This window comes from Nonomuraea sp. NPDC002799, assembly GCF_053592075.1.
In genome coordinates this window covers 345,001-402,671 of sequence record NZ_JBSFVA010000005.1, presented here as the reverse complement: position 1 = coordinate 402,671, position 57,671 = coordinate 345,001, and the positions used below count along the sequence as shown (strand labels likewise).

General features: G+C 72.5%; 42 protein-coding genes and 1 pseudogene (3 of these 43 cut by a window edge). 17 read left to right on the top strand and 26 right to left on the bottom strand.

Annotated elements, in window-relative coordinates:
• Positions 1-738, bottom strand: partial view of a nucleotidyltransferase domain-containing protein gene (locus ACWD0F_RS13250; RefSeq protein ID WP_449874940.1) — the 5' portion only. 84 nt of this gene lie to the left of the window's left edge; 738 of the gene's 822 nt are visible here — the first part of the coding sequence; it begins with the start codon at positions 736-738; the stop codon falls past the left edge of the window.
• Positions 739-904: 166 nt separating this feature from the next.
• On the opposite strand from ACWD0F_RS13250, the gene ACWD0F_RS13245 reads away from it, so the two are divergent.
• From ACWD0F_RS13245 to ACWD0F_RS13235, 3 genes are all read left to right on the top strand, one after another.
• The gene (locus tag ACWD0F_RS13245; protein ID WP_449875027.1) at positions 905-1,249 is read left to right on the top strand and encodes a YciI family protein; all 345 of its coding nucleotides are present in this window, start codon (positions 905-907) and stop codon (positions 1,247-1,249) included.
• Positions 1,250-1,328: 79 nt separating this feature from the next.
• Positions 1,329-2,561, top strand: coding sequence for an RNA polymerase sigma factor (locus ACWD0F_RS13240; RefSeq protein ID WP_449874938.1), 1,233 nt, complete (start codon positions 1,329-1,331; stop codon positions 2,559-2,561).
• Between the two features lie 207 nt (positions 2,562-2,768).
• Positions 2,769-4,058, top strand: coding sequence for an FAD-binding oxidoreductase (locus ACWD0F_RS13235; RefSeq protein ID WP_449874936.1), 1,290 nt, complete (start codon positions 2,769-2,771; stop codon positions 4,056-4,058).
• A gap of 16 nt (positions 4,059-4,074) precedes the next feature.
• On the opposite strand, the gene ACWD0F_RS13230 is transcribed toward ACWD0F_RS13235, so the two are convergent.
• Genes ACWD0F_RS13230 through ACWD0F_RS13200 form a run of 7 tightly spaced genes read right to left on the bottom strand, consistent with a single transcriptional unit; the run spans position 4,075 to position 13,136 of the window.
• On the bottom strand, positions 4,075-5,439 hold the full coding sequence (locus tag ACWD0F_RS13230) for an LLM class flavin-dependent oxidoreductase (RefSeq protein ID WP_449874934.1): 1,365 nt from the start codon (positions 5,437-5,439) through the stop codon (positions 4,075-4,077).
• Positions 5,436-6,611: an SfnB family sulfur acquisition oxidoreductase gene (locus ACWD0F_RS13225; protein ID WP_449874932.1), complete on the bottom strand. Its 1,176-nt coding sequence runs from the start codon at positions 6,609-6,611 to the stop codon at positions 5,436-5,438. The genes ACWD0F_RS13230 and ACWD0F_RS13225 overlap by 4 nt, the downstream gene beginning before the upstream one ends.
• 1 nt (position 6,612) lies before the next feature.
• Positions 6,613-8,181, bottom strand: coding sequence for a dipeptide ABC transporter ATP-binding protein (locus ACWD0F_RS13220; RefSeq protein ID WP_449874930.1), 1,569 nt, complete (start codon positions 8,179-8,181; stop codon positions 6,613-6,615).
• On the bottom strand, positions 8,178-8,987 hold the full coding sequence (locus ACWD0F_RS13215) for an ABC transporter permease (RefSeq protein ID WP_449874928.1): 810 nt from the start codon (positions 8,985-8,987) through the stop codon (positions 8,178-8,180). Before ACWD0F_RS13215 ends, ACWD0F_RS13220 begins: the two co-directional genes overlap by 4 nt.
• Complete coding sequence (locus ACWD0F_RS13210; RefSeq protein WP_449874926.1) at positions 8,984-9,913, bottom strand: ABC transporter permease; 930 nt, start codon at positions 9,911-9,913, stop codon at positions 8,984-8,986. The genes ACWD0F_RS13215 and ACWD0F_RS13210 overlap by 4 nt, the downstream gene beginning before the upstream one ends.
• The gene (locus ACWD0F_RS13205; protein WP_449874924.1) at positions 9,910-11,514 is read right to left on the bottom strand and encodes an ABC transporter substrate-binding protein; all 1,605 of its coding nucleotides are present in this window, start codon (positions 11,512-11,514) and stop codon (positions 9,910-9,912) included. Before ACWD0F_RS13205 ends, ACWD0F_RS13210 begins: the two co-directional genes overlap by 4 nt.
• Positions 11,511-13,136, bottom strand: coding sequence for an ABC transporter substrate-binding protein (locus ACWD0F_RS13200; RefSeq protein ID WP_449874923.1), 1,626 nt, complete (start codon positions 13,134-13,136; stop codon positions 11,511-11,513). Before ACWD0F_RS13200 ends, ACWD0F_RS13205 begins: the two co-directional genes overlap by 4 nt.
• An 87-nt stretch (positions 13,137-13,223) precedes the next feature.
• Between ACWD0F_RS13200 and ACWD0F_RS13195 the strand changes: the two genes are divergently transcribed.
• From ACWD0F_RS13195 to ACWD0F_RS13185, 3 genes are read left to right on the top strand one after another with little or no spacing between them, the layout of a single operon-like run.
• On the top strand, positions 13,224-14,405 hold the full coding sequence (locus ACWD0F_RS13195) for an SfnB family sulfur acquisition oxidoreductase (RefSeq protein WP_449874922.1): 1,182 nt from the start codon (positions 13,224-13,226) through the stop codon (positions 14,403-14,405).
• 11 nt (positions 14,406-14,416) lie between these two features.
• On the top strand, positions 14,417-15,574 hold the full coding sequence (locus ACWD0F_RS13190) for an LLM class flavin-dependent oxidoreductase (RefSeq protein ID WP_449874921.1): 1,158 nt from the start codon (positions 14,417-14,419) through the stop codon (positions 15,572-15,574).
• Positions 15,571-16,782, top strand: coding sequence for an acyl-CoA dehydrogenase family protein (locus ACWD0F_RS13185; RefSeq protein ID WP_449874919.1), 1,212 nt, complete (start codon positions 15,571-15,573; stop codon positions 16,780-16,782). The genes ACWD0F_RS13190 and ACWD0F_RS13185 overlap by 4 nt, the downstream gene beginning before the upstream one ends.
• On the opposite strand, the gene ACWD0F_RS13180 is transcribed toward ACWD0F_RS13185, so the two are convergent.
• A complete protein-coding gene (locus ACWD0F_RS13180) occupies positions 16,779-17,402 on the bottom strand; it encodes a TetR/AcrR family transcriptional regulator (protein WP_449874917.1) in 624 nt (207 codons plus the stop codon). The two genes, ACWD0F_RS13185 and ACWD0F_RS13180, sit on opposite strands and share 4 nt — an antisense overlap.
• Positions 17,403-17,506: 104 nt before the next feature.
• On the opposite strand from ACWD0F_RS13180, the gene ACWD0F_RS13175 reads away from it, so the two are divergent.
• Complete coding sequence (locus ACWD0F_RS13175; protein ID WP_449874915.1) at positions 17,507-18,478, top strand: NADP-dependent oxidoreductase; 972 nt, start codon at positions 17,507-17,509, stop codon at positions 18,476-18,478.
• A 36-nt stretch (positions 18,479-18,514) separates the two neighbouring features.
• Here ACWD0F_RS13175 and ACWD0F_RS13170 read toward each other — a convergent pair whose 3' ends face one another.
• The 4 genes from ACWD0F_RS13170 to ACWD0F_RS13155 all read right to left on the bottom strand — a co-directional run bounded on the left by ACWD0F_RS13170 (position 18,515) and on the right by ACWD0F_RS13155 (position 22,433).
• Positions 18,515-20,230: an FAD/NAD(P)-binding protein gene (locus ACWD0F_RS13170; protein WP_449875025.1), complete on the bottom strand. Its 1,716-nt coding sequence runs from the start codon at positions 20,228-20,230 to the stop codon at positions 18,515-18,517.
• 156 nt (positions 20,231-20,386) lie between these two features.
• Complete coding sequence (locus tag ACWD0F_RS13165; RefSeq protein ID WP_449874913.1) at positions 20,387-20,656, bottom strand: WGxxGxxG family protein; 270 nt, start codon at positions 20,654-20,656, stop codon at positions 20,387-20,389.
• Positions 20,657-20,787: 131 nt separating this feature from the next.
• On the bottom strand, positions 20,788-21,705 hold the full coding sequence (locus tag ACWD0F_RS13160) for a lysophospholipid acyltransferase family protein (RefSeq protein ID WP_449874911.1): 918 nt from the start codon (positions 21,703-21,705) through the stop codon (positions 20,788-20,790).
• Entirely contained in the window at positions 21,702-22,433 is a 732-nt protein-coding gene (locus ACWD0F_RS13155; protein WP_449874909.1) for a GNAT family N-acetyltransferase, read from the bottom strand. Before ACWD0F_RS13155 ends, ACWD0F_RS13160 begins: the two co-directional genes overlap by 4 nt.
• Before the next feature lie 466 nt (positions 22,434-22,899).
• Here ACWD0F_RS13155 and ACWD0F_RS13150 point away from each other — a divergent pair, with 466 nt between their 5' ends.
• A complete protein-coding gene (locus ACWD0F_RS13150) occupies positions 22,900-25,047 on the top strand; it encodes an elongation factor G (RefSeq protein ID WP_449874907.1) in 2,148 nt (715 codons plus the stop codon).
• A gap of 119 nt (positions 25,048-25,166) precedes the next feature.
• On the opposite strand, the gene ACWD0F_RS13145 is transcribed toward ACWD0F_RS13150, so the two are convergent.
• Together ACWD0F_RS13145 and ACWD0F_RS13140 are read right to left on the bottom strand one after the other, a co-directional pair.
• A complete protein-coding gene (locus ACWD0F_RS13145; RefSeq protein ID WP_449874905.1) occupies positions 25,167-27,722 on the bottom strand; it encodes a M14 family zinc carboxypeptidase in 2,556 nt (851 codons plus the stop codon).
• A 13-nt stretch (positions 27,723-27,735) separates the two neighbouring features.
• Positions 27,736-29,766: a M14 family zinc carboxypeptidase gene (locus ACWD0F_RS13140; RefSeq protein WP_449874903.1), complete on the bottom strand. Its 2,031-nt coding sequence runs from the start codon at positions 29,764-29,766 to the stop codon at positions 27,736-27,738.
• A 428-nt stretch (positions 29,767-30,194) separates the two neighbouring features.
• Between ACWD0F_RS13140 and ACWD0F_RS13135 the strand changes: the two genes are divergently transcribed.
• A complete protein-coding gene (locus tag ACWD0F_RS13135; RefSeq protein WP_449874902.1) occupies positions 30,195-32,519 on the top strand; it encodes a rhamnogalacturonan lyase in 2,325 nt (774 codons plus the stop codon).
• 195 nt (positions 32,520-32,714) lie between these two features.
• Positions 32,715-35,351, top strand: a complete 2,637-nt coding sequence (locus ACWD0F_RS13130) for a hypothetical protein (RefSeq protein WP_449874901.1) — start codon at positions 32,715-32,717, stop codon at positions 35,349-35,351.
• 136 nt (positions 35,352-35,487) lie between these two features.
• On the opposite strand, the gene ACWD0F_RS13125 is transcribed toward ACWD0F_RS13130, so the two are convergent.
• The 5 genes from ACWD0F_RS13125 to ACWD0F_RS13105 all read right to left on the bottom strand — a co-directional run bounded on the left by ACWD0F_RS13125 (position 35,488) and on the right by ACWD0F_RS13105 (position 41,752).
• Positions 35,488-37,098 carry a phosphodiester glycosidase family protein gene (locus ACWD0F_RS13125; protein ID WP_449874899.1) on the bottom strand — a complete coding sequence of 537 codons (1,611 nt, stop codon included), beginning with the start codon at positions 37,096-37,098 and terminating at the stop codon, positions 35,488-35,490.
• A gap of 155 nt (positions 37,099-37,253) precedes the next feature.
• Positions 37,254-38,174: a hypothetical protein gene (locus tag ACWD0F_RS13120; protein WP_449874897.1), complete on the bottom strand. Its 921-nt coding sequence runs from the start codon at positions 38,172-38,174 to the stop codon at positions 37,254-37,256.
• A 106-nt stretch (positions 38,175-38,280) separates the two neighbouring features.
• Positions 38,281-38,832, bottom strand: a complete 552-nt coding sequence (locus ACWD0F_RS13115) for a hypothetical protein (protein ID WP_449874895.1) — start codon at positions 38,830-38,832, stop codon at positions 38,281-38,283.
• Between the two features lie 458 nt (positions 38,833-39,290).
• Complete coding sequence (locus ACWD0F_RS13110; protein WP_449874893.1) at positions 39,291-40,643, bottom strand: PP2C family protein-serine/threonine phosphatase; 1,353 nt, start codon at positions 40,641-40,643, stop codon at positions 39,291-39,293.
• A 65-nt stretch (positions 40,644-40,708) separates the two neighbouring features.
• The gene (locus ACWD0F_RS13105; protein ID WP_449874891.1) at positions 40,709-41,752 is read right to left on the bottom strand and encodes a LacI family DNA-binding transcriptional regulator; all 1,044 of its coding nucleotides are present in this window, start codon (positions 41,750-41,752) and stop codon (positions 40,709-40,711) included.
• Positions 41,753-41,976: 224 nt separating this feature from the next.
• On the opposite strand from ACWD0F_RS13105, the gene ACWD0F_RS13100 reads away from it, so the two are divergent.
• Positions 41,977-44,301 (top strand): beta-xylosidase/alpha-l-arabinosidase, encoded by a 2,325-nt coding sequence (locus ACWD0F_RS13100; protein WP_449874890.1) that lies wholly within the window; start codon positions 41,977-41,979, stop codon positions 44,299-44,301.
• A gap of 76 nt (positions 44,302-44,377) precedes the next feature.
• Positions 44,378-46,390 carry a beta-galactosidase gene (locus tag ACWD0F_RS13095; RefSeq protein ID WP_449874888.1) on the top strand — a complete coding sequence of 671 codons (2,013 nt, stop codon included), beginning with the start codon at positions 44,378-44,380 and terminating at the stop codon, positions 46,388-46,390.
• A 221-nt stretch (positions 46,391-46,611) separates the two neighbouring features.
• On the opposite strand, the gene ACWD0F_RS13090 is transcribed toward ACWD0F_RS13095, so the two are convergent.
• Positions 46,612-46,932 (bottom strand): GYD domain-containing protein, encoded by a 321-nt coding sequence (locus ACWD0F_RS13090; protein WP_449874886.1) that lies wholly within the window; start codon positions 46,930-46,932, stop codon positions 46,612-46,614.
• A gap of 175 nt (positions 46,933-47,107) precedes the next feature.
• Between ACWD0F_RS13090 and ACWD0F_RS13085 the strand changes: the two genes are divergently transcribed.
• Positions 47,108-47,506: a hypothetical protein gene (locus ACWD0F_RS13085; RefSeq protein WP_449874884.1), complete on the top strand. Its 399-nt coding sequence runs from the start codon at positions 47,108-47,110 to the stop codon at positions 47,504-47,506.
• Between the two features lie 46 nt (positions 47,507-47,552).
• Here the strand turns inward: ACWD0F_RS13085 and ACWD0F_RS13080 are convergent, their stop codons facing one another.
• Both ACWD0F_RS13080 and add read right to left on the bottom strand, forming a co-directional pair.
• On the bottom strand, positions 47,553-47,984 hold the full coding sequence (locus ACWD0F_RS13080; RefSeq protein ID WP_449874882.1) for a nuclear transport factor 2 family protein: 432 nt from the start codon (positions 47,982-47,984) through the stop codon (positions 47,553-47,555).
• Between the two features lie 136 nt (positions 47,985-48,120).
• Positions 48,121-49,068 (bottom strand): adenosine deaminase, encoded by a 948-nt coding sequence (gene add / locus ACWD0F_RS13075; RefSeq protein ID WP_449874880.1) that lies wholly within the window; start codon positions 49,066-49,068, stop codon positions 48,121-48,123.
• Positions 49,069-49,216: 148 nt separating this feature from the next.
• Between add and ACWD0F_RS13070 the strand changes: the two genes are divergently transcribed.
• A complete protein-coding gene (locus ACWD0F_RS13070) occupies positions 49,217-49,960 on the top strand; it encodes an alpha/beta fold hydrolase (RefSeq protein WP_449874878.1) in 744 nt (247 codons plus the stop codon).
• A gap of 84 nt (positions 49,961-50,044) precedes the next feature.
• Here ACWD0F_RS13070 and ACWD0F_RS13065 read toward each other — a convergent pair whose 3' ends face one another.
• Both ACWD0F_RS13065 and ACWD0F_RS13060 read right to left on the bottom strand, forming a co-directional pair.
• Positions 50,045-50,875 carry a class I SAM-dependent methyltransferase gene (locus tag ACWD0F_RS13065; protein WP_449874876.1) on the bottom strand — a complete coding sequence of 277 codons (831 nt, stop codon included), beginning with the start codon at positions 50,873-50,875 and terminating at the stop codon, positions 50,045-50,047.
• 99 nt (positions 50,876-50,974) lie between these two features.
• Positions 50,975-51,904, bottom strand: a pseudogene (locus ACWD0F_RS13060) (RNA polymerase sigma factor); the annotation flags it as partial.
• 171 nt (positions 51,905-52,075) lie between these two features.
• On the opposite strand from ACWD0F_RS13060, the gene ACWD0F_RS13055 reads away from it, so the two are divergent.
• The 3 genes from ACWD0F_RS13055 to ACWD0F_RS13045 form a co-directional block, all read left to right on the top strand.
• On the top strand, positions 52,076-52,795 hold the full coding sequence (locus tag ACWD0F_RS13055) for a TetR/AcrR family transcriptional regulator (protein ID WP_449874874.1): 720 nt from the start codon (positions 52,076-52,078) through the stop codon (positions 52,793-52,795).
• A gap of 430 nt (positions 52,796-53,225) precedes the next feature.
• Positions 53,226-53,570, top strand: a complete 345-nt coding sequence (locus tag ACWD0F_RS13050; RefSeq protein WP_449874872.1) for a CU044_2847 family protein — start codon at positions 53,226-53,228, stop codon at positions 53,568-53,570.
• Positions 53,563-57,671, top strand: partial view of an nSTAND1 domain-containing NTPase gene (locus tag ACWD0F_RS13045; protein ID WP_449874870.1) — the 5' portion only. 10 nt of this gene lie beyond the right edge of the window; 4,109 of the gene's 4,119 nt are visible here — the first part of the coding sequence; it begins with the start codon at positions 53,563-53,565; its stop codon lies off the right edge, out of view. The genes ACWD0F_RS13050 and ACWD0F_RS13045 overlap by 8 nt, the downstream gene beginning before the upstream one ends.
• On the bottom strand, positions 57,663-57,671 hold the 3' portion of the coding sequence (locus tag ACWD0F_RS13040) for an NAD(P)/FAD-dependent oxidoreductase (protein WP_449874868.1). It continues 1,284 nt past the right edge of the window; only the last 9 of its 1,293 coding nucleotides appear in the window; the start codon falls outside the window, past its right edge — the gene reads right to left on this strand; its stop codon occupies positions 57,663-57,665. The genes ACWD0F_RS13045 and ACWD0F_RS13040 overlap by 19 nt on opposite strands.

Genomic DNA, 57,671 nt, shown 5'->3' with positions numbered 1-57,671 from the left:
GACGCCCGCGAACAGGGCCTGGGCCCGCTCCCCGAACCTCTCAGGCGCCGACGGCAGCCGGCCGGCCGACGCGATCATGCCCTTCTCGTTGATCAGCCAGGCGCCGTCGGCGGCGTGCAGGGCGTGACAGGCGACGCCGATCGCCCGGAACAGGGTCGCCGCCGCATACGCCGGATCACTGCCCGCCGCCCCGTACCCGGCGATCGTCAGGGCGAAGTCCGACTCCCACAACCCCCTGATCAGCGCCGCACTCAGCGGTTGCGGATACTCCGCCCGCACCTGCTCCCGCAGGGCCGCGAGCTCCCCGCCCGGGTCGGCGAGCACCCGGCACAGGGCCACCTCGCCCGCGTAGGCGTGGCTGTAGAAGCCCAGCGGATGGCCGGCCTGGGCGCCGACCTCGTAACGGCCCGCGCGGCAGTCCTGCCAGACGCGGTGCACGCGGCCGAGGTCGCGGTAGATCCAGTCCACGCGCCGGCCGTCGATGGTGAGCCAGCCGCCGCCGTCCACCCATGGACCCCACCCGCCCGGCTCGGTCACCTCGGTGGGCTCGCCCGTCAGGTCCCGGGCGAGCGCGCGCAGGGTGTCCACGGCCAGCGGGCCACGGTAGTAGAGGCCGAGGTCGATGTCGGAGTCGGGCCGATGCGTGCCCCGGGCCCGGCTCCCGCCCAGAACGACGGACACCACCCCGGGCACCTCGGCGAGCCGGGCGGCGATGGCGGGGATATCCGGATCGCGCACACGCCGAGCCTAGCGAAAAGCGGTGCGCCGGTCGGCGTCGGCGTGCGCCGGCCGGCCGAGCAGCGGCGACGTGCCGGCGGCCATGACGGCGGCGGTGAGCTCAAGCCTGCGACGGTCCCCCCGGGAACGCCCCGAGCCCGCCTCTAGGATGGGCCGGGTGAAGTACATGCTGCTGATCTACACCAACCCCGCAGCCCAGCAGGCCGTCGCCGATCGCGTGGGCGACGTGCTGGCCGAGATCGACACCCTCATGAAGGAGCTGGGCGAGAGCGGCGAGCTGGTGGGCGGGCAGGCACTGGACGGGCCCGGGACCGCCAGGACGGTGCGGGTGCGCGATGGCGTGCCCGCCGTCACCGACGGGCCGTTCCTGGAGGCCAAGGAGTGGCTGGCCGGCTACCTGATCGTCGACTGCGCCGGGGTCGAGCGGGCCATCGAGATCGCCGCGCGCTGGCCGGACGCGCGCCTGTGCGCGATGGAGGTGCGGCCCATCGTCGACGAGGCCGAGGGGTGAGCCGGTTCCGGCGGACGGCCGGTCGGACGGTGAGCGAGGCCCGGCGGACGGCCGGTCAGCCGGTGAGCGAGGCCGGAGGGTGAGCGAGGTCGAGGAGCTGCTGCGCGAGCTGGCGCCGCGGGTGCTGGGCGCGCTCGTACGCCGTTACGAGCAGTTCGACGCCTGCGAGGACGCCGTGCAGGAGGCGATGCTGGACGCGGCGGTGCAGTGGCCGGAGCAGGGCGTCCCCGACCATCCGCGAGCCTGGCTGACCACCGTCGCCACTCGCCGGGTCATCGACCACATCCGCAGCGAGCACGCCCGCCGGCGCAGAGAGGGACACGTCGCGGTCAGCGTGCCGGCCGACGCGTTCGTGGTGCCGGCCCCCGGCGAGGAGCGGCCCGGCGACCAGGACGACACGCTGACGCTGCTCTTCCTGTGCTGCCATCCGGCGTTGTCGCAGGCCACGCAGCTCGCGCTGACGCTGCGCGCCGTGGGCGGGCTGACGACGGCGCAGATCGCCGGCGCGTTCCTGGTGCCGGAGGCGACGATGGCGCAGCGCATCAGCCGGGCCAAGCAGCGCGTCAAGGCCACCGGGGTGCCGTTCGGGCCCCCGCCGGAGGCCGAGCGGGCCGAACGCCTGCTGGTGGTGCTGCACGTGCTCTACCTGATCTTCAACGAGGGTTACACCGCCACCTCGGGGCCCGATCTGCACCGCCCCGAGCTGACGGGCGAGGCGATCAGGCTCACCCGGGCCGTACGGCGGCTGCTGCCGGCGGACGGGGAGGTCGCGGGGCTGCTGGCGCTCATGCTGCTCACCGAGGCGCGGCGGCCGGCCAGGACCGGGGCGGACGGGCGGCTGATCCCGCTGGCCGAGCAGGATCGCGGCCTGTGGGACCGCGCGCTCGTCGACGAGGGCGTCGAGCTGGTCACCGAGGCGCTGTCCACCTCCGTCGTCGGCGCCTACCAGCTCCAGGCGGCCATCGCGGCGGTGCACGTCGAGGCGCCCAGCGCCGCGGAGACGGACTGGCCGCAGATCCTCGCCCTGTACGGCCTGTTGTCCGGCATCGAGGACAATCCCGTGGTCAGGCTCAACCACGCGGTCGCCGTGGCCATGGTGCGGGGTCCGCGGGCAGGGCTCGACCTGCTCGGACACCTGGCCGCCGACGAGCGGATGGCCCGGCACCACCGGCTGGCCGCGGTGCGCGCGCATCTGCTGGAGATGGCCGGGGACGCGGCGGGGGCGGTGACGGGGTACCGCGAGGCGGCCCGGCGGACGACGAGCCTGCAGGAGCGGCGCTATCTCGAAAGCCGGGCGGAGCGCCTGTCGTGACCATGAGGTCCGGTACGCGGCGCGGCTGAGCCGGAAGTCCGCCCCGTACGACCGGCGACGTACCCGGGATGACGACGGCCGGCGGATTCCCGGCGCGCCCCGCCGCACGATTCTTGCCCTTAAGGGCGGTGGTAAGGAAACGGGAACGAGGCCGTAAGCGCCCTTCAGCACAGTGGTCTTCGATCACCTTGAATGAAGGGCGGACAGATGAGCCAGCCGTACATCCTCCAGGACGACATCCGGCTTTCCGGCTTCACCGGGCCCGTGCACCGGCCCGGCGAGGCCGCCTACGACGAGGAGCGCCGCTCGCTGAACCCGGCCGTGGACGCCCGCCCGGCGGTGGTGGCCGAGGCGTACGACGTCGCCGGTGTGCGGGCCGCGCTGCTGGCGGCGCGGGGGCACGGGGTGCCGTTCGCGGTCCAGGCGACCGGGCACGGCACGCACGCCGCGTGCGACGGCGGCGTCCTGGTCAAGACGTCCCCGATGGCGTCGGTGCTGGTGGACCCGGTGCGCCGGATCGCCAGGGTGGGGCCGGGCGCCCGCTGGGGCGAGGTGATCGCCGCCGCCGCGCCGTTCGGGCTGGCGCCGCTGTCCGGCTCCTCCCCCGCCGTCGGCGTGACCGGCTACACCCTGGGCGGCGGGCTCGGCTGGCTGGGCCGCCGGTACGGCTTCGCCGCCGACAGCGTGCTGCGGGCCGAGGTCGTGCTGGCCGACGGCCGGCACGTCACGGCGAGCCCCGGCAGCCATCCCGAGCTGTTCTGGGCGCTGCGCGGCGGCGGCGGCGGGTTCGGCGTGGTGACCTCGCTGGAGTTCCGGCTGTACCCGGTCGAGCGGGTGTACTCGGGCTTCGCCTGCTTCCCCATCGAGGCGGCGGCCGAGACGCTGGACGCCTACCGGACCTGGATCGACGACGCCCCGGACGAGATCAGCACGGCGGTCGTGCTCACGCGGCTGCCCGGCGACGCGCCCGAGCCGCTGCGCGGCAGGCGCGTGGTGCTGGTCAAGGTCGTGCACGCGGGGGCGGCGCGGGAGGCCAGGCGGCTGCTCGCGCCGCTGTGGCGGGCGGCCGGGCGGCCGATCGCGGACGAGCTGCGCGAGAGCACGTACGCGGCGACGGCCATGGGCGGCACGCCCGTCAAGCACCTGGACCTGGTCGACGACATGCCCGGCGAGCTCGTCGGCACGCTGGTGCGGGCGTCGGAGCGGGCGCAGACGGTGGAGATCCGCCACTGGGGCGGCGCGCTGGGCCGTCCCGGGCCGGACGCGGGCCCGGCCGGCCACCGGAGCACGAAGGTGTCGGTGATCGTGGACACGCCGGTCCCCGGCCTGGCCGGGGAGCTGCGGCCGTACGCGAACGGGGGAACGTTCCTCAACTTCCTGTCCGACCCGTCCAGGACGGCCGCGGCCTACCTGCCGGCGGACCACCGCCGGCTGCGCGAGGTCAAGCGCTCCTACGACCCGGACGGCTTCTTCCGCGTCGGCCACGTCGCCCGGTGACTCACAGGTGCCTGACTCACAGATGACGGTGGGCGGCTCCGGGATGGGTCGGCGGCAGGCGGTGGATCCCGGCGCCGAGCAGGCGCTCGCGCAGAGTGGTGTCGTCGTAGGAGGTGCGGTACCGGCCGCGGCGCTGCAACTCGGGCACGACCAGCTCGATGAAGTCCTCGGCCGTCCCCGGCGACAGGTACTGCATGAGGTTGAAGCCGGCCGCGCCGGTCTCGTCGGCCCAGCGCTCGATCTCGTCGGCCACCCGCTCGGGCGTGCCCGCGACGAAGAACGGCCCGCCCCGGCCGATCGCGCCGACCGAGTCGAGGACGTCGCGCACCGTCAGCCCCCGTCCGACCAGCGGGCGTACGGCCCGCTCGGTGAAGTCGCCCCCTCGGGCCACGATGTCGTCGATCAGCTCGCCCGGCTCGTAGGCGGCCAGGTCGATGCCGCTGCCCCGCTGGGCCAGGAAGCCCTCCGGCCTGATGTGCCGCTGCAGCCCGGCGACCTTGGCGTCCACCTCGGCCTGGGTCCTGGCCACGATGACGGAGGCGCCGGGGAAGACCTTGACGTGGTCGGGGTCGCGGCCGTGCGCGGCGGCCCGGCCGCGCACGTCGTCGATCTCCTCGCGCAGCGCCTCCAGGGTCGGCGCGCCGGTGAAGATGGCCTCGGCGTGCCGGGCGGCGAAGTCCTTGCCGCGCTCGGAGTTGCCGGCCTGGTAGATGACGGGCGTCCGCTGCGGCGACGGCTCGGCCAGGTGCGGCCCGGCGACCCTGAAGTGTTTGCCGACGTGGTCGATGGGGTGGACCTTGGCGGGGTCGGTGTAGATGTTCCGCTCGGTGTCCCTGATCACCGCGTCGTCCTCCCAGCTCCCCTCCCAGAGCTTGTAGACGACCTCCAGGTACTCCTCGGCGATCTCGTAGCGCAGGTCGTGCTCGATCTCGTCGTCGAGGCCGAAGTTGCGGGCCGCGCTGCGCAGGTAGGAGGTGACGACGTTCCAGGCCACCCGGCCCTTGGTGAGGTGGTCGAGGGTGGACATGCGGCGGGCGTGCGCGAACGGCGGCTCGTAGGTGGTGGAGAACGTCACCGCGAACCCGAGGTGCCGGGTGACGGCGGCCATGGCGGGCACCACCAGCATCGGGTCGTTGGCGGGGATCTGCACGGCCTCGCGGACGGCGGTGTCGTAGCCGCCCCGGTAGCGGTCGTAGGCGCCGACGACGTCGGCCAGGAAGACGGCGTCGAACAGGCCGCGCTCCAGCAGCTCGGCCAGCTCGGTCCAGTAGTCGATGTCGGTGTAGCGGTGGCGGTTGTTGTCGGGATGGGTCCACAGGCCGTGCTGGATGTGGCCGACGCAGTTCATCTCGAACAGGTTGAAGTGGATGATGCGGCTCATCGGGGGAGGCTCCTCGGGGCGATGCCGTTGAGGTGGTAGTTACCGACGTCGTGGACCTTCGCCCGGCGCGGGTCGTGGACGGTGTGGGTGCGGGCGTTGCGCCAGTGCCGGTCGTAGTTGTGCGCGCGCAGGGCGGCGCCGGCGCCGGCCAGCTCGAACCACTCGCTGGTGACCCGGTTGGCGGCCCGGTCGGCCTGGGCGCGGGCGGCGGCCATCGCGACGGCCGCCTCGTCGGCCCAGAGCTCGGCCTCCTCGGGCGGCGCGGCGCGGGCCCGGTCCACGGCGTCGCCGGCGCTCTCCAGCAGCGCCCTGGCGGCCCGCGTCAGCACGGCCAGCTCGCCGAAGAGCTGCACGACGACCGGGTCCTCGACGACGCGCGCGGGCTCGTCGCCCGGCCAGCCGCCCCGGGTGTAGCCGCGCAGGTATTCGGCCGCCTCGGCGAGCGCGCCCTCGGCGATGCCGGTGTCGATGGCGGCGTGGATGAGCAGCCCGAAGCTGCGGTACGTGCCCTCGCGCCGGGTCGGCATCACCCGTTCGGCCGGCACGAACACCTCCTCCAGCAGCACGGTGCCGCTCGCGGTCGTGCGCTGGCCCATGCCGTCCCAGTCGTCGACGACCGTCAGGCCGGGTGCGTCGCGGGCGACGAACGCGGTGTGCGCCTTCTCCTCCTCGTCCAGCGCGATCACGGGGATCCAGTGGGCGAACAGGGCTCCGGTCGAGTAGACCTTGCGGCCGGAGATGACGTGGCCGCCCTCGGCGGGCCGCAGCGTGGCGCGCTCGCGGGCGCCGTCCGGGCCGCGCGCGTCCACGGCGGCGTTGCCGAGCCGCTTGCCCGCCAGCACCTCCCGGTAGAAGAACGCCTGCTGGGCCGGGCTGCCGTGCTCGGTGAGCGTGTCGAGGTACCAGAAGTGGTTCTGCGGGATCTGGCCGATGCTGCCGTCGGCCGCCGCCAGCTCCCTGATGACGGCGCCGAGCGTCGCGGTGCGCACGCCGGCGCCGCCGTGCGCGGCGGGGACCGTGATGCCGAGCAGCCCGCTCTCCGACAGCGCCTCGATCTCCGCCACCGGCAGGATGCGCTCGGCGTCGCGCCGCGCGGCGCCCGGCGCGAAGTCGCGGGCCAGCTCGCGGGCGACCTCGACGGCCTCCTCGTCGGTCTTGATCACATGAGTCATGTCACACCGTCGCCAATCTCGGAATCGCCGCCACCAGTTCCCGGGTGTACGGGTGGGCGGGCGTGCGGAAGACCCGCTCGACGGGGCCCTCCTCCACGACCTCGCCGTCCTTCATCACCAGGACCCGGTCGCACAGGTGGTGGACCACGCCCAGGTCGTGGGAGATGAACAGGTAGGCCACGCCCGTCTCCCGCTGTACGTCCTCCAGCAGGTCGAGCACCTGGGCCTGGACGGACACGTCGAGAGCGGACACGGGCTCGTCGCAGACGATCACGGCCGGGCGCGGCGCCAGCGCGCGGGCGATGGCGACGCGCTGCCGCTGCCCGCCGGAGAGCTGCAGCGGCCGGCGGGCCAGGTGCTGGGCGCCGAGCCCGACGAGTTCGAGCAGCTCGACGGAGCGCTCGCGGCGCTGCCCGCGCGGCACCCCGGCCACGGCCAGGGCCTCGGCGAGCACCTTCGCGACGGTGTAGCGGGGGTCGAAGGCGGCCAGGGTGTCCTGGTAGACGACCTGGATGTGCCGCCGCATGGCGCGGTCGCGCTCCGCCCAGGTCCGCCCGAGCACCTCGACGGCGCCGGCGTCGGGCTCGGTGAGGCCGAGCACGATCCTGGCCGTCGTGGTCTTGCCGGAGCCGGACTCGCCCACGATGCCGACCGTCTCGGCCGCCCGCAGCGTGAACGACACGTCGCGCACGGCGGCCCGTCCGCCGAACGACTTGCCGATCCCGTCGGCGCGCACCACCACGTCGCCGGCGGGCGGGCGCGGCCCGGCGGGGGCGGCGCCGGACAGGCGGGTGCCCTTGGTGTGCTCGGCCGGGATGGCCCGCAGGAGCTCGCGGGTGTAGGCGTGCTCGGGCTCGGTGAGCACCCGCCGGGTGGGCCCCTGCTCGACGATGACCCCGTCCTTCATGACCGCCACCCGGTCGGCCAGCCTGGCGACCACGGCCAGGTCGTGGCTGATCACGAGCAGCGACCTGTCCTGGGTCTTGAGCTCCGCCAGCAGGTCAAGGACCTGCGCCTGGATCGTCACGTCCAGGGCCGTGGTCGGCTCGTCGGCGATGACGAGGTCGGGCTCGGCGGCGATGGCCGCGGCGATCAGGGCGCGCTGCCGGAGCCCGCCGGACAGCTCGTGCGGGAGCTGCGCGGCGCGCAGCGCGGGCTCGGGCACGCCGGCCGCGGTGAGCAGCTCCTCCACCCGGGCGCGGCGGGCGGCGCCGGTCAGGCCGGTGTGCGCGGCCAGGACCTCGGCGATCTCCTTGCCGACCGGGCGCAGCGGGTCGAGGGAGACCAGCGCGTCCTGGAGCACGAAGCCGATCCGGCCGCCGCGCACCCGCCGCCAGCCGCGCTCGCGCATCCCGGTCAGGTCCCGGCCGTCGAAGGTCAGCTCGTCCGCGCGGACTTTCGCGCTCTCGCCGGTGAGGCCGACGAGGGTGCGGGCGGTGACGCTCTTGCCCGAGCCGGACTCGCCGACCAGGGCCAGGCATTCGCCGCGCGCTATCTCCAGCGAGATCCCGCGCACGACCTCCGCCGGGCCGAAGGCCACGCGCAGGTTCTCCACCTTGACCAGGCTCACCAGGTTCTCCCTTCGGATCGCAGCCGGAGCGCCCGGCCGACGACGGTCACGCTGATCACCGTGAGCGTGATCGCCGCGCCGGGGAACACGCCGTACCACCAGGCACGTGAGACGAAGTTGCGGGCGGTGGACAACATGGAGCCCCATTCGGGCTCCGGCGGCGGGGTGCCGAGGCCGAGGAAGCTCAGCGCGGACCCGGCCACCAGCGCCGTGCCGACGCCGATGGTGGCCAGGATGAGCACCGGTTTGACGGCGTTCGGCAGGATGTGGCGGAGCACCACGCGCGCCCGGGACAGGCCGAGCGCGTGGGCCGCCTCCACGTAGCTGGAGGAGCGGATGGTCAGGGTCTGGGCGCGGACGAGGCGGGCGTAGCCGGGGATGCCGGCCACGCCGATGGCGAGCACCGCGTTGGAGGTGCCGCCGCCCGCCACGGTGATGACGACCAGGGCCAGCAGCAACTCGGGGAAGGCCAGCCCGATGTCGGACAGGCGCATGATGACGTTCTCGACGATCCGGTTGCCCAGCCCGGCGGCCAGGCCGAGCAGCCCGCCGAAGATCAGCGCGATGGTGATCGCGCCGAAGCCGAGCAACAGCGACGTGCGGGTGCCGTGCACGATGCGGGCCAGCACGTCCCTGCCGTTCTCGTCGGTGCCGAGCGGATGGGCGCCGCTGGGCGGGCGCAGCGTCTGGGCGCTGTCCACCGCGAGGGGGTCCTGCGCGGAGAACAGGTCGGGCGCCAGGGCGGCCAGCACCAGCACGACCAGCACCGCCGCCGCCAGCCAGACGCCGGGTCGCGAGCTCTTCACGACACTCCCTTCAGCCTGGGGTCGATGGCCACGTAGAGCAGGTCGACCACGAGGTTCACCAGCACGTAGATGAGCGCGGACAGCAGCACGACGCCGAGCACGACCGGCAGGTCCTTGGCGTTGACGGCGGCGATCAGCAGCCGGCCGATGCCCTGGCGGGTGAAGAGCGTCTCGGTGATGACCGCGCCGCCGAGCAGCGCGCCCACCCAGTAGCCGCTCATCGTGACGAGCGGCAGCAGGGCGTGCCGGAGCGCGTGCCGCACACGTACGGCGGCGTCGGCCAGGCCCCGGCTGCGGGCGCTGACGATGAACGGCTCGTCGAGCACCTCCTCCAGGGCCTCGCGCAGCACGTGGCCGAGCACGCCCGCGATCGGCAGCGCCAGCGAGAGCGTGGGCAGCACGAGCGAGGCGAGCCCGTGGCTGCCGGTCGCGGGGAAGAGCCGCAGCCCGAAGGAGAAGACGGTCAGCAGCACGATGCCGAGCCAGAACGTCGGCGTCGAGGCCACCACCAACTCCGTCCCCGAGGCGAGGCCGCGCAGCCAGCGGCGGCGCTTGGCCGTGGCCAGCGCGACCGCGACCGCCAGGGCCAGGCCGGTGACGGCGGCGGCCAGCGCCAGCTCCAGGGTGGCCGCCGCCTGCTCGCCGATGGCCTGGGTGACCGGCGTGTGCAGGCGGTAGGAGGTGCCGAAGTCGCCGCGCAGGATGCGCCACAGGTGGGCGGCGTACTGCGCGTACCAGGGCTGGTCGAGGCCGTACTCGGCGGTGACCTGGGCGAGCACCTCGGGGGTGGGGGCCGCGCCCTCCCCGCCGACGATGGCCTCGGCGGGGTCGCCCGGGGTGAAGTGCAGCACCAGGAACGTCAGGGTGGCCGCGCCCCACAACACGCCGGCCCCGGCCAGCAGCCGCCATCCGACGAACTTGATCACTGGTCCAGCCAGGTGTCGTAGAAGTACGGCGACGGGTAGGCGGGGGTGAAGGCCAGGTCGCGGACCTTCTTCTGGTAGGACACCGGCCGCGGGTCGTTGTAGAACGGGAGGGCCGGGGCCAGCTCGGCCAGCCTGGCCTGCGCCTGGCCGTACAGCTCGGGCTTGCCCTGCCTGGCCTGGTCGAGCAGGTCGTCGAGCCGGTCGTCGCGCAGGCGGGCGACGTTCTGGCCGCGGCGCTCGTCGGTGGTGATGTTGTCGGAGGAGTACTGGATCCAGAGCACGTCGGCCGTGTTCGTGGCCCACAGGCCGGAGGCCAGGTCGTAGTCGCCCTTCAGCGAGCGGTCGGTGAGCTCCTGCTCCGGCGGCGTCTGGAGCTGGATGTCCAGGCCGATCTTCCGGGCCGCGGCCTGGGTCTGGACGGCGATCTGCATGCGCTGGGCGGGGAAGTTGGCGGCGATCGGGAAGTAGGCGGTCAGCCGCTTGCCGTCCTTGGTGCGGATGCCGTCCTTGTCCCGGCCGGTCCAGCCCGCCTCGTCGAGGAGCGCGGCCGCCTTCGCCGCGTCGTGGGCGGCCGGGACGCCGGGTGCGTAGCCGGGGGTGGAGGAGGTGAGGAAGCCCTGCGCGACCTCGTACTGGCCGAAGGAGATGCCCTTGACGATCGACTCGCGGTCCACCGCGGCCAGCAGCGCCTGCCGCACCTTGACGTCGTCGAACGGCGCGCGCGCGGTGTTCAGCCAGAACGCCATCGGGTGGCCGGGGCGGACGACGCTGAGGAAGCCGAGGTCGGGGTTGGCCTTGACGTCCTCGATGTTCTGCGGCGGGGTGAAGTCGATGGCGTGCACCTCGCCGGCGGCGAGCGCGTTGTAGCGGGTGGCGTCCTCGGTGAGGAAGCGGATCTCCAGCCGCTCCAGGTAGGCGGGGCCGGTGTGCTTGGCGCTCTTGGGACCCCAGTTGTAGTCCGGGTTGCGGCGGTAGGTGATGCTCTGGCCCTTGGTCCAGCGTTCGAACACGAACGGGCCGGACCCGATCGGGTGCTGGCAGATGCTCTCCGGGGACTCCTTGATCTGCTTCGGGGAGATCATGCCGAGGTAGCCCTGGGCGAGGATGTCGAGGAACGGCTTGTACGGCGAGGACAGGCGCACCTCCAGGGTGTGCTCGTCGACGACCTTGGCGTCCTGGTAGGGCGCGATGTAGGAGGCGGCCAGCGGGGACTTGGTCGCGGGGTCGCGCATGTGCTCGAAGTTCGTCTTCAGGGCGTCGGCGTTCCAGACGGCGCCGTCATGGAACTTCACGCCCTGGCGGAGCTTGAAGGTGTACGTCAGGCCGTCGGCCGACACCTGCCAGCTGTCGGCCAGCCAGGGCTGGATCGTGCCGTCGGCGTCGTACCAGACCAGCGAGTCGGCCACCGGCACGGTCGTCACGGGGCCGTCGGAGCTGGCGTTGCCGTGCGGGTCGAGGCAGGGCGGCTCCTGCCCGTTCTCGCCCAGCACCAGGGTGCCGCCGGCCTTCGGGGCGCCGCCGCCGGTCGAGCCCGCGGCGGTGGTGCCGCAGCCCGCGAGCAGGACGGCGGACAGGAGGATCAGAAGGGGGGTCTTGGTCATGGTGCGCTCACCCAGGTGTCGTGGAAGGTGACGGCGCCGTACGCGTGGTCCCAGGTCAGGCCCTGGACCTTCTTCTGGGCGGAGACCAGGCTCGGGCGGTTGTACAGCGGGATGGCGGGCGCCAGCTCGATCAGCCTGGCCTGGGCCCGCTGGTAGAAGCCGGCGCGCCCGGCCGCGTCGGTGGCGGCGCGGGCCTGGCCGAGCAGCTTGTCGATCTCGGGGTCGGAGAGCCTGGTGGTGTTCTGGCCGCGCCGCTCCTCGGTGGTGATGTTCTTCGAGGAGTACTGGATCCAGAGCACGTCGGCGGTGTTGGTGGTCCAGATGCCGACCGAGACGTCGAAGTCGCCCTGCGCGGTGCGGTCGGCGGAGACCTGCGCGGTGACGCTCTCGATCTTGATCTCGATGCCCGCCTTGGCGGCGGCGGCCTGCGCCTGGACGAGGATCTGCGTGTTCTGCGGGTTCACGCCCGTGTCCAGGGCGGTGGCGGTCAGCCGCTTGCCGTCCTTGAGGCGGATGCCGTCCTTGTCCTTGGCGGTCCAGCCGGCCTCGTCCAGCAGGGTGGCCGCCTTGGCGGGGTCGTAGCCGATCTGGCCGGCTTCGGCGTGGTCGGGGGTGGAGGGGGTGACGAAGCCGGTGGCGAGCTTCCACTGGCTGAAGGAGACGCTGTTCAGGATCGCCTGGCGGTCCACGGCGAGGGTGAGCGCCTGCCGGACGCGGGCGTCGCCGAAGGGGGCGCGGCCGGTGTTCAGCCAGATGGAGAACGGGTGGCCCGGACGGTCGACGGTGGTGAAGGCCAGGTCGGGATTGCTCTTGACGTCCTCGACGTCGGCGGGCGGGGTGTTGTCGATGACGTCGACCTCGCCGGCGAGCAGCGCGTTGTAACGGGTGGCGTCCTCGGCGAGGAACCGGATCTCCAGCGCGTCCAGGTAGGCGGGGCCGGCGTGCTGCCCGGGCGGCGCCCACGCGTAGTCCGGATTCTTCCGGTAGGTGATGCTCTGGCCCTTGGTCCACTTCTCGAACTCGAACGGTCCCGAGCCGATCGGCCGCTCACACGTGGTCTGCGGCGCCTCCTTGAGCTGCTTCGGGGAGATCATCGCCAGGTAGGACTGGGCGAGCACGTTGAGGAAGGCCGAATAGGGCGATGACAGGCGCACCTTCAGCGTGTGCGCGTCCACGACCTCGCTGTCCTCGTACGGCGCGATGTACGCGGCGGCCAGCGGCGACTTGGTCGCCGGATCCCGCATGTGCTCCAGGTTCGCCTTCAGCCCTTCGGCGTCCCACGGCGCGCCGTCATGGAAGCGCACGCCGTCGCGGAGCGTGAAGGTGTAGGTCAGACCGTCGTCGGAGACCTTCCAGGCGGAGGCCAGCCATGGCTTGAGCGTGCCGTCGGCGTCCTGCCACAACAACGAGTCGAAGATCGGGCGGCCGACCACCGTGGTGTTGGTGGTGGAGAGCTGATGGGGGTCAAGACAGGCGGGCTCGTCGCCGTTCTCGCCGAGCACGAGGCGGCCTCCGGCCTTGGTGGCGGGCGCGCCGGTCTCCGGGGCCGGGGCGGCTCCGCACGCGGCAGACAGGGACGCGATCAAAGCGACGATGAGCAGCGATTTCAACCTGGTGAGCATGAGGGTCCTAACGGAAACAGGTATTGCCTACCTGCATTGCAGGGATTACGGTGAACCATAACGTAACACGCAGAACGGACGAAACACATGACCCATGTGATCGCGAACGACGCCGAGGCGCTGGCGGTGGCCCGTGACCTCGCCGAACGGTTCGCGGTGGACGCGGCCGTGCGCGACGCCGAACGCCGCCTGCCAGGACCGGAACTCGACCTGCTGTCGGACAGCGGCCTGCTCGCCGTCACCGTGCCACGCGAGCACGGCGGCGCCGACGTGACCGCCCGCACGATCGCCGAGGTGTTCCGGCTCCTGGCCGCCGCCGACCCGAGCCTCGCGCAGATACCCCAGAGCCACTTCGTGTACGTGAACGTGCTGCGCCGGCAGGGCACGCCGGAGCAGCGCAAGTTCTTCTTCGACGAGGTCCTCGACGGGCGGCGCTTCGGCAACGCCCAGTCGGAGGCGGGCACGAAGCACGTGCAGGACTACCGGACGTCCCTCTTGGCCGTCCCCGGCGGCGGATTCCTGCTGAACGGCACGAAGCACTACAGCACGGGCGCGCTGTTCGCCCACTGGATCCCGGTGCTGGCGCGGCGCGAGGACGGGACGCTGCACGTGGCCTACGTGCCGCGCGACGCCCCCGGCCTGACCGTCGTCGACGACTGGGCGGGCATGGGGCAGCGCACCACGGCCAGCGGCACGGTGCGGCTGGAGGACGTGGCCGTGCCGGAGGATCGGGTGGTGCCGCACCACCTGACCTTCCAGGGCCCGCAGCTCCACGGCGCGTTCGCGCAGCTCCTGCACGCCGCCATCGACGTGGGCATCGCGTCGGGCGCGCTGGCGGAGGCCGCCGAGTTCGTCAGGACCAAGGCGCGGCCGTGGTTCGAGAGCGGACAGGAGAAGGCGGCCGACGATCCCCTGGTGATCCAGCGGGTCGGCGAGCTGGCCCTCAAGGTGCGGGCGGCCGAGGCGCTGCTCGACGCGGCCGGCGCCGCCGTCGACGCGGCCCGCGCCGACCTGACCGAGGAGTCGGCCGGGGCCGCCTCGATCGCCGTGGCCGCCGCGAAGGCGTTCGCCGATCCGGTCGCGGTCGAGCTGGGCAGCGCGATCTTCGAGCTGGGCGGCACCCGGTCGAGCCTGGAAGGGCTCAACCTCAACCGGCACTGGCGCAACGCCCGTACCCACACCCTGCACGATCCGGCCCGCTGGAAGATCCAGCACATCGGCCGCTACGTACTCAACGGCCAGTTGCCACCGCGCCACGGCCTGCTCTAAGGGACAACACGATGACTTTGACGTTCCACTGGTTCCTGCCCACGTACGGCGACAGCCGCGACGTCGTCGGCGGCGGCCACGGGCTGCCCGCCGGGTCGGCCGGCGGGGCCCGCCCGGCCACCCTGCCCTACCTGCGGCAGATCGTGCAGACGGCCGAGCAGCTCGGCTTCGTCGGCGCGCTCACGCCCACGGGCGCGTGGTGCGAGGACGCCTGGCTGACGACCGCGATGCTGGCCGACACGACCGAGCGGCTGAAGTTCCTGGTCGCCTTCCGCCCCGGGCTGGTCTCGCCCACGCTGGCCGCGCAGATGGGGGCCACCTTCCAGCGGCATTCGAAGGGCCGGCTGCTGCTCAACGTGGTGACCGGAGGGGAGAGCCACGAGCAGCGGGCGTACGGGGACTTCCTGGACAAGGACGCCCGGTACGCCCGCACCGACGAGTTCCTGCACATCGTGCGCGCGTTGTGGCGCGGCGAGACCGTCGACTTCACCGGCGAGCACCTGCGGGTGGAGGGGGCGCGGCTCAACCGGCTGCCCGATCCGGTGCCCGACGTCTACTTCGGCGGCTCGTCGCCGGCGGCCGGGCAGGTGGCGGCGCGGCACGTGGACGCGTACCTCACCTGGGGCGAGCCGCCCTCGGCGGTCGCGGAGAAGATCGCCTGGGTGACCGAGCTCGCCGCCGCCGAGGGCCGCACCCTGCGGCAGGGCATCCGGCTGCACGTCATCACCAGGGACACCGCCGAGCAGGCGTGGGCCCAGGCGGGCCGGCTGCTGGACGGGATCGACCCGGCCACCGTGGAGAAGGTGCAGGCGGGGCTGGCCCGCAGCGAGTCGGAGGGGCAGAAGCGCATGCTCGCCCTGCACGGCGGGCGCCGCGACGACCTGGAGATCTACCCCAACCTGTGGGCCGGCGTGGGGCTGGTCCGCGGCGGGGCGGGCACGGCGCTGGTCGGCAGCCACACCGAGGTGGCCGACCGGATCGAGGAGTATCACCGGCTGGGCATCACGGAGTTCGTCCTGTCGGGGCATCCGCATGTGGAGGAGGCGTACTGGTTCGGGGAGGGCGTGCTGCCGATCCTGCGGGAGCGGGGGCTGTGGCGGCATCCCACCGAGCCCGACGGCGAGGACGCTCCGGCGCAGATCCCGTTCGCCTCGGCGGGGACCCGATGAGCCGGCCCGATCTGGCTCCCACCATCGACGCCCCCGACGCTGCCGCTGACGGTGCCGGGGTCTCCGTCGCCGAGTTGCGGCGGCGGGCCGGGGAGCTGCTTCCGGCGCTGGCCGCCGGGGCCGCCGAGCGGGAACGCGGCCGGGAGCTGCCGCACGAGCAGGTCCGGGCGGTGGCCGCGGCCGGACTGCTCACGTTCCGGATCCCGCGTGCGCACGGCGGGGCGGGCTCGACGGTCGAGGAGGTCTTCGCCTTCCTGATCGACCTCGCCGCCGCCGACTCCAACATCGCCCAGGCCCTGCGCCCCAGCTTCGGCCGCGTCGAGCACCTGCTCGCCGCCGCGGCGCCGGAACGGGAGCGGTGGTATCCGCGCTTCCTGGCCGGGGACGTCTTCGGCAACGCGGGCTGGGAGACCGGCGGGCCCAGCGGGGCCGTGCGCACCCGGATCAGCGCCGACGGCAGGGTGGACGGCAGCAAGTACTACAGCACCGGCGCCCTGTACGCCGACTGGATCGGCGCGGCGGCCGTGGACGACCACGGCGAGAAGGTCTACTTCACCCTGCCCCGCGACCGGGAGGGGCTGGAACTGGTCGACGACTTCGACGGCATCGGCCAGCGGCTCACGGCCAGCGGCACCACCCGGCTGACGGGCGTGGCCGTGCACCCGTCCGAGGTCAGCAAGCGCACGGGCGACGCCGGGCGCACGCCCGTCACGCCCTTCCTGCAGCTCTACCTGGCCGCCGTGCAGGCGGGGATCGCCCGCAACGCCGTGGACGACGCGGTGGCCTTCGCCCGGTCGCACGCCCGGCCCATCGAGCACAGCAGCGCCGGGCTCTCGGTGGACGACCCGTACGTGCAGCACGCCGTGGGCGAGATCGCGGCGCGGGCGTACGCGGCCGAGGCCGCGGTGCTGCGCGCGGCGGCGGCCATCGACCGGGCGTGGGCCGGCGACCTCGCGCCCGATCTGCTCACCTCGGCGGCCGTCGAGGTCGCGCAGGCGCAGTTCTTCGCGGCGGAGTCGGCGCTGAAGGCGGGCGAGCTGCTGTTCGACGTGGGGGGCGGATCGGCGGTGGCGGGGCGGCACAACCTGGACCGGCACTGGCGCAACGCCAGGACCGTCGCCAACCACAACCCGCGCGCCTGGAAGGCGGCCGTCGTGGGCGCCCACCGGCTCAACGGCACAGAGCCACCGTTGAACGGCCTCTTCTAGCGCACGGCGCCGCTCGGGTGGTCTTTCTCCGGTGGGGCGAGGCCGTCCATGACCAGCGAGAAGAGGTGCTCTCGCCGCTCGGCGAGAGCCGGCGCCTGGTCGGTGATCCAGCTCAGCGCGTTGACCAGGGCGAACAAGTCCAGGCCATCGATGTCACCCCGGATGTGCCCGGCCGCCTGCGCCCGTTCCAGCAGGCGGCCCGCCGCCGCCCGCATCGTGTGGCAGGAGCCGTACAGCGGCGACGTCGGGTCGCTGAGGGTGGACATCATCGAGGCGGCCAGCCCGCGATAGGCGCCGGCCCCGCGGACGAAGTCGTGCAGCCACTCCGTCAGCGCCTCGCCCGGCGCCCCCTGGGCCGTCAGGGTCTCGGCCCGTTCCGCGAGCCGGTCGAACCGATCCCCCAGCAGCGCCTCCAGCAGCGCCTCCCGCGTCGGGAAGTGCCGGTAGAGGGTCCCGAGCCCCACCTCGGCACGGCGCGCGATGTCGCGCAGGGACGCGTCGGTGCCCCGCTCCGCGACGACCACCGCCGCCACGGCGAGCAGGCGCTCCCGGTTGCGCCGCGCGTCGGCCCTGGGCGGCCGGGCGACCGGCGGCCGGTCCGGTTCGTCGGTTTCGGTCATGCGGGAAGCCTCTCACGGCTTGACATTCGGAGCAGTGCTCCGCTTATTATTCGGAGCGCTGCTCCGTATCATAGCGGGGCCGACACCCGTCAAGGGAGACACCCATGCCCGCGACCATGAACGCCGTGCGCCTGCACGCCTTCGGCGGCCCAGAGGTTCTCACGTACGAAGAGGTGCCACGACCCGAGCCGGGTCCCGGCGAGGTCCTCGTCCGCGTCCACGCCGTCGGGCTGAACCCGCCCGACTGGTACGCCCGCACCGGCTACGCCAACATCCCCGAGGACGTGCGCCCCGAGGTCCCTCTCCCCTACATCCCCGGGTCGGACGTCTCGGGGGTCGTCGCCGCCCTCGGCGCCGGCGTCACCGAGTGGTCGGAGGGGGACGAGGTGTTCGGGCTCATCCGCTTCCCGCGCCTGGGCCACGGCGGCCGGGCGTACGCGGAGTACACCACCGCGCCCGCCGGGGATCTCGCCCGCAAGCCCGCCGCCGTCGACCACGTGCGCGCGGCGGGGGCGCCCATGGCGGGGCTGACGGCCTACCAGTTCCTCTTCGACCTCATCGGAGTGCGCTCCGGCAGCAGGGTGCTGGTGAACGGCGCGGCCGGCGGGGTGGGGCACTTCGCCGTGCAACTCGCCCGGGACGCCGGCGCGTACGTCATCGGCGTCGCCTCGGGCCGCCATGCCGCGTTCCTGAAGGACCTGGGGGTGGACGAGTACGTCGACTACACCGCCGTGGCCGCCGAGGACGTGGTGCGGGACGTCGACCATCTGATCGACGCCGTCGGCGGGCCCCGGGGACACCGGTTCCTGCCGGTGCTCAAGGACGGCGGCACGCTCACCCCCGTGTTCTTCGGCGACTATCACGGGGAGGCGGCGGCCAGGCGCGGGATCCGGCGGCTGTCGGGCCGGGTGCATTCGGACGGACGGCAGATGGGCGAGCTGGCCGGGCTGCTCGGCGAGGGGCGGCTGCGCGTCGGGATCGACAGCGTGTTCCCCCTGCGGGAGGCCGCCCAGGCCCACGAGCGCGCCGAGCGCGGCCACATCCAGGGCAAGATCGTGCTGACCGTCCTCCCCTGACACCCACGCGGCTCAGGCCACGCTCGAAACCTGGGCTCAGGCCACCGCCCGAAGGCGGCCGGCCGCCGTCTGGCCCAGCATGGCGCGTGCCAGCTCGTCCGCGTGCCGGAAGAGCGGCGCGTCGGCCCCCGGCCGGGCGAACCCCGCCGTGCCGCGCCCGCCGACCGCCCATGGCCCGAAGGCGAAGCGCCGGGGATGGGCGACCCCCGACCGGCCCACCAGCCGCCGGTCGGGCAGCCGCACGTCGAGCAGCCCGCCCGCCTCCCGGCACTCCCCCAGCGCGTGCAACCTGCCGAGCAGCGGATCGGTGCTGCGGCGCACGCTCGGCTCCGGCAGCCGCGCCTCGATGAGCGCCCGCGCCCGCACCGCCCCGGGAACGGTGAGGCTCGTCGCCGCCCAGGCCCCGGCCCGGTCGTCCTGCTCGACCCGCGTCCCGGCCCCCAGGAACGTGACCACGCCCGCCCGCGTCAGCGCCCGTAACTCGGCCAGCCGGGGCGCGGGCGGTCCGCTGGCGAAGAAGTTGTACAGCCCGTTGAACCAGGGGCCGAGGTCCTCGTCGGCCAGGGCGGCGCGGACGGAGATCAGCGCGTGCAGCATCGCCAGGTCCGCGCTGTGTGCCGGGTCGGCCCGCCGCGCCAGGTCGGCCGCCACATAGCCGGTCATCCACCGCCGCAACCCCGCGAGGTCGCCGAACCGGATCCCGTGCAGCGGGTGCTCCAGCCGGTCGAGGTGCAGCCGGTCGGCGAAGCGGGAGACGGACTTCGTGACGAGCGCGCGCATCTCCTTGCCGCCCCATTCGGCTCGCGCGAAGGCGGGCTCGAACGCGGCCCACTCGGTCTTGACGCGCGACGGGTGGGCGGTGAACAACTCGCGGTAGTACGCGTACGCCAGCTCCTTGGCGACCTCCCGCCGGTCGACCGGCCCGCCGGTGAGGAACCTGGGCGGCTCGGGCGGCCCGGCGGGGAGCCGGTAGCCGATCTTGGCGTGGTTCGGGACGCCCCGGCGCGAGCCCACGTACAGGTGCGGCTCGGCGCCGCTGGGCAGATAGGCGAGTTCGCCGTCGCCGCCGTCCGTGAAGCGGCCCCCGCGGCCCGAGGTGAGCAGCACCATCAGGTCGACGAACGCCAGCCCCGCGCCGCGCACGATCACCGGCTCACCCGCCGGGAGCGTGTCCGGATCGAGGTCGGCGGCGTATCCGGTGGGCACGTGCACCAGGCCGTGACCGGCGGCGAAGGCGGCCTGCCCGGCCTCCTCCGGCGAGGGCAGCACGCCCTGGTGGCCCTGGGCGAGCACCACCGTCTCGACGTCCAGCCGTTCGCCGGTGGACAGCTCCACCCGCTGGCCCGCGGGGAGGTCGGACAGCCCGACCGCGCCGGCCTGGTGCAGGCGGATCCGGACGTTGCGCGGCGCGGTGGCCGCGATGCGCTCGAACGCGTGCGCGAGATAACGGCTCAGCACCGGGCGCGGAGCGAAGAACCCGGGATCGCAGCCGAGCCAGTCCGCCAGCGAGGGCCCGGGCCGGATCGGCCCCGCGCAGCGCACCGACGCGTCGGCGAAGACGGTGATGTCGGCGGCGGCCGAGTTGGCCCAGAGCAGCTCCGGTTGCTCGGCTCGCCATACGCGCCCGGCCCCATGTGGATACGGGTCGATGACGTGTACGTCGAGCACACGGTCGCCCAGCACCTCTGGGGCATTGGCGCAGATTCGCTCCACCAGACAGGTCCCGGTGGGACCCGCCCCGATCACCGCCATCGCGCTCACTGGCCCGCCCTCCCCAGAATAACCTATATAAACAGTAGGTAATGTGGGAATGGCTGTCAATTGAGAATGGCCGTCAATGTGGCACGACCACCTTTCCGGCGGCCGTGCCACTCGAATTCACCCCGGCCTTGGCCGGAGCGGAATCCGTTAAGGGCGCGTGGTCCGGCCGGACATGTGCTCAGCCGTGCCGACGTGGTTTCGCTGCTTGCGCATGCCGGCCAGACCGAGCAGCCCGAGCAGGCCCAGCAGGCCCCACAGGCCGGCGTTGCCCCCGTCGTCTCGGTTGGTGTTGTCCTGAGGTGCGGGTGTCACTTGGCTCTGCGCGACGGGCTCGACGGGCGTGTCAGCCGTCGCCGCAGCAGCCGGGCCTAGCGTCAAGAAGAACGCCAGGCCCAGCCCGGTGAGCGTCTTGCGCATTGGGTTCCCCCGATCCGGCGATCTCGCAACCGCGGAGACCGCCTTTCACACCTTCCTGCTGGAAGGCTCCTGATAGCGGGGCAATCTCCATTCCCCCTGCTAAATACGCCCATACCATCACTAAGCGGGCATCAAACGCCTTCTCCTGGCCGGCGAGCCGCCGGCACGCCCGTACGCACGTGGGCTTCGGCGATTGCGGCCAGCGCCGCGCGGGCAGCCGGGCGGCGTGCGGTGGGCGCGAGCCGTACCGGAGCGAGCAAGCGCACCTCGACGGCCAGGTCCCGGGTCGCGATGACCCGCAGCGCGGAGGCGAGCAGCGGGTCGTCGCCCACGTAGCAGGCCCTGGTGGAGCGGGCCGGGCCCTCGTGGTAACGGAGCGTCACCGGGCGTACCTCGGCGCCGGCGTCCAGGGCCGCCTGGAACACGGCCGGGCGGAACCGGCCCATCCCGCGCCCGCACCACGTGGTGCCCTCGGGGAAGGCGACCACGGTGTCGCCCGCGCTGAGCGCGCCGGTGATCGTCGCGATGGCGGCCGGCAGGGCGTACAGGCGTTCCCTGTCGATGAACAGCGCCCCTGAGGCCGCCACCAGCGTGCGGACGACGGGCCATCCGGCGATCTCGCGCTTGGCGAGCGGGCGTGCGGGGAGGGTGGCCGCGATGACCAGCGGGTCGAGCCAGGACACATGGTTCGCCACCACCAACGTCCCCGGCCCAGGCGTTCCCGGCTCCGTCAGGGGTTTCCGCGCCGGGGACGTCGCCGTCTCGTCGATGACCTCGATCCGGACGCCGAGCGCGTGCAGCAGCGACCTCGCCCATGTCCGCGTCAGTGCCGCCCGCCGCGCCGGGAGGGCCCGGCAGGCGAGGGTCAGCGGCAGTCCGGCGAGCACCACGACAAGCGCCGCGAGGAGCCGTGCCATCCGCTGGAGGGGACCGGCGCCGCGGGCAGGGGCTCGCACGCAGGCGGCGGGCGAGCAGGGGCTGAGGGGACGCCAGGGGTTCGGCCCTGTCTGGCGTACCGTGCCCGGCGGGTCGCCGGTGAGGGTGCTCACCGGGGCTCTCCCAGGAAGTGCCGCAGGTAGCGGGTATTGACGTTGGCCATGGACAGCAGCATGAAGAAGTCGGCGGTCCCGAAGTCCGCGTCGTGCGCGGGCGCGCCGCACACCCACGAGCCCAGCCGCAGATACCCGCGGAGCAGCGCGGGAGGCACGAACCGGTCGGGACGGGCCGCGCCGGGGGCGCGCCACGGCGCACGCGGCGTGACCCGATATTCCTCGGGCCCCAGGGGAACCCGCTCGGCGACGGCGGCGGCCAGCGCGCCCCCGTCGTCGAGGGGCACCGAGCAGCAGCCCGCCAGCCACGCGTGGCCGCCGGCGACCATGTACCTGGCGATGCCCGCCCACAGCCGGGCCACCACCGCGCCACCCCGATGGTCGGGGTGCACGCAGGTGCGACCGGCCTCGACCAGGTCCTTCCTGAGGGGCCCGAGGTTGGCGAGGTCGAATTCGGCGTCGGAGTACAGCCGCTCGGCACGTCCAGGGGGCAGCAGCCGGTAGGTGCCGACGACGTCGCGGCCGTCGCGTACCAGGAGGTGGTCGCAGTAGGCGTCGAGCCGGTCCGCGTCGAGGCCGGAGACGGGGCTGTCGAGCCGCGCCCCCATCTCCTCGGCGAAGACCTGATACCGCAGCCGCTGGGCGGCCTGCACGTCGGCGGCGCTCGTGGCCACGCCGACCGTGTACCGGCCAGTGTCCAGAGAGCCCGTGTCCAGAGAGATCGTCATGGGCGCGTGTCCTTCCCGGAAAAGGTCTCGCGCCTATGTCGACAGGCGGAAATGACGAGCGCACCGCACCCCGGGGGCAGCGAGGCGTCGGCGCGGTGAACCTCGGCACCGCAGGCCGCGCCCCGGCCGAGCCGGGCCGGCGATCAGCACGGCGGGCGGACCTCGCGCGATAAATCATTTCTCGCGCCTCGCCCGTTTCACTACACTCGCCACCAATGCCGTACCGCATCGACGAGGGAAAGGAGCCGGCCGTGCGCCTCCGCACCGCTGTTGCCATCCCTCCGTCCCGGTACGAGGTGATCCTGATGTCTTCGTCCTTCCGGTGCGGGCCGCGCGGCCCGCACCGGATGCCCTGACGGAGCCCGTACCCCTGGTGCGCCGGCACCGGGATGTTCGTATGCCCGCGTTCGCGGGACCGTTCCTTCAGGGGAATCGCGCCGTCCTGTCAAGATCATCCCGAAAGGGCATGGCTGTGCGCGCTCACCTGTCCACCTCCCTGACCCTCGTCCGCAACCTCGGCATCCTCGCCCACGTCGACGCCGGCAAGACCACCGTCACCGAGCGGATGCTCTACCTGACCGGCGCCACCCACAAGCGGGGCGAGGTGCACGACGGCACGACCGTCACCGACTTCGACCCGCAGGAGCGCGACCGTGGCATCACGATCTTCGCCGCCGCGGTGAGCTGTGCCTGGGACGGTCACCGGATCAACCTGATCGACACCCCCGGCCACGTCGACTTCTCCGACGAGGTGGAGCGGTCGCTGCGGGTGCTCGACGGCGCGATCGCGGTGTTCGACGCCGTCGCCGGGGTCGAACCGCAGAGCGAGTCCGTCTGGCGGCTGGCCGACCGGTACGCCGTGCCGCGCATCGCGTTCGTGAACAAGCTGGACCGCGCGGGCGCCGACCTCGACGCGGCCGTGGACTCGATCCGGCGGCGGCTGCACCCGGCGCCGCTGGTGGTCCAGCTCCCGATCGGGCGTGAGGACGGCTTCACCGGCGTCGTCGACCTGCTCGGGATGCGCGCCCTGACGTGGGCCGGCGACGTCCTGGAGGAGGGGCCGGTGCCGGACGGCCTGCTGGAGGAGGCGCGGCGGCGGCGCAGGCTCCTTGAGGAGGCGGTGGCCGAGCTGCATCCGCGGGCGCTGGAGGAGTTCTGCGCGGCGCCGGCGATCTCCGCGCGGACGCTCGCCGGGGCGCTGCGCGACCTGACGCGCACCGGTGCGGGCCTGGTGGTGCTCTGCGGCTCCGCCTACCGCGATCGCGGGATCGAGCCGCTGCTCGACGCGGTGGTGGCGTACCTGCCCTCGCCGCTGGACGTGCCCGCGGTGCGCGGCACGCTCGGCGGGGCGGATCAGGAGCGGGCCGCCGATCCGGCGGCGCCGCTGGCCGCGCTGGTGTTCAAGGTGAGCTCGGCCGCCACCGGCCGGCTGACCTACCTGCGGGTCTATTCGGGAACGTTGCGGAAGGGGGACACCGTGCTGGACACCGGCACGATGCGCGGCGAGCGCGTCAGCCGCATCCTGCGCGTGCAGGCCGACCGCCACACCGAGATCGGCGAGGCGCCGGCCGGGGACATCGTCGCCGTGGTGGGCCCGAAGGGCGCCCGCACCGGCACGACCCTGTGCGCTCCCGGGGCCCCCGTGGTGCTGGAGCCGCCGAGCTCGGCGGCGCCGGTGGTGTCCGTGGCGGTCGAGGCGCGCGGCGGCGCGGACGCCGACCGGCTGGCCGCCGCGCTGGCGCGGCTGACCGAGGAGGACCCGTCGCTGACGGTCCGCACGGACGCCGAGACCGGGCAGACGGTGTTGTCGGGCCTGGGTGAGCTGCATCTGGAGGTGGCGGCGGAGAAGCTCCGGCGCGACCACGGGCTCGCCGTCCGCGTCGGCCGGCCGCAGGTGGCGCACCGGGAGACGGTCGTCGCCGGGGTGTCCGGGCTGCTGTACCGGCACGTCAAGCAGGACGGAGGGGCGGGACAGTTCGCCCACGTCGTGCTGACCGTCGAGCCGCTGGACAGCGACGGCCAGAGCGGTCCGAGCGGCCCGAGCGGTCGCCCGAGCGGTGACCCCGGTAACGGCCTCAGTGCTGGAGCCGGTGACGGCCTCAGTGCTGGATCCGGTGCTGGATCCGGTGGCGGCTTCGTGTTCCGGTCCGTGGTGACCGGTGGGCGGGTGCCACGCGAGTACGTGCGCGCGGTGGAGGCCGGGTGCCGGGACGCCCTGGCCGCCGGGCCGCTCGGCGGGCACCCGGTGACCGGCCTGCGGGTCACGCTGACCGACGGGGCCACCCATCCGAAGGACTCCTCGGAACTGGCCTTCAGGACGGCGGGCCGGCTCGCGCTGCGCGAGGCGTTGCGTGGTTGCGTGATGGCGCTGCTGGAGCCGGTGGTGGAGATCACGGTCACAGTGCCGGAGGACTCGGCCGGCGGGGTGCTGGGCGACCTGGCCGCCCGGCGCGGCCGCATCTCGGGCTCGGCGGCGCGGGGCGGCACGGTGGTGATCACCGCGACCGTGCCGCTGGCCGAGGTGTTCGGCTACGCGACCCGGTTGCGCAGCCGGACCCAGGGTCGCGGCACGTTCACCACCCGGGCGGCCGGATACGCCCCGGCGAGCCGGTGAGCGACGGCCCCGTCCGCACCCGCGGACGGGGCCGTTCCGCTCCGCCGGATGCCCGGCGGCCACGTTCTGGACGGCGCGCGGCCCGACGCCGGTGCGGCGCGCGCCGCTGGACACGATCGTCAGGGTGTCGTGACGGCCGCCCCGGTGACGGAGGCCGACCAGTAGAGGGCCCTGGCCACCTGCGGGAACAGCCCCTTGGGATGGTTGCGGAACATCGGCTCGGTGCCGAACAGCACCACGGCCGCACCCCGCTCGTCCCTGCCGCTGACCACGGCCGCCTGTCCCCTGGCCGCGTCCTGGCCGCCGGCGCCCTGCTCGTCCGGCCGCCAGTGCCCGGAGACGAGCGGCCCGTCGGCCGCGTACGACTGCTCGACCCTGACCTCGGCGCCGAGCCCGGTGAACCAGCGCGGCGCGTACACGAACGAGTGGCCGGGCGAGCCGCCGCCCACGGGACCGTCCGAGGACACCGTCCTGACCACGCCGTTGGCGTCGGGGTTCCCGGCGACGGCGGTCGCGGTGAGCAGCCCGGCGGCGGCGTTGAACGTCGCACCGGTCCCGCCCCTGGTGAGCACGCCGCCGGTGGCGAGGAACGTGTCGAGCGCCGTCCTGGCGGCCGGGCCGAGCGCCGCGTAGCTCAGGCCGCTGGAGACGAAGAGCACGTCGCTCGTGCTCCAGTCGAAGCCCGCGTTGAGCACCGCCGTGGAGACCGGGGTGACGGCGAAGCCCAGCTCGCGCAGCGTGAACAGCTCGTCGGCCGAGACGGCCGCGGCGATCCTGACCGGCGGCAGCGGGACGCCGGTGGCCGCGCCGGCGGGGGTGAAGCTCACGCCGTAGCGGTCGGACACCGTGAGGGCGGCCCGGCGGGCGCTCGCCGGCACGATCGCGCCGCCGCTCCCCCAGGTCACCGCGACGCCCTGGCCGAGCAGGTCGTTCAGCGCCTGGACGTCCTTGGCGTCGGCCACCTTGAGCAGGAGCGGCCCGCGGGCACGTGGCACGGACCCGGTCGGCGCGGCGGCCTTGACCGGCGCGGACCGTACGGGCAGGGAGGTGATCCCGTCCACGGTGGCGCCCCAGAGCAGGCCGTGGCTCCAGCCGGAGATGTCGTACATGGTGCCCACCTTGTCGGAGATGTCGGCACCCGCCTCCAGCAGCACGTTGGCCAGGCCCCGCTTGGGCTGGCGCATGTCCACGACGTACGAGCCCGCCGGATACGTCTTGCCACCGGCCCGGAACGGGCGTTCGGCCCGCTGGACCCGCACGTCGTTCGCGATCAGGTGGTCCACCAGGCGCGCGGCGGCGGTCGCCGAGCGTTGACCGGTGATGACGTAGGCCCGGGGGAAGGTGGTGGTGTAGACGTCCTCGGGGCCGAAGCCGGGCACGATGCCGAGCGGGACGACCTTGGACGGCTCGCCGGCCGTGCCCCTGCGGAACACCTCGATCTGGTCCGCGATGAGCTGGTCGTGCCGGGCCCGCACGTAGCCGTAGGTGGCCCGGATCGCGGCGGCGGCCACGTCGGTGTTGATCGCGGAGCGGCGGCGCAGCTCGTCGACGGGCTGCTGGGTGTAGTCGGCGCCGTTGACCCGCAGCGGGATCTCGACGGTGTGCGCGGCGACCGCGCCCTGGAACGGCGCGTACTGCGGCGTGAAGATCGGCGGCCAGTCGTCCCAGCCCTCCTCGGAGTCCCGGAACGGGATCTGCGCCGGGTACACGCCGTCCTTCTCCACCGTGTAGCCGAGCCCGTTGACGGCCGCCTCCATGCCGAGGCCGTTGGCGTAGGTGTTGGTGATGAACAGGTCGTACTCGTAGTTGGCGCCGTGCGGTGGCGTGGTCGGCTCGATGAGCGTGCCGTTGACGTAGCCGTGCAGGTCGATCATGGCGACCGGCTGGGTGTCGATCATCACCTGGCGCATCGCCCGCGCCTCGGGCTGGGAGGCGGTGACGAGGTCGCGGTTGAGGTCGAAGCCGGCGCCGTTCTGGCGCACGCCGTTGACGCGGCCGTCGGGGTTGGCGGTGACGTTGAAGTAGAGCCTGGTGCGCGCGAGCAGGTCGGCGACGCCCGGATCGGTGCTGGTCGCGAGCTCCTCGATGGTCCGCAGGGCCGCGTCCGTGCCCTCCCACTCGTTGCCGTGGATGTTGGCGTTGACGAAGAGCGGCGCCTTGTACCGCTGGGCCAGCCTCCGGTCCCTGGCAGCGGCGGCCGGGTCGTTCTCGATGCGCTCGCGGATCGCGGCCTGCGCGCGGGCCTCGCTCGCGCTCTCGGGGGCGGTGACGGTGACGAGGTAGAGGTCGTGGCCGTTGTACGAGCGGCCGGCGATCTCGGCGCTCACCCGGTCGCTCCGCCGCTGCAGGTCGTTCAGCCGGGGCGCGATGCCGTGGTAGGGCACCAGGCCGAGCTTGATGGAGGCGTCCGCGGGGTTCACCACGGGCAGGGGCAGCTCCGTCCGGCGGGGATAGCCGCGGTCGCGGGGCACCCCGGACGACGGCTCCCCGGTCTCGGCGTGGCGGAGCGTGCCGGCCTGCTCGGGCAGGCCGGCCGCCACCTCGTTCCGCTCAGGGCCGTTGCCGGAGTCGCGGACGGGAGCGGGCGGCGGTCCGGCCGGATCGGCCACCGCCGGCGGGACGGCGAGGAGCGCGGCCGCGACGGCCACGCCCAGCAGGGCAGTGGGCAAGCGCACGGAAACCTCCGGATCAGGGTTCGCGATAGTCTGCGGCGACTCCGACCAGCGAGATCAGCCCGGCGGCGAACTCCATCGCCTCGGCGTGGCCCTCGCTGTAAGGCGGCTGGAAGCCGACGCCCTCCCAGGTCCGCGTCTGCGGGTTCCACAGGTCGGCGCCGACCTCGAAGTCCCATCCGTAGACCCCGTGGTCGTACCAGAGCTCGTCGGCGGAGTTCCCGGCCGCCGAGTAGAGCACGTCCGTCACCGGGCCGGTCTGCTGCGGCCACGTCACGGTGCCGCGCTCGGCGGCGATGGCCTCCTCGATGGTGCGGGCCGAGCTCAGGAAGTACGCCTCCTCGCGGGGCGTGGGCCTGGGCAGGGTGACGCGGCCGTCGAGCTTGTAGGCGCCGGGCGGCCACATGAAGTAGCCGCCGTAGCTGTGGACGTTCAGCGCGAACTTGATGTTGCCGTACCGCTGCGCCAGCCACATCACGTTGCGGCTCTCGGGCTCGGAGTGCTCGGCCGGTCCGGCGAACGTGCCGCTCTGGCAGTTGGCGGAGGCGCCGAAGTAGCCGTCGGACAACGATCCGACCGCGTAGTTGCGGTTGACGTCCACGCCCCAGGTGTTGCGCAGCGCCGGGTCGGACTGCTGGGCGGGGCAGTGGTTGGTCATGTTCTTACGCTGGGAGTTGAAGTCGTAGAAGCTGTAGTTGGCCCCGTCGGGGTTGACGGTCGGCACGATGAAGATGTCGGTGCGCTCCAGCAGCCGGCGGGTGGCCTTGTCACGGGCGTAGTTGCGCAGCAGCCGTTCGGCCGCCTCGATGGTGACCAGGGGCGTCACCCACTCCCGCGCGTGCTCCTGGGCGTAGGCGAGCACGCCGGTGCGGCTGCCGTCGCGGCGCGTGCCGATGCGCAGCGCCAGCACCTGCGCGGGCGCGCGGGAGACGCCGGCCGGGGCGTTGAGGAAGTCGCTGAGCTGGGTGAGCGGCGCGGGCGCCATGACGCCGGCGCCCGCGTCGGTGCGGTACGTCGTGGCCGTGACGGCGATGCCGGGCGTCGCGTTGATCGCGGCGGCCACCTGGGCGGCCGTGCTGACAGGCGTCCCGGCGGCGTCGGTGGCCAGGCTGACGGTGATCAGCTTGCCGTTCACCGTCACCGCCAGGGCGCGGTCCGGCGCGCCGGGGCCGGTCAGCTCGACGGCCAGGTCGTTGCCGCCCTCCGAGCCGTACGCGGCGGAGGTCACGACGACGGCGGCGGCGGGCGGGGCGCCGATCAGGGCCTGGGCGTGGCGGCGGTAGCCGTTCGTCCGGTACGGCAGCGTGATGATGTCGGTGAGCTTGGGGAAGCGCTGGTGCAGGCTCTTGACCCGGTCGTTGAGCTGCGCCGGCGGCATGTACTGGGTGATGAAGTCCTTCTGGTAACCGGGTCCTGCGCGGTCCGGCCGTTCGCCGTCGGGCCACTCCTTGGCCTTGGCCTCGGCCTTGCCGCCGGCCGCCGAGGTGACGGTGATCCACTGCGGCCGGCTCCCGGCCGGGACCGGAGTGCTGAACTGGTGGCCCAGGTAGGCGCCCGCGTCCACGTACGCCACCATCTCCGCCTGCCCGCCGGTGCCGCGCGCGCCCTTCCACGCCACGGTGAGCGTGGCCGCCTGGGCCGCGCTGCTGGAGGCCTCCACCGACAGGAAGTAGCCGTCGCGGGACTCGAACCAGACCGCCCGCTCGATCACGATCTGATCCAGCGCCGTCGTCGCCTTCACCGCGGCCGGCGGCGACGCCTCGGCGGCCAGGGTCGCGCCGAGGGCCTCGTAGGCGGCGAGCTGGCCGGCCGTGGCCACCGCGTCGATCTGGACGCTGCCGTCCGCCTGGGGGCGGACCCGCTCGGTGAGGTCGGCGCCCGAGGCCACCAGCCGTTCCATGGCCGCCCTGTCGGGGACGGAGAGCGTGACGAGGGAGACCGGCTCGGGATCGGCCGGGCCGCCGACCGCCGGAACGGACGGCTGCGAGGCAGCCAAAGTCGTGGAGACCATCATCAAGACGACGGCGGACGCCCGCAAGCCACGCATCGGCTCCTCCTAGATCACCCGAATGGGGTTCACTCATTGAAGGCCGAGTTGGCGCAACGAGCAAGACCCGTCGCCGCGCGCCGCGCGATCGTGTCGCCGATCGGCGCCGGAACCGGTCGCCCCCGCCGCCCCCGGCCGTCGACGCCCGCACCTGACCCGCCGCCCCGCGCGCGGGCGCTGAAGCACCTGACGCGCTGCCGCGCGCGCGGCGTTGGAAAGCGCCATCCAGCATGCCGCAATAGGGAATGCAATTCACCGTCGCCCGCCCGCCGAACGACATTTCTCCGGCATCTGGAAATCCTCGTGAAATATGCCCTTGACAGACCTCACAGCGGACAATTACTCTCCCCCTGATTATATCGATTTAATCCGCCAGGGGCGCGGGGCACCGCGCCCCGATGCGGGCATCACCCGAGGAGCCCGTGACGATGAGACCCCCCAGCGGCATCCGCCGCGCCCTCACCACCGCCGTGGCCGCCCTCCTCTGCCTCCCCCTCGCGGCACACCCCGCCGCCGCGGGCGAGCACGGCGGCCGACAGGGGAAGGTCCAGCTCGAATACCTGGACAGGGGCCTGGTCGCCGCCACGACCAGCGACGGCGCGTTCCTGAGCTGGCGGCTGCTCGGCGACGAGGTGTCCGGCCACGGCGCGAACGGCCTGACGGGCGCGGACTTCAAGGTCTACAAGGACGGCCACCCCATCGCCACCGTCACCGACAGCACCAACTACCTCGACCGCGGCGCCGCCGCCGGCTCCGAGTACCGCGTGGCCCCGATCACCAGGGGCAGGGAAGGGCGGCGCAGCCCTGCGGCCACACCATGGCTTAAATCGTTTTACGACCTTCCGCTGGCCAAGCCCGCGAACGGCGTCACCCCGGCCGGCGAGAGCTACACCTACACCGCCAACGACCTGAGCGTGGGCGACGTGGACGGCGACGGCCAGTACGAATACGTCGTCAAGTGGGACCCGTCCAACTCCAAGGACGTCTCCCAGCGCGGCTACACCGGCAACACCTACGTCGACACCTACGAGCTCGACGGCACCCTGCGCTGGCGGCTCGACCTGGGCGTCAACATCCGCTCGGGCGCCCACTACACCCAGTTCACGGTCTACGACCTCGACGGCGACGGCCGCTCGGAGATGATGCTCAAGACCGCCCCCGGCACCAAGGTCATCCGCTACGGCGACAATGGCCAGATCGTCTCCGAGCGCTATCTCACGATGCCGAAACAGGATGTCGCCGCCGGTTATTCACACAGCGACGACTATCGAAAGAGCGCAGCAGATTATTTCGACCATGTTGTAGAAATTTTCGCGAAATGGCATGAGCATCCGGAGGTCGTCGCCGGGCACTGGCCGAAGACCCTTGAGGAGGCCTTCGGCATCGCGCCCACGCACGCGTACCCGCTCTCCCACGAGGACGCCGTGGAGCTCGCCACCTACTTCGTCGACGTCTACGCGCCCGGCCGCAGCGCCAACAACCGGCTGCGCGAGTTCGCCGGCTTCGTGATCACCGGTCCCGAATACCTGACGGTGTTCGACGGCGCCTCCGGCAAGGAGCTGCAGACGATCCCCTACAAGCCCGGCCGGGGCGACGACGGGCTGTTGTGGGGCGACTACGCGATGGCCAGGATCGAGCCGGGCAACCGGGTGGACCGGTTCCTGTCGTCGGTGGCCTACCTCGACGGCAGGCGGCCGTCGGCGATCTTCGCCCGCGGTTACTACACGCGCACCACGATCGTGGCCTACAACTGGGACGGCCGGAAGCTGAAGGAGGTCTGGTACGTCGACAGCGGCCACGCGCCGATGGCCAACCCGTTCAACGCCTCCCCCCACGGCGTGCCCGGCGCCAACCCGGAGTACGCCGACCTGACCACCCAGGGCTTCCACTCGATGGGCGTGGCCGACGTGGACGACGACGGCAAGCAGGAGATCGTCTACGGCTCCGCGACCATCGACGACGACGGCGACCTGCTCTACTCCTCGTTCGCGACGGCCCCGCCGCAGAGCAATGTGCCCGGCCAGAACGTCCGGCTCGGCCACGGTGACGCCATGCACGTCGGCGACTTCGACCCCGACCGCCCCGGCCTGGAGATCTGGACGGTGCACGAGGGCGGGGCGTACGCGCCGTACGGCTGGGCGCTCCGCGACGCCGCGACCGGCGCGGTGATCCACGGCGGCTACAGCGGCGTGGACACCGGCCGCGGCATGGCGGGCGACATCGACCCGGCGATCCGCGGCTTCGAGACGTGGTCGTCGATGCCGCCCAACCAGACGATCGCGGCGGGCCTGTGGTCGGCCCGCGGCGACTACCTGGGCCGCACCGCCCCCGGCACGAACATGAGCATCCGCTGGGCCGCCGACATGACGACCCAGATCGTCAACGGCACCGCCACCGCCGTCCTGCAGACGCCGACGATCGACGACTGGAAGCGCGGCACGGTGCTCAGCGCCGAGGGCACGCTGACGAACAACGGGACGAAGGGCAACCCGGGGCTGGTCGCGGACGTCTTCGGCGACTGGCGCGAGGAGCTGCTGGTCCGCACGGCCGACAGCGGCGCGATCCGGATGTACCTCAGCACCGAGGTGACCGGCCGCAAGCTCTACACGCTCATGCACGACCCGCAATACCGGGTGGACGTGGCCAGGCAGCAGACGAGCTACAACCAGCCGGCGTACCCGAGCTTCTACCTCGGCTCGGACGTCGACTGGTCACGGGTCCCGCTGCCCAGCTTCTCCACCCCCAGGAGGTAGCCCCCTGCGGGCGGGGGCCGCGGCGGCCCCCGCCCGCCACACCGGCTCCTCCCGTGGCTCCCGCCACGGGAACCCGGATGAGGGTAAACCCTTGGCCGAACCCTGGCGCGCCGGCGGCCGGCTCGTGTCAGCATGGTGTGCCGGGGGTCGCGGGCCGTGCCGGCGAGCGACCGGGTCCCTGCTGGAGGTGGGCCGTTGCGCTGGTATCACCGTTGGCTCCTTCGACGCAGGCGCGCGAGCGGCCCCGCGTCGGCCTCCGCCGCGCCGGTCCCCGCCTCGACGGTCCCCGCCGGGCTCGTCCCGGCCGGCCCCGTGCTCGGCGGCGTGACCGAGATCCGCGTCCACGGCGTCGGCGGCTCCAGCCCTGCCTACCTGCTGGGCGTGCCCGATCCCGTGCAGGTCGCGGGCGACCGGTTCGCCGGTTTCTACCGGACCGGCGACGCAGAGGGCCGGCACCGCGAGGCGTTCTCCTGGGGCGGCCTGACCTCGCGCAGCGGCACGCGGGTGTTGTGGTTGTTCCTCCTGCCGTTCCTGCTGGCCAACCTGGCCGGGTGGATGTGCTCGGACCTGCTGCGGACCAGGCCGGTCAGGTTCGCCCTGCACCGCGCCGTGTTGCGGATCGCGGCCCTGGCGGTGACGCTCAACTTCGTGTTGCTGATCGCCTGGATCCCGATCGACTATCTGGGCTACCAGTGCGGCGCGGACCAGAAGTGCTCGGAGACCTGGTGGCTGCAGCCGTTCCAGCTCATGAGCGACCTGCCCGCGCGCCGGATGGCGCTGGCGGCGGTGGCGCCGCTGGTGGCCATCGCCGTGCTCTGGTTCCTGGTGTCCAGGTCGGTCCGCCAGTTCGAGGCCGTGCCTCCCGTGCAGAAGGACGGGCTGCCCCTGGAGGAGCCGGGCAAGGGCGCGGCGGCTGCGGGCGGGAGCAGGGGGAGCCGGGACGGACTCGCCAACCGGCACTTCTGGCACGGGCGGCGCCCGGCGGTCCGGCTCGGAGCCGCGCACACGGCGGCGGCGCTGGCGGGGCTGGCCGCGCTGCTCACCTGGCTGACGTACCGGCTGGCCGTCGCCGCCGGCCGGCCGGAGCCGCTGGGCCCGCCGCTGCTGGCGGCGTGCGCGCTGGTGCTGCTCGCCGCCGTGGCGGCGCTGGCGGCGGAGACCGACAGCAGGTGGCCCGACGTGGTCGCGCTGACGGCGCGCTGGGTGGCGGCGCTCGCGCTCACGCCCGCGGCGTTCGCGCTGGCGGCCTTCCAGCCGTGCGACGACCCGGACGGGTGCGGCGGCCCAGACGCCACCGGCGGCCCTGTCGTGCTCGGCGAGCCGCCGGGGCTGGGGCAAGCGGTGTTCTCCGTGTACGCCGGGGTCGTCGCCGTCCTGGGCGTGGTGCTGCTGACGATCCTGATCGGGCACGCGCGCCGGGAGCGGGACCGGGTCAGGGTGCTGGCCCGGCGCCGGAGCATCGGACGGGCGGTCCTGTTCGGGGCCGCGGCCGCGGGCGCGCTCTGGCTGGCCTACCGCTGGGACGCCTTCGCCGGGCGACTGGCCCTGGCGTTCCTGCTGCTGACGGTGTTCGTGTTGATCAGCACGCGGACCAGGGCGACGACGGGCCGCTTCCGATGGGCCGCTCCGTTCGCGGTGCTGGTGCTGGCGGTCGCGACGCTCAACACCTTCCTGATCGGCACCCTGATCAGGGTGGCCGACCTGGTCGGCGAGGTGCGCTACCCGGATTTCCAGTACGACCGCACCACGGAGCCGGTCATCATGGTCTTCTCCGTCATCAGGCCGGTCACGCCGTACCTGATCGTCACCCCCGTGCTCGTCCTGGTGCTGTTCGGCCTGTGCGAGCTCGGCGCGTTCCTCGTCGCGCGGCACGGCCGCCAGGCCCGCGAGGTGCGCAGGGAGTACATCGCGCGCGAGCGGGCCGAGGGCCGGCCCGAGCGGCTGCCCGAATGGGTGGCCTCGACGGTGACGGACGAGGCCATCTCCGACCAGGACGCCGAGGACCGGCTGGGCGTGCGCCGATGGGCGGGCACCGTGTCCGGGTGGCGGCGGCTCGGCCGGGCGACGCTCGACGCCGACCTGCTGATCAGCGGCATGGCGGTGGTGAACGTCTTCCTGCTGGTGTCCCTGTTCCTGCACATCCGGGTCAAGGGTGGCTCCGACGACCTGCCCGCCTGGCTGATCGGGCTCGGCAGCACCGTCGCCGCGCTGCTGCCGCTGCTGCTGGTCATGCTGCTCAGCCAGGGCTGGAACGACCCGAAGAAGCGCCAGGTGATCGGGGTGTTGTGGGACGTCGGCACGTTCTGGCCGCGCGCCTTCCATCCGTTCGCCCCGCCGTCCTACGCCGAGCGCGCGGTCCCCGACCTGCAGCGGCGCATCTGGTGGCTGCACGACAACGGGGGCTCGGTCGTGCTCACCGCGCACAGCCAGGGCACCCTGCTGGCCGCCGCCGCGCTCGCCCAGCGCGACTGCCGCCCGGACGGCGACCGGGTGGCCCTGGTGACCTTCGGCTCGCCGCTCGTCAAGCTCTACCAGTGGGCCTTCCCCGCCTACGTCGGCCACGACCTGCTCGACGGCCTGCGGGTGGATTCGTGGCGCAACCTCTACTACGACACCGACTACATCGGCGGCCCCGTCAGGGTGCGCGACTGCGACGTGCGCCGGCCGGACCCGCCGGCCAGCCGGTTCCGGTACGGCGAGCCGGTCCCCCGCGTCGGCAGCCACACGGGCTACTGGGAGGACCCGGCGCTGTGGGACGCCGTCGCCGGCGCGGTCGCGAGGCTGCGCCGGACGGCCGGTGGCGGCCACGATCCCGACCGGAAAGGCGCCTAGGACCACAACCTGGTCCCGTGAGGTCCGAGCCGACGACACGGTTCAGCAGGCGATGCGGCGCCGCATCCCCGGCCGACCGCCGAGTCCGGCGTGCAAGATCGCGGCCTTACGACCCCGGCCGACGTCACGATGGGCTTCAGCGGGTGGCCAGCACCTGGATCGTGTCGCCCACGGGCCGCTCGCCCGTCGCGTCCGACGGCCGGTTGACGAGGGCTCCGTTCACCACCATGGCGGAGGAGCCGCCCCCGTCCAGGTTGAGCGCGTCGACCGCGCCGAGGGAACGCATGAAGGCCGCGCCCTCTTCGAGCGTGAAGCCCTCGCTGCCACCGCTGACCCGGCCGTCCACGGTCACCAGCAGCAGCCGGTTCTGCCGGTCGATGCCGGCCATCGTGCGGGGCTGACGGTTGTTCGCCCAGGCGAAGCCGAACGACAGGTCCGCAGGGTCGAGGACGCCCTCCTTGGCGGCGTCGATGTGCGTACGCCCGTTCTCCACCAGCGTCGGGGCGGCGCTGACGATGCTGTCGTCCGCGCCCAGCACGATCTTGCGGCCGTCGCCGTCGCGGATGTCCTCCGTCACCGAGACCTTCTTGCCCACGGTCGCGTGCCCGGTCAGCCACCCGGCCGCCGCGCCGATGCCCTGGAGCACGGTCTGTCCGGGCGCGACGGCGCCGGTCCTGTCGCCGACCGACACGACGCGGTCCTTGGAGTCCAGCACGACCTGTACGCCGGCGCCGGTCGGCAGGGCGTGGACGTAGTCGTCGGTGAACTTCACCAGCTCGTCGGCCGTGGTGCAGGTGGTGTCGTGGCGCGGCTCGGCGGTGGGGACCGCGCCCGGCCGGCCGCAGTTGCGCAGCAGTCCGGGCGTGCGGTTGATGCCCTCGACGGCGTGTTCGGCGCGGCCCGCGCGGGCGGTCACGGTGGTGGTGACGTCGGTGATCCGGGTGCGCCGGCCACCGTCCGCGAGAATCAGCGCCGCCCGCGATCCCACCGCCATCGACGTGAGTTCCCCCTCGTAGGCGCCGATACCCGCCATGGTGCCCTGGACGCCGTCGGCGCTGGAGGTGAGGAAGAAGCCGCCGTTGACGCCTACCAGCGAGCCGAGCGTGGCCGCCACCGAGGAGGTCGTCTCCCGGTCGGTCACGTCGCCGTCGTGGGTGGCCTCGACCGTGCCGCGGAACCTGCGCGGGTCGATGACCGCGATGTTGATGTTCTCGACGTCGGCCGGCTGGTCGGCGTCGTAGCCGGTCCACTCGACGGCATTGCGGAATCCCGCCGCGGTGATCTGCGAGGCCACGCTCCGCGCCGCGTCCTGGGTCGGGAAGGAGCCGATCCGAACCCGCACGCCCATCAGGCCGCGCGGCGTGCCGGAGTAGTCCGGCCACGCGATCCTGGCCACCACGGGCTCGAAACCGGCGGCACGCAGGCGGTCCGCGGTCTGCGACGCCCACGACTCCGTACCCACGGCGGCCCACGCCTGGGCGCCGGTGAACCGCGCCTTGACCTCGGCCTGCACGGTGATCGTCCAACTGTGGACGGCGGCGGGGTCCTTGATGGTCCCGGTGCGGACCTCCACGCCGGGTGCGACCGTCCGCGTCGTCCACTGCGCCGGGGTGGTGCCGGCGGGAACCGCCGGCGTGTCCGCGGCGGCGACTCCGGAGATCGACAAAGGTGCCATCATTGCCAGCGCCGCCGCGCCGAGCAGCAGCCGCGCGCGCGAGCCGCGGTCGCTGGTGTGGTTGTTGTCCATGACTCATCCTTAGACTCGGTGCCCGATCGGGCAATATGACCGATTCGGGGCAATATGACCGAGTTGGCAGTCCAGCGTGCCCAGACGAACTCCGGGGCGAGAGCAGAAGTGTGGCGGTGGACGGGAGAGTGAATGATCGGTGGCGGCACCGCCGGCTACCGGACGCTCGTACCCGGTCCCTCCACCGGCAGGATCGGCCCGGTGAGCCTCTCGTCGCGGTCGCAGACCAGCTCTCCGTCGTGGACGCGCGCCCGCGCGACCTGCACCGACGAGCGCCGCCCGCCGTCAGGGTGGGTGAAGTAGAACACCATCGCCTCCTCCCCCGTCACCACGACGTCCGCGTGGTGCCCGAACCCGCCGTCGTCCGGCTGCGCGCCCGGCCGGTCGAGGATGAGCCCGTGCGGCTGCCAGGTGTCGAGGTCCGCCGAGCTCAGCACGCGCTGCCCGTGCCACTCGTCGACGATCATCCAGTGCCGGCCGCCGAGCGCGAACACGTTCGGCCCCTCGTGCGCCGAGATCGTCACCGCCGGCCCCCTGACCCGCCAGTGGTGCAGGTCGTCGCTGTCGGCCGCCCAGGTGTGGGAGTCGTCGGCCTCGTCCTTGTACCAGAGCCGGTGGCCGCCGCCGGGCAGGGGCGCCACGCAGGCGTCGATCACGTACGGGGAGGACAGTTCCAGGGTGGAGCGGAAGGTCCAGTGGATGAGGTCGGGGCTGGTGTAATGGCGGATGTGCCGCTCGAAGGGCCGCCAGGAGCCGGGGACGCCGCGGATGACGCTCACGTACATGTGGTAAGCGGCGCCGTCGTCGACGATCTCCGGCGCCCAGTACGTGTGCCGCCCCCACTCGATGTCGAGACCGCCGATCGTGCCCCGGTACAACCACGTCACACCGCCGTCGGCGGAGGAGGCCACGCCGAGGTCGGTGCCGTGCACCCAGCTCACGTCGTCCCTGGCCGGACCGGTCGCCCGGCGGCTGGTGTAGACGAGCCACCAGGACCGTTCCGCCCGGTTCCAGATGACGACCGGGTCGGTGGCGCCGTCGGACATCGGGTCGCGGTAGAGCGGCCGGGGGATCATGCGGTTTCCCTTCCTACGATCTTCCGGTAACGCTACAAGGAAGGCCGGGAACACGAAGAGGGCGCTCCCCGGGGGTGGGGAGCGCCCTCTTCGGACGTGCGATGGATCAGTGGTTCTTCACCGACAGCGGCTTGGTCGCGGGAGCGGCGTCCTTGTCATTCCAGGCTCCGCTGGAGAAGGCCACCGGGTAGCTCTTCTTGCCGACACCGTCGCCCCACTTGGTGACGACATAGTCGATCTTGATGTGGCCCTCGCCACCGGCACCGTCCACACCGAGCGTGTCGGCGTTGAACTTGCCGCCGGTCAGATCGGCAAAGGTCTTGGCGTCCAGGTCGAGCATGACACCACGGTTGGAGGGGTCTCCAGGACCACGGTCACCGACGAAGAACGGCATCTTCTTGCCCTTGTACATGACGTAGCCCTCAGTCATGAGCGGCCAGCTCGGGCTGGCGACCAGGCCCTTCTGCATGGGCTTGCCGGCGGCGGGCAGACCGGTGTCACCGGCGCGGCCGGAGCTGTCGTCCCAGAAGTAGGACGCGGTCGTCGAGCCCTGAAGCTTGGCCTGCTGAGCGGTATCGGTGGTGGCGGCGTGGGCGGAGCCCGTGCCAATGGTCAAGGCGCTGAGGCCGGCGGCCGTGAGCAGGGCAACAGTGTGCAAACGAGCGGACATAATCATCTCAGGTCCTTTGTTAGGGAACTAGGGCCTTGGCGCTCGCTTTGAGGAACGTGGCCGGGCAAACCTGCCATACGGACGCCACGTTGAGCGCTGACCATCCGAATCAATCCGGATGAATCCCCATGAGATGCCCACGGTGGGGCCGGGTTCTCATCGGGAACACTCACTAAGTTACCCCCCAAACCGGACAAACGCAAACGAATCACCATGAATCGGGCACAGATCTACCTTCGTCGGTAAAGTGATCAGCCCGCCCCCCGCCTGGCGGCGCGCCGGACCCCCTGCGGCCACGGGGATCCCGCTCCGGACGGCCCTGGCACGATCGCCGCAGGTAAACGCCCCCTCAAGCCCCCATAGAGGGCCCGTCACCAGTCACGCGGAGGCGGAAGTGGGTATCCGTGATCTTCTCAAGCCCCTGCAGGGGCCCGTCTTGGGCCGGCTCAGAGCGCCTTTGCCAGGAGCAGCGCGATGTCGTCGCGCTCGCTGGCCGGGCATTGCGCCCTGACGAGCATGTCGCAGATGCGCTCGATCCCCTCCGGCGGTCCCGTCAGCAGCGAGCAGATCTTGTCCAGCCCTTCGTCGATGTTCCACTCGCGGCCCTCCACCAGGCCGTCGGTGTAAAGGGCGAGCATGCCGCCCGCGGGCAGCTTGGTCTCGCACAGCTCGAAGCGCTCGCCCCCGACGCCGAGCGGCGGCCCCGGCTCGACCGGGAGGATGGCGGCCACGCCGTCCGGCTGGACGAGCACCGGCGGCAGGTGGCCGGCGCTGGCGATGGCGACGGTGCCGGCCGCGCGGTCGTAGCGGGCGTACAGGCAGGTGGCGATCTGGTCGGAGTCGAGCTGCCTGGCCACCCGGTCGAGGCGGAACAGCAGCTCGGCCGGGTCCAGATCGAGGCTGGCCAGGGTCTGGGTGGCGGTGCGCAACTGTCCCATGGTGGCGGCGGCGCGCACGCCGTGGCCCATGACGTCGCCGACGACGAGCGCGGTGCGCTCCTCGCACAGGGGGATCACGTCGTACCAGTCGCCGCCCACGCCGGCGAGGTCGCTGGCCGGCAGGTAGCGGTGGGCGATCTCCAGGCCGGGCGGCGGCTGCAGCCGGGTCGGCAGCAGGCTGCTCTGCAGCATGAGCGCGGTACGCCGCTCCCTGGCGTAGAGGCGGGCGTTGTCGATGCAGATGGCGGTCCGGGCGGCGAGCTCCTCGATCAGCGCGACGTCGGAGTCCTGGAACGTCTCGCTCGCCGCCTGCCGGACGAGGACGAAGAAGCCGAGCACGTTGCCGCGGGCCAGCAGCGGCGCCACCAGGAAGGAGCAGCCGGGCAGCAGCCGGGCGATGACGTCACGGCCGAACGCCTTGGCGTTGTCGTCGCCCACGCTCTGCCCGAGGCGCGGCACGAGCACGGTCCTGGCGGTGGCCATGGCCTGGCCCTGCGGCAGGAACGGCGGGTAGACGGCCACCTCGCCGACCGGGAAGGCGGTGTCCCAGTCCCACGGGTTGTCGACGGCGACGGCGGTGGCCACCCGCCGCACCAGGGCCGAGCCGTCGGTCGGGCGCACGGGGAAGGCGCCCTCGGTGATGAGGCGTTCCTGGACCATGATCCCGCCGGTGTCGGCGCACCGGGGCACGGCGACGTCGAGCAGCTCACGGCAGGTCTGCGCCAGGTCGAGCGTGCTGCCGATGCGGGTGCTGGCGTCGTTGAGGAAGGCCAGCCGCTCCTGCGCGGTGGCATCGCCGCTCAGCCGTAAGCGGGCGCGGCTTCGCGGATCCTTGATCAGGAAGCCAGGATTCGCCGGCATCCGGCCTCCAGGTGATGAGGATCACTGCCTGCCGCGCCTCAGAATAAGGCTCCTGTCAGGAGATTTCAGCGTCCCGCAGGAAGCTTTCCCGTACTGGCTGCTTCTGTGCTCTTTTCGGTGCTGTTCCGGATGATGAGCGACGTGGCGAGCTCTATCCGGGTGCCCGCGGCGCCTTTCGGGTGGGTCAGCTCCTCGGAGATGAGCCGGACCGCCTCGTTGGCCATGTCGTCCAGGGGCTGGCGGACGGTGGTGAGCGGCGGCGACATCATCTCGCACAGGGGTGAGTCGTCGAACCCGACGACGGACAGCTCGTGCGGCACGCGGATGCCGCGCTCGGCCGCCGCCTGGTAGACGCCCGCGGCCTGCAGGTCGGATCCGGCGAAGATGGCGGTGGGCCGGTCGGGCAGGTCGAGCAGCTCGGCCCCGCGGTCCTTGCCGCCGGAGACGAGGAAGTCGCCGTAGCGGGTGAGCCCGCGATCGGGATCGATGCCGAACGTGCGGTGCGCGGCGAGGTAGCCCTCGTAGCGGTCGAGCGTGCACCGCAGGTCGAGGGGCCCGCCGATGAAACCGATGCGGGTGTGCCCGAGCTCCAGCAGATGCGTGGTGGCCATGACGCCGCCCGACCAGTTGGTGGCGCCGACGGTGGAGATGCGCGGATCGCGCTGCCCGACCGGGTCGAGCAGCACCAAGGGCACGTGCAGCAGCTCCTCGATGGCCTTGGTCTCGTCCTGGCCGGCGCGCGAGAGCACCAGCACGACGCCGTCGGTGCTCCGCTTGCGCACGATGCCGATCCAGCGCGGCAGGTCGAAGTCGGGCCGCGCGGAGGAGGTCACGACCAGGGAGAACCCCCACCGCGCCGCCGCCTGCTCCGCGCCCCTGATGAGGACCTGCGCCCACGGGGAGCCGATGCCGTCGATGAGCAGGTCGACCAGGCCGGACCTGGGCGTGCTCGGCGGGCGCGGAGACTCGTATCCGAACGCTCTGACCGCTTCGAGGACCTTGTCCCTGGTGGCGGCGGAGACGTGTTTCTTGCCGCTCAGGACCTTGGAAACCGTCGGCACCGAGACTCCGGCCGCCGCCGCGACGTCGGCCAGCGTGGCTCGAGGCACAGGACCTCCCGTGACGACTTTCGGAAAATCAGGCGCAGTGCGCACTGCCGGCCGACCTGCTGCGGCTGGCGAATTCATGGGCACTGTTGACATCGATACGAGCCGGAGCCTAGCGTAACCCACCGGTAATGTCACGGTTAATTATCGGAAAGTCAGCCGGAAACTTTCTGACCTGATGGCGCAGCATTTCTGTTAGCGCTATCACCATTCACTAACGAGGGTGTATGCCTGCACGTGTTGAGCAGCCGACGTCGGAGACGGCCGCGCGCCGAGCGCGCCGGGTCGGGGAACTGCTGGCGGACATGTCGCTCGACGAGAAGCTCGCACAGCTCGTGGGCGTGTGGCTGAACGTCAATCGCGCGGAGGGCGTCGTCGCCCCGCTGCAGGACTCCATGCAGGGCGAGGACGTCGCCTTCGAGGCTTTCGCCGGCCACGGCCTGGGCCAGATCACCCGCCATTACGGCACCCGCCCGGTGGATCCGGAATGGGCGAGCACGGTGCTGGCCGAGCGGCAGCGCTGGCTGCGCGCGAACACCAGGCTCGGCATCCCCGCCCTCGCGCACGAGGAGTGCCTGACGGGGCTGGCGGCGTGGCGGGCCACGACCTATCCGGCGCCGCCGGCGTGGGGCGCCTCGTTCGACCCCGAGCTCGTGGCCGAGATGGGGCGCCGCATCGGCGCGAGCATGCTCGCCCTCGGCGTCCACCAGGGCCTGGCCCCGGTGCTCGACGTGATCCGCGACCAGCGGTGGGGGCGGGTCGAGGAGTGCGTCTCCGAGGACCCGTACGCGGTCGCCACCATCGGCGCCGCCTACGTGCGCGGCGTGCAGTCCACGGGGGCCATCGCCACGCTGAAGCACTTCGTCGGCTACTCCGGCTCCCGCGCGGGCCGCAACCTCGCCCCCGTGTACGCCGGAGCCCGCGAGGTGGCCGACACGCTGCTGTTCCCCTTCGAGGTCGCGATCCGCGACGCGGGCGCCGGCTCGGTCATGAACTCCTACGCCGAGATCGACGGCGTCCCGATCGCCGCCGACGCCCACTACCTCACCCGGATCCTGCGCGACGAGTGGGGCTTCGAGGGCACGGTCGTGGCCGACTACTTCGCCGTCGCCTTCCTGCACACGCTGCACGCCGTGGCCACCGACGCCGAGGACGCCGCCGTACAGGCGCTGACGGCGGGCATCGACGTCGAGCTGCCCACCGGGGTGACCTACCTGGAGCCGCTGAAGCACGCCGTGTCCACGGGGCGGATCGAGGAATCCCTGATCGACCGGGCGCTGCGCCGGGTGTTGCGGCAGAAGGCGGAGCTCGGCCTGCTCGACGACGACTACGAGCCGCGGCCGTCCGGCCCCGTGGACCTCGACGACCCCGAGTCGCGCGCGCTGGCCCGGCGGCTGGCCGAGGAGTCCGTCGTGCTGCTGGCCAACGACGGCGTGCTGCCGCTCGGCGACGCGGCCGGGCGGCGGGTGGCCGTGCTCGGCCCGAACGCCGACAGCGTCACGGCCCTGTTCGGCTGCTACTCCTTCGTCAACCACGTGCTGCCGCACTTCCCCGAGGTCGAGACCGGCCTGGCCGCGTCCACGCTGCTCGACGCGCTCCGCGAGGAGCTGCCCGCGGCCGCCATCCGGGTCGAGCGGGGCACCGGCGTGGACGACGGGGACCGCGACGGGATCGCCGCGGCCGCCGAACTGGCGGCCGGGTCGGACCTGGCGATCCTGGTGCTCGGTGACCGCTCGGGACTGTTCGGCCGCGGCACCTCCGGCGAGGGCTGCGACGCGGAGAGCCTCGACCTGCCGGGCGCCCAGCAGGAGCTGGCCGACGCGGTCCTGGCCACGGGCACGCCGACCGTGGTGGTGCTGATGACGGGCCGCGCCTACGCGGTGCCGGCCCTCATCGCGAACGCCGCCGCCGTCGTTCAGGCGTACTTCCCCGGCGAGGAGGGCGCGGGCGCCATCGCCCGCGTGCTGAGCGGCGCCGTGAACCCCTCGGGCCGCCTGCCGATGAGCATGCCGCGCTCGACCGCCGGCCAGCCCTACAGCTACCTGCACCCGAAGCTGGGCGCGGCGGGCTCGGTCAGCAACGTCGACCCCGCCCCCGTGCTGGGCTTCGGCCACGGGCTGAGCTACACGAGCTTCGCCTACGCGGACGTGACCGCCGACGAGCGCTCCCCCACGTCGGGCTCGATCCGCTGCTCCGCCGTCGTCCGCAACACCGGGCGGCGGGCGGGCGCGGAGGTCGTGCAGGTGTACGCCGCCGACCGGATCGCCTCGGTCACCCGGCCCGTCGCCCAGCTCGTCGGATACGCCCGCGTCGAGCTGGCCCCCGGCGAGAGCGCGCGGGTCGCCTTCGACGTGCCGGCCCGGCTGCTCTCCTTCACCGGCCGCGACGGGCGCCGCGTCGTGGAGCCCGGCGAGGTCGGCCTGTCCGTGCGCCGCTCGGTCACCGACGTGATCGCCGAGCGTGAGGTGCTGCTGACCGGGCCCGTGTACGAGATCACCGGCTCCGAGCGGCGGCTGACCGACGTGTCGGTGACGGACAGGGCGACGTCATGACCGAAGCGGCCGGCCGCCCTGACCTCATCCGGATCATCATCACCGGCATCACCACGGGAGCAGTGCAATGACTCGTATGGACGCCTTCAGTAACCGCGTCGGCGGCTTCGCCTACGGCGGCGACTACAACCCCGAGCAGTGGGACCCGGCCGTCTGGCGGGAGGACGTCCGCCTCATGCGCGAGGCCGGGGTCAACACCGTCTCGCTCGGCGTTTTCGCCTGGGCCTCGCTGGAGCCCGAGCCCGGCACGTACACGTTCGGCTGGCTGGACGAGATCATGGACCTCCTCCACGAGAACGGCATCAGCGTCAACCTGGCCACGCCGACGGCGGCGCCCCCCGTGTGGCTCACCCACCTGCACCCCGAGGTGTTCCCGATCATGGCCGACGGGCAGCCGTTCGGCTTCGGGAACCGGCTGCACTACGATCCGTCGTCGCCGATCTACCGCGAGTACGCGGCCGGCATCACCACCAAGCTCGCCGAGCGCTACTCCTTCCATCCGGCGCTGGCGATGTGGCACATCAGCAACGAGTACGGGCCCACGGCGTTCAACGAGGCCGCCTCGATCGGCTTCAGGCGCTGGCTGCGCCGCGAGTACGGCGACCTGGACACGCTGAACGAGGCGTGGACCACCCGCTTCTGGGGCCAGGTCTACACCGACTGGGACCAGATCCAGGTGCCGAACATCCCGCGCAACTGGATGAACCCCTCACGCCGGCTCGACTTCAAGCGCTTCACCTCCGACACGCTGCTGGAGTGCTACCTCGCCGAGCGGGACATCGTCCGCTCCTTCCGCGACGACATCCCGGTGATGACGAACTTCATGCGCTTCTTCCGGCACGCCGACTACTGGAAGTGGGCGCCCGAGGAGGACGCCGCCGCGCTCGACATCTACCCCAACCCGGCCGACGCCGACTCCCACGTGTCGGCGGCCTTCAACTACGACCTGTTCCGCTCGCTCAAGGGCGGCCGGCCGTGGATGCTCATGGAGCAGGCGGCCAGCGCGGTCAGCCAGTGGCAGCTCAACATCGTCAAGGAGCCGGGCCGGATGCGGCTCGGGTCGCTCCAGGCGGTGTCGCGGGCGGCCGACTCGGTGATGTTCTTCCAGTGGCGGGCCAGCCGGGGCGGCCAGGAGCGCTTCCACTCCGCGATGTTGCCGCACTCGGGGCCCGATTCGCGGACCTTCCGGGAGATCGTCGACCTCGGGCGGGAGATGAAGCTGCTCGCGCCGGTCGCCGGCACGACCTCGCGCTCCGACGTCGCCGTGCTGTTCGACTGGAACGGCTGGTGGGGGCTGGAGGAGACGTTCGGGCTGCCCAGGAGCGACTTCAGCTACACCGACACGGTGATGCGGCACTACACGCCGCTGTGGGAGCGGCACTATCCCGTGGACGTGGTGTCGGCGGCCTCGTCGCTGGAGGCGTACAAGGTGCTGGTCGTGCCGAACGCGTACCTGATCGACGACGCGGGCGCCGAGCGGATCGCCGCTTTCGCGCGCGACGGCGGCACGGTGGTCATGTCGTTCTTCTCCGGTGTGGTCGACGACCGCAACCGGGTGCGGCCCGACGGCTATCCGGGGGCGTTCCGGCAGCTCATCGGCGCCAAGATCGACGAGTACTGGGCGGCGCGGCCGGATGAGGTGTTCGCCGTGGAGTTCGCCGACGGGCGGCGGACGACCTCGACCTGGTGGCGCGACGACCTGCACCTGGAGAGCGGGACGGCGCTGGCCACCTACGCCGACGGGCTGCTGGCGGGGCGCGCGGCCGTGGTCGAGAACCGGTTCGGCGCCGGGCGGGTCGTCTACGTGGCGACGCTGCTGGAGCAGGCGGCCTTCGACTCGGTGGTGCTCGACGCCGTGGCCGCCGCCGGGGTGCGGCCCCTGCTGGAGGACGTTCCCGCGTACGTCGAGTGCTCGGTGCGCGGCGACGACGCCTACGAGTACGTCTTCCTGCTCAACCACAGCGGCGAGGAGAGCGCGTCCGTCCCCGTGGGCGGGGACGGGACGGACCTGCTCACCGGGAAGCCGGTGTCGGGGTCGGTGGAGCTGGCGCCGCTCGGCGCGATGGTGATCCGGCGCACGCGCGCGTAGCGGCCGGCACCGCCGGCGAACCGGCCCGCGGGCACGACTGCCCTGTACCCGCGGGCCGGTTCGCCGGCGACTTCACAGCGCTCAGGACCGCCGACGCTTCTGGAGGGTTCGCAACGGTCAGATACGCCTTGGTCTCCTCGAACCCAGCGCCGCAGAGCCGTTGGCCATCGATAGAGCAGTGAGCGTCCCAGCTCGACCACTCCCCCGCGATCACCCGGCTGTCACGCGCCAGGAGCCCGGTATGCCACCTCCATCCGTGCGGCATCGTCGATCTCCTCTGGCGTCAGCAGGACAGCCGTCTTCGTGTGTACCGCCCCAGACGCCGATATCCTGAGGCTCACGGCGGCCGAAGCCGCGTTGCTCGGCAGGTCGACGATCACATACGTGTCCGCCTCGCCGAACGCGAAATACATCTGCTCGACCCGGCCGCCGACGCTTTCCACCATGCGCTCCACCGCTTGCCGGCGTCCGGTGCCGCCCTCTTGCAACACTCCTTTGAGGCCATCCGCGGTGTAGATCGCCTGAATCAGGTACTTGGGCATGGTCGAGTCCCCCGTCTCGTGCTGCCACCCTGCGCTGGGGCGGTCCTTGCGGTCACGGTGTCGAAGTTCTCGGCTTTGGGTGACGGTAATCCCGCCTGCTGTCCTGCTTTCCCCTGATCTCCTTGCCCCTCGGCAGCGACCTTGATCATTGCCGCAGCGGTGGTACGGGACAACGATGCTGGCGCACTGGGCGGGCAAGGTGGCGCTGCCTGCTGTCGTCTGTGCCGCTGCCCTGACTCTGCTGACGGCTCGTTCCTACCGTCGGAGACAGTCGGTCGCAGCCGGCGTGACCCTTCTCTTCTCGGGTATCGCCTTGCTCCTGCTCCCAGTGATCGCCTCATATCTCGCACCCGAGGTCCAGGGCAACGGCCAGCACGTCAACGAGAGCGCCTACGCAGGCATACGCTGCTGGATCATCGGGATCCCGGTGCTGACGGCCGGAATGTTTCGTTTCGCCTTCCTCCTCGCCCTTCCCCTGGGCAACGCGGCAACGGCAGTCGGTGCGTACGGCCGGTGCGACGGCTCGGGCGCGCGACACCCCGAAAACGCAGAAGAGGCCCCGGAGGGCCTCTGAGCTGCGCTGACTGCGCGTGGCAGGGACCGAACTCGCGCAGGCGGCATTACAGCCGGCTGGCGTCGCCGAACACCATGAGGTGGCCTTTGGCGGTGTCCATGTACTCGCGCACCCGGTGGATCAGCCCGTCCCGCAACTCGAAGACGAAGCAGTAGTCGTTGCGGTAGACGTTGCCGCCCGCGAGCGTGGCGTCCATGGTCTCCTCCACCACGACCACGTCACCGTCGGCGTAGAACCCGCGGAAGGTGAGCGAGACATCGGCGACGAACATGCGGTGGAAGTCGACGGTCAGGAAGTGCACGATCGCCTCCCTGCCCACCATGTGGGGCGAGCCGCCCAGGGCGAGAGCGGTGGCGTTGCGCGGCGGGGCCAGCCATTCGGCCTCTTCGGTGAAGAACGCCGCGATCTGGGCCTGGTCACGGGTCGAGAACGCCCGCCACGCCCGCTGCACCAGGTCCCGGCTCTGCTCGGAGGTCATGTCGGTGCACTCTAGGAGCGCGGCGCGCTCGGGACTCGCGCATTTCGGACGTGGTCATCTGGGCCGGGCGTATGGGCCGGGCATCTCTGCCGGGCGTCTCTGCCGGGCGTCTCTGCCGGGCGTCTCTGCCGGCGGGTCACGACGAGGCGAGCCAGGCGGTCACGTCGGACCGCAGCCGCGCCTTGAGCTCCTCGGAGGCGAACGACGCGTCGATCGAGGCCCGCGCCAGCTCGGCCAGCACGGTGTCCTCGTACCCGAAGACCTCCCGCACCCGCTCGTACTCCGCCCCCAGCTCCGTCTCCCCGTCCGTGTTGACGGTGACCACCAGCCCGGCCTCCCGCAGCAGCGGCAGCGGGTGGGCGGCCAGCGAGGGGACGAGGCCGAGCATGACGTTGGAGGTGGGGCAGACCTCCAGCGGGATCCGGCGTTCGCGTACCTCCGCCACCAGCGCGGGGTCGTCGAGGACGCGGATGCCGTGCCCGAGCCGCTCGGTGTGCCCCAGGTCGAGCGCCTCACGGATGCTCGCGGGCCCGGCGGCCTCCCCCGCGTGGTGCACCAGGTGCAGCCCCGCGTCCCTGGCCGCGTCGAGCACCTCCGCGAACGGCGCCAGCGGGTTGCTCTCGTCACCGGCCAGCCCGATGCCGATCACGCCGTCGTACCGGGTGGCCAGCTTGAACGTCTGCCAGAGCCGCTCCACCGGCCGCCGCCTGGAGTGGTCGAGCAGCACCCGGCACTCGATCCCGTGCCTGGCCCCGCCCTCGGCCAGCCCGTCGAGCACCGCCTCCAGCGGCATCTCCGGCTGCCCCACCCGCTCGCCGTGGGAGGCCGCGGTGAACGTCACCTCCGCGTAGCGGGTGCCCTGGGCCGCCTCGTCCGCGCAGAACTCCACCGCGATCCGCCGGAAGTGCTCGGCCGTCCGCAGCAGGTCGCGGACTTTGGCCCGCTGGTCGCCGAACTCCCTGAAGCTGGCATACACCCCTGCGGGCTCGGGCGTTCCGCCCAGGTCGCGCACGGTCTCCGGCCGTACGGTGCTCTCCAGGTGAACGTGCAGGTGGGCTTTGGGCAGTGCGCGAACGTCTCTCACAGCCGTAAAAAATACCGGTATCCCCCAGTTGCCCGCAGACCGGTATGCCACTCTGCGGCGGACCGCAAACACCAAGCCCGCGATCGCGGCGTACGGTCGGGGCACGGCGCCCGTCATACGGCGGAGCCCCGGCGGAAAGGAGCGCCCCATGGCCACAGTCGTCCTGCTCCACGGTGTCCCGGAGACCCCGGCGATCTGGGATCCCCTCCGCGCGGCCCTGCGCCACCCGGACGTGCGCGCCCTGCGGCTGCCCGGTTTCGGCGGCCCCAGGCCGGCCGGTTTCGCCGCCACCAAGGAGGAGTACGTGACGTGGCTGACCGGGGAGCTGGAGTCGATCTCCGGAGAGGTCGACCTGGTGGGCCACGACTGGGGCGGCGGCTTCGTGGTGCGGCTGGTCAGCACCCGCCCCGACCTCGTACGCAGCTGGGCCACCGACGCCGCCACCCTCGGCCACCCCGACTTCACCTGGCACGACCTGGCCCGGATCTGGCAGACGCCGGAGGCGGGCGAGGAGTTCTTCGAGCGGCAGTTCGCCGCGCCGGTCGAGTTGCAGGCCGAGGCGCTGGCGGCGTTCGGCATCCCGCGCGAGCACGCCCTGTCGATGGCCGCCGCCTCGGACCGGGTCATGGCGGACAGCATCCTGGCCCTGTACCGGTCGGCGGTGGACGTCGGGCGGGAGTGGTCGCCGGCGTTCACGGACATCCCGGCGCCGGGGCTGGTGCTGCGGCCGTCGGAGGACCCGTTCGTGCGGCCGGACCTGGTGACGGCGACGGCGGCCAGGGCCGGCGCAGCGGTGGCCGATCTGCCGGGGCTCGGCCACTGGTGGATGCTGCAGGATCCGGCGGCGGGCGCGGCGAAGCTGCGGGAGTTCTGGCAGAACGCCGCCAAGTGAGCCGCCGGGAGGGCCCTCCCAGGTGACGGGCCACGAGCGGGTGACGGGGCACGAGAAGGTGACGGGGCACGAGCAGGTGACGGGCTACGAGGCGGCCGGCTCCGAGGCGGCCTGGTGTGACGGCCCGGCGTGCGCGGCGGCGGGCCACGGGGTGGCGGGCTGCTTGGTGATGCGGATCTTCGACTGCTTGTGCCGCAGCCGCTCCCAGTCCTCCATGAACGTCGCCGTCAGCCCGTACTTGCCGGCCAGCGCCACCAGCGTCTCGGTGCGGTAGTAGAAGTCCTCCCGCAGCACCTGGTGCTCCTTCCCCTCGGTGCGATCGAAGGTGAGATCGAACCAGCCGCCCGGCTTCATGATCCGCCCCACGTGGGCGAAGCACTCCTCGATCACCTCCGGCGGCGAGTGCGAGAACACGCTGTGCGCGTGCACGACGTCGAAGTGCTCATCGGGCAGGAACGCGAACCGCAGGTCGCGGACCGGCGTCAGATGCGGCAACTTGTCACTCAGCCCGTGCTCGACGATCGTGTCCTGGGCCGCCATGAGGATGTCGGGCGAGATGTCGATGCCGTAGTAGTTGCCGGTGCGCAGGTAGCCGATGAACAGGTGCCCCGCGCGCAGGTTGCCGCAGCCGATCTCCAGCATCCGGCAGTCCGGGGTCAGCCCGTGCCCGACGAGGTAGCCGAACTGCATGCGGCCCACCGCCAGCCACCGGCGGTGGTTGTGCGAGCCCACGGCGCCCTCGGGATCGCGCGCGGTGTCGGACCTCATGACGGCGCGATAGTAGGAGACGTGGTCGCGGGTACGCAGCCTGAACCACGTGTCACGGGCCAGCCGCCGCACATGGGGCACGATCTTGTGCGGATTCTTGATCGCGTAGGTCGCTTGGTGGACGAGGCTCGAACGGGAGCGTTTCATCCTTCGGAATCTAGGTCACCCGCCGCTCCCCGCCATGGAAGGTGGCGGCAGTCTTGGGTCTCCGTTTGCGCAGCCTTTCTGTGCGCGCTCCTCGAACGCTCAGCTCAGGTAGTCGCGCAGCGCCAGCGAGCGGGACGGGTGGCGGAGCTTGGACATCGTCTTGGCCTCGATCTGCCTGATCCGCTCCCGGGTGACGCCGTAGATGCGGCCGATCTCGTCGAGCGTCATCGGCTTGCCGTCGGTCAGGCCGTAGCGCATCGTGATCACGCCCGCCTCCCGCTCGGAGAGCTGGTCGAGCAGGCTGTGCAGTTGCTGCTGCAGCAGCGTGAACGACACGGCCTCGGCCGGGGAGATGGCCTCGGTGTCCTCGATGAGGTCGCCGAACTCGCTGTCTCCCTCCTCGCCCAGGGGCATGTGCAGGGAGATCGGCTCGCGCCCGTAGCCCTGGATCTCGGCGACGCGGTCGACCTCGAGCTCGCAGTCCTTCGCGATCTCTTCGGGGGTGGGCTCGCGGCCGAGCTCGATATGCAGGGTCCGCTGCACGCGGGCGACCTTGTTGATCAGCTCCACCATGTGGACGGGGATGCGGATCGTCCGGGCCTGGTCGGCCATGGCCCGGGTGATGGCCTGCTTGATCCACCACGTCGCGTACGTGGAGAACTTGTAGCCGAGCCGGTAGTCGAACTTCTCGATCGTCCGGATCAGCCCCAGGTTGCCCTCCTGGATCAGGTCGAGGAAGAGCATGCCCCGGCCCGTGTAGCGCTTGGCGATGGAGACGACCAGGCGGAGGTTGGCCTCCAGCATGCGGCGCCTGGCACGCAGCCCGTCGTCGGCGATCCACTCCAGCTCGGTACGCAGATCGTCGGTCAGGCCCGGCTCGCTGTCGAGCCGCTCCCTGGCGAACAGCCCGGCCTCGATGCGCTTGGCCAGCTCGATCTCCTGCTCGGCGTTGAGCAGCGGCACGCGCCCGATGGCCTTCAGATATGCCTTGACCGAGTCGGCGCCGACGGCCGTGCCACCGTCGGCGACGTTGTCGTCCAGTTCGAGAACCTCTGCTGCTTGGGACAAAACACTCTCCTCGCTCGCTTTGGAGTGCACCGCACGACATAGTTCTAGGTCGAACCTAGATTTATGACCCTTCTTCAAAGAGGGTCAACCTAAATTAAGGTCGAACCTAAGAATTTGTAGGAGACTTCGGGTATGAGCATCGACACCCTGGGCTTGAGGGAACAGAAGAAGCGGGAGACCAGGCAGGCCATCTCCCACCAAGCTACCCAACTCTTCCTGATGCGTGGTTTCGACAGGACCACCATCGCCGACATCGCCGGCGCCGCGCGGGTGGCCAAGATGACCGTCACCAACTACTTTCCCCGCAAGGAAGACCTGGCCCTGGACCACCATGCGGCCTTCGTGGCGGGGCTGGCGAAGGCGGTGGCGGACCGCTCTCCCGGGGAGGCGGCGCTGGGGGCGGTGCGGCGGGCGTACGCAGAGGCGCTGGAGCGGCACGATCCGGTCATCGGCTTCACGGACCTCGACTTCGCCCGCATGATCGCCGGCAGCCCCACCTTGGTCGCCCGGCTCCGCGACCTCCACGACCAGCGAGAGAACGCCCTGACCACCCACCTCGTCGCCGAGGTCGCGGAAAACCCCTCCCCCGGGCCGCTCGCCGCAGCCGACATGGGCGCCACGGGCCGCATGGGCGGCACAGGAGACGCGGAGGTCGTCGCGCGTGCCGTGGCCGGGCAGCTCGCGGCGGCGGACCGGCTGCTCTTGCGCGACCTGCGGGCCCGCACCCTGGCAGGCCAGAGCGACGACGACATCGCCACCGCGCTCATCGAGACCGCCCAGCGCGTCTTCGACCTCCTCGAACCCGCCATCGGCACCTACGCCGTCCGCCGCACCCCCGCACACACGCCCTGACCCCGCCGACGCCCGAGCACGCATCCACCGCGCCCCCACCACCATCGCCTCAACCGTCCCTTCCTTCACCAGTTCCCCGGTGCGGGGCGCGGGAAGCTTGCGGATCACGCCCCATCAGCGGCCGGCTCCCACGGCGAAGGGACGACTGGACTTGTCGGCCCGCCGTTCTCAAGCTCGCACACGCCACCGACAGTTCCGCCCGAAGGTCCCCATGGCGCCAGGGTTCTGAGCTGAAGGGTGTTCCTGCTCTCCGGAAAACCGCGTCAGTGCATATACGCCTTTCAGGCGAGGCCCTTTCACGTTTCCGGGCGGTTGAACGGGCGAATCCGTAGATCATCGATTTCGCCCTCATGAATGGCTCGTCCGTCTACCGGAATGACTTCATGTGAGTTACCGGCGAGGTTATTCTCATGGGCGGGGAGGGGTCCGTATGCCTGACTTCATTGAGGTGCCGGTCGAGGGCGACGAGGGTTTCCTGCTGGAGGTGGACCGGCGCACGGTGCGGGTGGGCCGGGGCGACGAGGCGGTGGAGGCGGCCAAGGAGTCCTTCCAGCGCAGCCTTGATCGCGTACGGGTCATCGCGGCAGTGGTCGTCGACAAGCTGTCGGCCCTGCCTCGCCAGCCGGACCGGGTACGGGTCGAGTTCGGGGTCAAATTGTCGGCCGACGCCAATGTGATCGTGACCCGGACCACCGGCGAGGCACATTTCGTGGTCGAGCTGGAATGGACGCGCGAGTCCGGCGGGGCGGCGACGGCGAAGCCGGCAGATGGATGAACGCGCCCGTGGGGTGGCGCGGGTATGGGGACGCGGGTCGCACCCGGTCGGCAGCGCCTTTCTGGTGGGTCCGCGTACGTTATTGACGTGCACCCACGTGGTGGCCGTGGCCCGCGGTGCGGGCAAGCTGGTGACCCCGCCGGCCGGCTGCGAGGTCGAGGTCGACTTCCCGGCCCGTCCGGGTGAGTTCTGGGCGGCGCGGCTGATCGCCTGCCAGCCGGTGGAGGGTGACGGGGACGGCGACGTGGCGGTGCTGGAGCTGCCTGCCGAGGCGCCGCCGGAGCTGCGGCCCGCGGTCCTGATCGAGGCGCCGGACCTGTGGCGGCATGCCGGCGGGACGTTCGGTTTCCCGCGCGGGTTCGACAATGGCACGTTCGGCTCCGGCGTGCTGCTGTCGGTCGAGGGCACCGGGTGGCTGGAGATCGACGATCGGGCCGGCCGCCCGGTCGAGCCGGGGTTCAGCGGCGCGCCGGTGTGGGACGAGCAGTATCCGGCCGGTGTGGTGGGCATGGTGGTCGCGGCACGCACCGCCGACGTGGCGTACGCGATCCCGGTCCGCGCGCTGATGGCCGCCTGGCCGCCGCTGGCGGCTCTGGCGCGCCCGCCGTCGCCGTACCGGGGGCTGCTGCCGTTCTCCGCCGCGGACACGGAGGTCTACTGCGGACGCGAGGAGGACGCCACCGAGCTGCTGGAACTGGTACGCAGCGAGCCGGTGGTGACGGTGGTCGGCGCGTCGGGGGTGGGCAAGACCTCTCTCGTGCTGGCCGGGCTGGCGCCCAGGCTCGCCCAGGAGGGCGTCGTGACGGCGTCCGTACGGCTCCAGCCGCGCATGGATCTGGCGCGGGCCCTGGCGCCGCACCGGGACAGGGCGGGCACCGGGCGGCTGGTCGTCGTGTTCGACCAGCTCGACGAGGTGCTGGTGGCGAACCCGGCGCTGGGCAGGCAGGTCGACCGGCTCGTCGCGGAGCTGACGGCTCCTGGCGCGGGCGGGCCGGCGGTCAGCGCGGTGGTAATCCTGCGCGACGATTTCCTGGGATACGCGGAGAAGTTGACGCCGGTCATCTGGGACGCCTGGCGGCGGCAGCGTTTCGCGCTCCGGCCGATGCGCCGTGAGCAGCTGCGTGAGGCGATCTCCGGCCCGCTGCGGAGCGTACGGCCGGTGCGGCTGGCGGACGGGCTGGCCGAGCTCATCCTCGCCGACGCGCCCCCGGGCCCGTCCGCGCTGCCGTTGGTCGAGCAGACGATGTCGCTGCTGTGGGATCGGCAGGAGCACGGCGAGCTGACCCACTCCGCGTACCGGCAGATCGGCGGGGTCGGCGCGGCGCTCAACGAGCACGCCGAGTCGGTGCTGTCCCGGCTGACCGAGCGGCAGCAGGGGGACGCGCGGTGGTTGTTCGTCCAGTTGGTCCGGCCGGACAAGCTGGACGACGGTCAGAGCGAGGAGTCCGCGCGGGATCTGCGGCGGATCGCCACCCATGACGACCTCACCGACGCGCAGTGGACGCTGGCGCACCATCTGGCCGGTACCCGGCTGCTGGCCACCACCGGTGGCGACGGCACCCGCGCCGGCACCGTGGAGCTGGCCCATGAGGCGCTCATCACCGCCTGGCCCCGCCTGCGGGAGTGGGTGAACCAGACGCGGTCGTTCCGGCTCTGGCAGGACCGGCTGCTGCGGGAGCGGCTGGCGTCCTGGACGTCGGCCGGTCGCGGCGCGGATCGCCGGCGGGCCCTGTTGCGCGGCCGGGAACTACGCGAGTCGCTGCGGGCGATCGGGTACGCCCGGTCCGAGCGGTACGAGCTGCCCGAGCGCGAGCTCGCCTTCGTCCGGCGGTGCCGGCTGCGCCGCCGGAGCGTCCGGCGAAGGGGCGCCCTGGCCGCCCTGCTGGTCGTGGTCGCGCTGGCGTGGCTGCCGATCCGGCTGGTGGAGACGACGGAGCAGCAGCGCGGCACCGAGCGCCTGCGGCAACGCTCCACCGCCACCCAGCGGCTGATGGCGCAGGCCGGATCGGCGCGCCCGGACAACATCCGCAAGGCGCTGCAACTCGGCCTGGCCGCGCGCCGTCTGTCACCCGGCGCGCCGGGTGACAGCGGTCTGTCCGGGACCGTCACCTCGACGCCGCTCGTCGCGACCCTCACCGCGCCGGGTGGGGGCGCGGAGGTCCATGGTGTGGATTTCAGCCCGGACGGCCGCGTCATGGCCGCGACCACCGCCAAAGGAACGCTTTGGGACATCGGCGACCCCTACCGGCCGGTCCGGGCCGCCACTCTGGGCGACGCGGGGGGCCTCACGCTGGCTTTCAGCCCTGTCGGCCGGATCCTGGCCACCGGCGGCTTCAAGGGGGCGCTGGAGTTGTGGAACGTGGCCGACGCGTACCGGCCGGTGCGCGTGGCCCTGCGCACGGCCGGCGCGTACGGCATCACCGCGCTCGCTTTCAGCGGCGACGGCCGGACCCTAGCCACCGCCGGCGCGGACCGCACCGTCCTCCTGTGGGATGTCACCGATCCCCGCAGGCCGTCCCGGATCGCCGTGCTGCGCGGCCACGACGACGAGGTGGACGCGGTACGGTTCGCGCCGGGCGGCGGCATGATCGCGACCGCGAGCGCGGACGGCACGGTGCGCCTGTGGAAGATCACCGCTCGCCGTCAGCCGATCCGGCTGGCCACTCTGCCCGGCGACATCGGGCTGGTGTACGGAGCGCTCGGCTTCAGCCCGGACGGCCGCCATCTGGCCACCGCCGATCTGCAGCGGGTACGCCTGTGGGACCTCGCCGACCCCCGCCACCCGAAGCCGGCATCGACGCTGACCGGTCACCACTCCCGGGTGGCCGGGATCGCCCACAGCCGCTCCGGCCACCTGCTGGCCGTGACCGGCTGGGACGGCCGGCTGATCGTGTGGGACGTCGCCGACGCCCGCCATCCGGTGATCGTCACCACGGTGAAGGTCAGCACCCTCGCCTACGGCGTCGCGATCTCCCCCGACGGCAGGTACCTCGCCTCCGGCGGCGGCAACGGCCAGGTGTCGCTCTGGGACGCCACCCGGCTGCACAGTCCCGCGATCCCGGCCGCCAGGCTGACCGGCCACACCCGCGGGCTGTGGGGGTTGTCGCTCAGCCGCGACCGGCACCTGCTGGTCACGGCCGGTTGGGACGGCACCGCCATGGTGTGGGACATCACCCACCCGGACGAGCCGATCCTGCTGACCACCCTCGGCGCCCGCGGCCGGAACAACCCCTCCGCCCCCGCGCTCAGGCCGGACGGCCGGGTCCTGGCCCTGGGCCACAGCGACCGGGTGGATCTGTGGGACCTGGCCGACCCCCGCCGTCCCGCCCTGCTGGAGACGATCCCCGATCCCGGACTCCTGCATCAGCTGGCCTTCAGCCCGCGCGGCGATCTCCTGGCCGGGGCGTCGATGCACTCCCGCGCGCTGCTGTGGGACGTCCGCGACCCGCGCCGTCCGACGCACGCCGCCGAGGTCCGCCACGGCGGCAACGTGTCCGGGGCGGCCTTCCTCGCCGGCGGCCGGATTCTGGCCACGGCCAGTCAGGACGCCACCTTCGCCCTGTGGGACCTGGCCGATCACCGGCATCCGGCCCCGGTGTGGGCGAGCCCCCGATCGCGCCGGGGCTTCCCCCTGGAAGGCGTGGCGATCGCCCCTGACGGGCGCACCTTGGCCGTCGCCGGCACCTACGGCACGCCGGAGGCGGCGCTGTGGGACATCACCGACCTCCGGCGCCCGCGCCGCACCGCGATCCTGCCCGGCGAGACCGGCAAGATGTACGACGTGGCGTTCAGCCCGCGCGGTCACCTGCTGGCCACCGCCGAATCCGACGGGTCCGTCGGGGTGTGGGACACCAGTGACCCGGCCCTGCCGATCCGCCTGATCTCCCTGACCGGGCACACCGGCCAGATCCAGCGGGTCGCCTTCAGCCCGGACGCCACCGTGGTGGCCGCCGCCAGCTCCGACCGCACCGCGACGCTGTGGGACATCCGGTGGGCCGTCCGGCTGTCCGGGCACCTGCCCGAAGCCGCCTGCGTCGCCGCCGGAGGCGAACTGGACCGGACCCAGTGGCAGGCCGCCGTCCCCGGCATTCCCTACGAGCC

Coding starts and splice junctions, on each gene's coding strand:
- ACWD0F_RS13245 (WP_449875027.1), top strand. CDS start 905: ATGCTGCTGATCTACACCAACCCCGCAGCCCAGCAGGCCGTCGCCGAT.
- ACWD0F_RS13235 (WP_449874936.1), top strand. CDS start 2,769: ATGAGCCAGCCGTACATCCTCCAGGACGACATCCGGCTTTCCGGCTTC.
- ACWD0F_RS13230 (WP_449874934.1), bottom strand. CDS start 5,439: ATGAGCCGCATCATCCACTTCAACCTGTTCGAGATGAACTGCGTCGGC.
- ACWD0F_RS13225 (WP_449874932.1), bottom strand. CDS start 6,611: ATGACTCATGTGATCAAGACCGACGAGGAGGCCGTCGAGGTCGCCCGC.
- ACWD0F_RS13205 (WP_449874924.1), bottom strand. CDS start 11,514: ATGACCAAGACCCCCCTTCTGATCCTCCTGTCCGCCGTCCTGCTCGCG.
- ACWD0F_RS13200 (WP_449874923.1), bottom strand. CDS start 13,136: ATGCTCACCAGGTTGAAATCGCTGCTCATCGTCGCTTTGATCGCGTCC.
- ACWD0F_RS13195 (WP_449874922.1), top strand. CDS start 13,224: ATGACCCATGTGATCGCGAACGACGCCGAGGCGCTGGCGGTGGCCCGT.
- ACWD0F_RS13190 (WP_449874921.1), top strand. CDS start 14,417: ATGACTTTGACGTTCCACTGGTTCCTGCCCACGTACGGCGACAGCCGC.
- ACWD0F_RS13185 (WP_449874919.1), top strand. CDS start 15,571: ATGAGCCGGCCCGATCTGGCTCCCACCATCGACGCCCCCGACGCTGCC.
- ACWD0F_RS13180 (WP_449874917.1), bottom strand. CDS start 17,402: ATGACCGAAACCGACGAACCGGACCGGCCGCCGGTCGCCCGGCCGCCC.
- ACWD0F_RS13175 (WP_449874915.1), top strand. CDS start 17,507: ATGCCCGCGACCATGAACGCCGTGCGCCTGCACGCCTTCGGCGGCCCA.
- ACWD0F_RS13170 (WP_449875025.1), bottom strand. CDS start 20,230: ATGGCGGTGATCGGGGCGGGTCCCACCGGGACCTGTCTGGTGGAGCGA.
- ACWD0F_RS13165 (WP_449874913.1), bottom strand. CDS start 20,656: ATGCGCAAGACGCTCACCGGGCTGGGCCTGGCGTTCTTCTTGACGCTA.
- ACWD0F_RS13155 (WP_449874909.1), bottom strand. CDS start 22,433: ATGACGATCTCTCTGGACACGGGCTCTCTGGACACTGGCCGGTACACG.
- ACWD0F_RS13150 (WP_449874907.1), top strand. CDS start 22,900: ATGGCTGTGCGCGCTCACCTGTCCACCTCCCTGACCCTCGTCCGCAAC.
- ACWD0F_RS13140 (WP_449874903.1), bottom strand. CDS start 29,766: ATGCGTGGCTTGCGGGCGTCCGCCGTCGTCTTGATGATGGTCTCCACG.
- ACWD0F_RS13135 (WP_449874902.1), top strand. CDS start 30,195: ATGAGACCCCCCAGCGGCATCCGCCGCGCCCTCACCACCGCCGTGGCC.
- ACWD0F_RS13125 (WP_449874899.1), bottom strand. CDS start 37,098: ATGGACAACAACCACACCAGCGACCGCGGCTCGCGCGCGCGGCTGCTG.
- ACWD0F_RS13120 (WP_449874897.1), bottom strand. CDS start 38,174: ATGATCCCCCGGCCGCTCTACCGCGACCCGATGTCCGACGGCGCCACC.
- ACWD0F_RS13110 (WP_449874893.1), bottom strand. CDS start 40,643: ATGCCGGCGAATCCTGGCTTCCTGATCAAGGATCCGCGAAGCCGCGCC.
- ACWD0F_RS13100 (WP_449874890.1), top strand. CDS start 41,977: ATGCCTGCACGTGTTGAGCAGCCGACGTCGGAGACGGCCGCGCGCCGA.
- ACWD0F_RS13095 (WP_449874888.1), top strand. CDS start 44,378: ATGGACGCCTTCAGTAACCGCGTCGGCGGCTTCGCCTACGGCGGCGAC.
- ACWD0F_RS13090 (WP_449874886.1), bottom strand. CDS start 46,932: ATGCCCAAGTACCTGATTCAGGCGATCTACACCGCGGATGGCCTCAAA.
- ACWD0F_RS13085 (WP_449874884.1), top strand. CDS start 47,108: ATGCTGGCGCACTGGGCGGGCAAGGTGGCGCTGCCTGCTGTCGTCTGT.
- ACWD0F_RS13080 (WP_449874882.1), bottom strand. CDS start 47,984: ATGACCTCCGAGCAGAGCCGGGACCTGGTGCAGCGGGCGTGGCGGGCG.
- ACWD0F_RS13070 (WP_449874878.1), top strand. CDS start 49,217: ATGGCCACAGTCGTCCTGCTCCACGGTGTCCCGGAGACCCCGGCGATC.
- ACWD0F_RS13065 (WP_449874876.1), bottom strand. CDS start 50,875: ATGAAACGCTCCCGTTCGAGCCTCGTCCACCAAGCGACCTACGCGATC.
- ACWD0F_RS13055 (WP_449874874.1), top strand. CDS start 52,076: ATGAGCATCGACACCCTGGGCTTGAGGGAACAGAAGAAGCGGGAGACC.
- ACWD0F_RS13050 (WP_449874872.1), top strand. CDS start 53,226: ATGCCTGACTTCATTGAGGTGCCGGTCGAGGGCGACGAGGGTTTCCTG.